We start from the raw sequence: 54,787 nt of genomic DNA, 5'->3' as shown, positions 1-54,787 counted from the left end.
GCTGCTCGCGATCGGCTACCAGTTCCTCGTGATCGCGCTGCGCTCGGGCGGCGAGATCTCGGTCATGGGATCGTTCCGCTACTCCTCGATTCTGTGGGCGCTCGCCATCGGCTACGTCGTGTGGGGCGAGGTCCCCAACGCCCTGGCGCTCGCCGGCATCGTCGTGATCGTTGGCTCAGGCCTCTACATTCTGCACCGCGAGCGGGTGCCGCGGTAGCCCATCGCGGTGGATCAGGGGCGATCGGAAGCGATCGGCCTGTCGTCGAGAGCCTGGCGGATCATCTGGGCCAGTTCATGCCGACGGAAGGGCTTCGCGAGCAGGCGCACGCCTGCATCGAGTCGTCCCTGATGGGTGATCGCATCCTGGGCGTATCCCGACATGAACACGACGGGCGTCTCTGGCCAGCGGCTCGCCACGGCGTCCGCCAAAGCCTTTCCACCGATCGCCCCGGGCATCACGACGTCGGTCAACAGCAGGTCGTAGGGACGTCGGGCAGCTTCGAATTTTGCCAGCCCGACGGTGCCGTCGGCTGCCTCGTCGACGGCATAGCCGAGGCCCCGAAGAATCTCGCAGATCCTCGCGCGGACATCGGCATTGTCCTCGACGACCAGGAGGCTCTCGCTCCCGAGAGGGAGGGACGGTGCGTCGGCCGGCGCTTCCTGGGCCGCCGTGCCATCCGCGCGCGGCAGGTACATCTTGATAGACGTCCCACGATCGAGCTCGCTGTAGATCTTGATGTGCCCGTTGGATTGCTTGATGAAGCCATAGACCATGCTGAGACCGAGACCGGTGCCTCGGCCTACCTCCTTGGTCGTGAAGAAGGGTTCGAACACCTTCTCCAGGGCATCCTGGGGGATACCGGTTCCGGTATCGGTCACGGCCAGCATTGCATAGGGACCGGCCGCGACGTCCGGATTCTGTGCGACGTAGTCCTGGTCCAGCACGATGTTGCGGGTTTCGATGACCAGTTTGCCTCCGCCCGGCATGGCGTCGCGTGCATTGAGGCTGAGATTCACAAGCGTCGTCTCGAGCTGGGTCCGATCGACATTGGTGATCCACAGGTCCTCTGCCAGAATCGGCTCGATCTCGATATCTTCGCCCAGCGTCCGCCTCAGGAGCTTGCTCGTTGCGAGGACCAGCTCGTTGAGATTGGTGAGGTTCGGTCGCAGCGGTTGACGCCGTGAATAGGCGAGCAGCTGCTGGGTGAGTTCGGCGGCGCGGGCGGCGGACTTCTCGATCTGTTCGAGCCTGTCGCGGGTGCGAACCGAAACATCCTGCTCCAGCAGGGCTTCGACGTTGATCGATATCAGCATCAGGATGTTGTTGAAGTCGTGTGCCAGGCCACCGGTGAGCTGGCCTACCGCCTCCATTTTCTGCGATTGGCGAAGCTGCGCTTCGACCTGGTTCCGTTCGGTGAGGTCCCGGATGATTCCCACATAGATGGGCTCGCCAAGATGCATCGCTTCGCCGACCGCGAGGTGCATCGGAAATGTCGTGCCATCCTTCCGCTGACCCACCACCTCGCGCGAGATGCCGATAATCTTGCGGATACCGGTGGTCTGGTAGTTTCGCAGATACTGGTCGTGCTCCCGCATCGTGTCCGGCGGCATGAGCATCTTCACATTGTGGCCGACGACCTCGGAAGAGCCGTATCCGAACAACTTTTCGCAGGCCCTGTTGTACACCTGAACGCGCCCCATGCGGTCGATGACGATCAGGCCATCGACCAGCGTGTCCAGGACGGTGTCGACCAACGTCCGCAGCCGCGCTTCGCTCGACGTGAGCCGGTCGGCCGCCGCGACACGATCGCTGATGTCCCGGGTGATCTTGCCGAATCCCAACAGCGTGCCGTCCTCGGCGTGGATCGGCGTGACAACGACGTTGGCCCAGAACGAGCTGCCGTCCTTGCGGACCCTGGAACCCGTATCCTCGAAGCGCCCCTGGGCCATGGCTTCCTGGAGCACATGCGCGGGTTTGCCGGCGGCGATATCCGCTGGCGTGAAGAAGATTGAAAAATGCCTGCCGACGATCTCGTCGGCTTCATATCCCTTGATTGCCTGGGCGCCTGCGTTCCACGACTTCACGATCCCATCGGGCGAGAGCGTTATGATCGCATAGTCGCGGACGCCCTCGACGAACAGGCGAAGATGCTGCCCGATGTCGTGCAAGGCAGAGGATGCCTGTCGCACTGTCGTCAAACGGCGCTCCCTGACCGTCTGTGCCCTGGGCATCCGCGGGGGTCTCGTTGCCCTCAGCCCCTGAAAGCACCACCCGGTGTCACGCTCCCATTTGGGCGAGGTTTCGTCAAGGCGTGTACCGGGGGTTGCGTCGGGTTGCTGACGCCTAGGCGCGAGTATCGCCCGAGATGAGCGCGGTCAGCATCCGCATGGAGACTGGCTTGGACACGATCGTGCAAGGAGGAAGCCCAGGAACGCGCTGCCGCACGGCGGCGAGGCGTTCAGGGTCAGGGTCGCCCGACATCAGGATCCAGGGGCATGAATGCCGAAGAGGGGCGAACTCGACAAAGAGGTCGACTCCGCTTCCGTCTTCGAGATTGAGGTCGCAGAGCACCACATCGGGAAGCGGGATCGCCGGAATGCGGCCGGCAAGAATCTCTTGGGCCTCCGCGCTCGTCCTCACGGCCGTGACGCTCTGCGCGCGCCGCACGAGATAGTCGAGAATCTCGCGCCGCAACTCGTCATCGTCTTCCACGAGGAGAATTTGAAGCGGCACAGTCCGGCCCATGACCAAAGAGGAGCGCTAGGTTCGTCCCGACTCCATGCCTGAAGCGGGGCAGCGTCAAGCCGGATTTGGAGAAAAAAGGAGACCGATCTCTACCGTCAGGTGTCTGACGGATAGTCAGCCGAACAACGCGCCCAGTCCCTTCGGCGGCGACAGAACAGGCAATCCGGTGCGCGCCGCGACGCGCGCGATCCGCTGTACCGACCGCGCGAGCGAGCGCACATCGACCGGCTTGTTGAGGAACTGGCAGATGCCGAACTTCGTGAGGGTGAGTTCGGAGAGCCAGTCGATGCGGCCGGACATAACCAGCAACGACGTGCCGGGTGACAGCCGGCGGACGCGTTCTGCCACGGTTACGCCGTCGAGATCCGGCAGATTGTAATCGATCAGGGCTATCCACGGACGGATCTCGGCCACGCGATGGATGGCCTCCGATCCGCTGTGGATCGCCTGGACGCGCAGTCCGATCCGGCGGAGATAGGAGGCGAGCTCCTCTGCCTGGGTCGGATCGTCCTCGATGACGAGGACGTCACAGGCAGTGGCGGGAGACTTGTCGTCGAAGGAGAAAAGCTTTTTCATGCGGGCAGTATGCCGCGAGCGTCGTCGACGTCACGCCGGATCGCATCCGATCTGGACCGGCGATACTTCCAGACTGGACGGGTTGCATCCGAACTCTATTTCGCGCGACGGCCGAGATAGGCTTCGAAGAAATTTTCGACCGCGCGCAATCCCTGATCGGTCAGCTTCATGATCGTTCGACGCTTGTCGCCCCGGTCCTCGACGCGATCGATGAGACCGTGGCTCTGCAATGTTTCCATGCGGCGGAGGGCGGTGGTCAGCGGCACGCCGGACGCGGCGCCGAGGCTGGTGACGGTGACTTCTTCGGCGCCCAGCCGTGCGTCGTAGAGGTCGAGCAGCATCTCCCAGCAGGGGTCGGAGAAAAGTTCGGCGGGAAAGTACGCGCTTCGATCGCGTCGAATGGTCTTGAGTTCGCGCAACGCCTCGCGCCTGAGCTGAAGCGGATCGGCCGCGACGGAATTGTCCCGCTGCGGCGCCGTCGATGACGGGATGGGCTCGGCCACGGACGGGGCCTCGCCGTGACGCATCTGCCGGGCGAGCTTCGCCGACTTCACGGCGCGCACCAGGTGGAGGCCGTCGACCGGCTTCGTCAGCATGTCGCGCGCCCCCAGCCGTATGGCGGCGACGGCGTCCTCGAAGCCCGCATGGCCGCTGACGAAGATGACTTCGGGCCGCTCACCTTCCTTCAGCAGGCGGAGTCTTTCGGCAAACTGCATCCCGTCCAGTTCCGGCATCCGGAGATCGGAAACCACCACTTCGGCCCGGACCCCACCGGCCATGAGTTCGAGGGCCGACCACCCGTCGCCGGCCGAACGGCACCGGAGGCCCGCCTTGGTGAGGTACTCGACCAGTTCCTCGAGCGCGTCCGCGTCGTCGTCGACAACGAGGACGTCGATAGAGGTTTCATCCCGGATGGATTTTCGCGACGGGCTCATATGGCTTTGTCGTGCCGATTCGTCGATTGCCTCCAGAATGGATGCATTGGACGACCGGCCCCCGGCTCCAGCGTGCCCGTTCTGCGGTACATTCTGCAAGGGAGAATGCAGGAAACCCCATCAGGACGGACGCAAGTGGGTCATCAACCCGTGCGAGCAGCAGTTGGAGCAGCGAAGGCGCCCGGCCGAATGGCCGCAATCCTCGGGCGGGCGGGAGGCCGGCGTGTGCTTTGGCTCGCGGCGCTGCAGATCGCTCTCGTCTGGGCCGTCGCCTGCATGCTGATCTGGGAGAACTATCGCAACTCGGTCGAGGACTGGAAGCGCACGGGGGAGACTCTGGCGCTCTCCGTCACGGCCTATATCGGACAGGCCCTCCGCAGCGCCGATCTGGTCCAGAAAAGCGTGCTCGACTGGATCGACGACGAAGACATCACAAGCGAGGCGCAGTTTCGCGAATTGGTGGCGCAGCGGCGATTCTACGAGGCGATGAGGGGGCGGACCACGGGCGTGCCTCAGATCGGGGTGATCGGCATCACCTCCCGGCAAGGATTGCTGCTGAACTCAACTCATGAATTTCCGACGCAGACGCTGGATCTGTCCGATCGCGAGGCGTTCAAGGCCGCATTGTCCTTCAACTCGGACACCATGGTGTTCAGCGCTCCGGCAACGGGCCGCGTCACGGGACGGCCGACTTTCTATCTGGCGCGCAGAATATCGATGAAATCGGGTGAAACGCTGGGAGTGGTGATGGTCGGCCTCGGCGTCGATTACTTCGCCAAATTCTTCCGCCATGTCTCGATCGGCAATGACAGCTGGATCACGCTCTATCGCGCGGACGGAACGATGCTCGCCACCAGCGTCGCCCAATCCGAGATGCTCGGCCGGCGCTTCGAGAATTCGCTGCCGCGCCGCGTCATCCTCGATGGCGGGTCGGGCCGGGCCGTCCTGACCGATGAGCCCAGCTGGCGCGAGCCAAACGCGTCCAGGAGCCGGATTCTCGTGCCTCGGGAGGTGGAAGGCTATCCTGTGTTCATCTCGCTGGTGATCGGCAAGAGCGTTTTTCTCGCGCCCTGGGAAGTATCATCGCGTGTCATTCTGGCCCTGGCATGCGCAGTCACGGCGCTGACGATCATGGTGGCCCTGTGGCTGTTGCGCCTCATGGACAAGACCGAGACGGCGAACCGGCTGGCCTCGGAGCGGAGCGTATTGTCGGCCATTGTCGACACGCCGTCGGCCATGACCGCCGTGTTGAACGCAGAGGGCAACATCGTCCGAGCGAATTTGCGGTTTCATGAGGTCTTCGGCCATCAGGATCTGCACTCCGCCAACCTCGAGGGGAAGGAGGCGCTCTTCGAGTTCATCTCGGGCGAAGCGAACCTCGCCGAAGTGGACCTGGCGCTGACCCAACCGGACAATTCAACCCGGCTGCTCCATTTTTCGCTTTCGCGGCAGGCGTTGCCGGATGCGGGCGGCTGCATCGTGATGGTTGGCCACGACGAGACGCTGCGCCACCAGGCGAGGCGGGCCATCGAGCAATCCGCCAAGCTGGTGACGCTGGGAGAGATCACCACCGGCATAGCCCATGAGATCAGCCAGCCGCTGAACGTCATTCGAATGGCGGCCCAGAATGCACTTTCCGAACTCGAGCCCGATTCCGAGCTTGTCGCGCTGGGCACGCCGCCGATGGCCGATGCGGATCTCCGGCCATTCGTGACGGCCAAGCTGCACAGGATCGTCTCCCAGGTCGACCGCGCGGCGTCGATAATCTCCCGCATGCGCATCTTCAGTCGCTCCACCCGGGAGGGGCGGCGGCCCTTCGACGTCCGCGATGCCTGCAAGGACGCGACCGCGCTGGTGCAGCAGCAATTCCAGCGCAACGGCATAGAGATCCGGACGAACTTTGCCGACGAGCCGCTGATGGTGATGGGATACCAGCCCACGCTGGAACAGGTGGTCGTAAGCCTTCTCGTGAACGCCCGCGACTCACTGCTCGACGCCCACCAGTACAAGAAGCTCGTGCAGGTCAGCGCCGAGCGCGCGCCGGAAGGCGGGATCGTCATCCTTGTGTCCGACAACGGACCGGGTGTGCCATCCAACATCCGCGACCGGATCTTCGAGCCTTTTTTCACGACCAAACCGGTCGGCGAGGCCACGGGCCTCGGTCTCGCCACGTCCTACGGCATCGTGCGTGACGCGGGTGGCACGCTTTCGCTCTCGCCGGAGGGACCCGGCGCCACATTCCGTATCGATCTGCCGTCGGCGCCACCCGAGACCGCGGGAACGGCCGTCCCATCCGGGAGCGGCGTGCAGGCCTGAGCGACCTGTTCGGAATCGACCGCGCGACGGCGTGCGGCGAGGTTCTGCAACGGCGCGGCAAAGCCCAACCCTGGCGGCTGACCGCATCCGCGCCCATGGATCGGACTTCCGGCACTCCGATCCATTCTGGAGGCTTCGATCCCGCTTGGGAGACTGCGCAAGTCTGCAATCCCAAAGGGAATCTCGTCTGGAAACGCACCGCGGCATGGCGCCTCGCCGGATGATCCGTCCGCAAGCCTCCATTCCGGATGCGATGCGCCGCGACGCACCGAAAATCCGGTTGTAGGACGCCAGTCGAGCGTCACGTCACGCTCTGCATTCGTGAGGGGCTCATGACCATTCGTGTTCTCTTCGTCTCCACCGGCGGTACCTGCCGCGCACCGATGGCCGTCGGAACCTTGCGGGCGATCGTCGCCCGGGCAGGCCTGAGCGACCTGTTCGAGATCGACGGCGCGGCGACCTACGAAGGTCACACCGATCAGCCGCCCTCGCTGCTCGCGATCGAGGCGGCGGCCCGTCGCGGCTACCCGATCCGCGATCTCCGGGCGCGGCCCCTCGCCACCGAGGACATGGCCCATTTCGACTATCCCTTGGCCATGGACCGGACCCATCTCGCGGCGATGCGCTGGCTCGCGCCGAGCCGTCTCACCGAGCGGCCGCAGATGTTCCTGAAATACGCGCCCGCCCTGGGTGTCCGCGATATCCAGGATCCGTTCGGGGGAACCAACGAGGATTTCGAACGGGCCCTCGACCTGATCGAGGCCGGCTGTGTCGGCCTGCTCAAGCATCTTCACCAGACCCTGAACAGCGTTGGAGGCTGAAATGTCGACGATTTCGTGCTCGATCCTGCAGAGGCTGGCGGCCCTGACCCTGGCCGGCTGCGTCGCCCTTGCCGGAGCATCCGCCTGGGCCATGGACATCGCGACGGTGCGCGGTCCGGACGGCAAGCGCATCGTGCTTGCCCAGGGCAGTATCCGTGCCGGCGATACGGAACGGCTGCAGGCGGCGCTGACCAGGGCCGACAAGGGTGTGGACGGGCTGCGCACCGTCGCCCTCGACAGCCCGGGCGGTGTGGTCGACGAGGCTTTCACGATGGCCGCCCTGATGGATCGGGAGAAGGTTGCCGTGGTGGTCAGGGCCGGAGCGAGTTGTGCCTCGGCCTGCGCGCAGATCGTCTTCCTGGCCGGCGTCCAGCGCGTGGTCCAGGACGGCGGGCGGCTCGGTTTCCATTCCTGCAGCCTTGCCGGCGCAGGTACGCGCGCGCCGATCTGCAACGAGATGATCGCCCGCCAGGCCGCAATCCGCGGCGCATCCTACGGCACCATCATGGCCCTCATGCAGCTCACCGGTCCGACGCAGATGAGGTGGCTCGACGCCCAGGCTGCGGACTGCTGGGGCCTGACGATCTGGCCGGAGGGAAGCGCGCGCGGCACGAAGCGGGGCGACCTACCGCCGTGCATGCTGCATGGGCCCGGCCCGAAGACCGCGGCCAAGGTCAACGTCGCCTCGGTACGTTGACTCCGGCCTCGCCGGGCCGTCTCTCCCGCGATACCCACGCCTCGCGGTCGCGCGCCGCCGCGGAACACGCCGCCGCGTGGCGCCTCGCAGGTGATTCCACCGAACCCTCCAATTCGGATGCGATGCGCCATGACGCGCTGCCAATCCGATTGTAGACCCCACCGGACATGGAGGACAGAGCATGCTGGCCGTCGCTCGTTGCATTGCCGTCGAACACGATCTTCCGATGATCGTCCTCGCTTTTCTTGTGTGCGCACTTGGAACGGTGGTCGTGACCCAGATGTTCGAGCGGGCGCGCTCGTCGAAAGCAATGACCTGCATGGGCTGGATATTCCTGACGGGTGTCACGGCCGGCGCCACAGTCTGGTGCACGCATTTCATTTCCATGATGGGCTACAAGGTGAACGTCGGGGCGCGCATCGATCCGGTGCTGACCGTGGCCTCGCTGATGGTTGTCGTCGCCGGCACTTCGATCGGCCTGTGGGTGGCGCTGGCCGGTGCGACAACACGGTTCGCCATAGCCGGCGGTGCGCTGGTCGGCGCTGCGATCGCTGCCATGCATTTCTCGGGCATGGCAGCCTACCAAATCGACGGCCTGGTCGATTGGAGGATGGAGTACGTCGTGGCCTCGACGCTCCTGTCGGTGGCGCTGTCGAGCGCGGCTTTCGTCGTTCTTTGCGGTTCCCGATCGGGCCGCTGGCGCTTGCCGGTCGGTGCCGGGCTGCTCGTCGCCTGCATCGGATCGATGCATTTTACGGCAATGACCGCCATGCAGGTCGAGGCTTTCGCGGCCGGTGAGACAGGTATGGAATCCGATGACAAGCATGGGTTGGCCCTGGCGACGGCCCTTGTCGGAATGCTGGCGATGGCCTTGAGCATCACGGCCGCCCGTATCGACCGTCGGACGAGGGCGGATTCGTTTCGACGTCTTCGAGACTTCGCCATGAAGGACTGCCTGACGGGACTTCTGAACCGCTCCAGCTTCAATCAAGCCCTGGAGGAACGGCTGGCCGCCGCCCGGAAGGCGGGAACGAAGCTTGCCCTGATCGCCATCGATCTCGATCGCTTCAAGGAAGTCAACGACCTGCACGGTCACAAGGCCGGCGACCAGGTCCTCGCCGTCCTGGCGGCCCGCCTGCAGCAACAGATGCGCAGCGAGGATCTGCTGGCCCGGCTCGGCGGCGACGAGTTCGTCGCGCTTGTCGAACTTGGCGATCGCGCGCAACTGGATGCGCCGCTCCGGCGGTTGGCCGCCGCGCTGTCGGCGCCGATCAGCCTCGAAACGCTTACGGCGTCCGTCGGCGCGAGCATGGGTGTCGCGCTTTATCCGGACGACGCGCAAACGGCGGATCTGCTGTCGAACAACGCGGACCTGGCCATGTACCGCGCGAAACGCGAGGGAATGCAGGAGCCATGCTTCTACGATCCACAGCTCGATGAATTCGTGCGTCGCAAGATGGAGCTTGCTTGCGATCTCCGGCTGGCCGTAGGGCGCGGTGAGTTCGAACTGCACTACCAGCCCCAATCCAGCGTGCGGACTGGCATGGTCGTCGGATACGAGGCGCTGCTGCGATGGAACCATCCGGTGCTCGGGCGGGTCTCACCCACCGATTTCATCCCGGTCGCCGAGGAGCACGGACTGATGGTGGTGATCGGCGAATGGGTGTTGCGGCGAGCATGCGCCGACGCGACCACATGGCCTTGTAGCCGCAAGGTCTCAGTCAATGTTTCGCCGCGGCAGCTCGGCAATCCGGGGCTGTCCGCGCTGGTGGAACAGGTATTGCGGGAGACGGGTCTGCCTCCGCATCGCCTGGAGATCGAGCTGACGGAGACGGCGATCATGCAGAATCGCGAGCGCGGCATGGACACCCTTCGCCACATCCAGGCGCTTGGAGTCAGCGTCGCGCTGGATGATTTCGGGACCGGCTATTCGTCGCTGGAGACGATGCGCCGCTTTCGCTTCGACAAGATCAAGCTCGACCGGTTCTTCATCTCCGAGCTGGGCGACAGAGAGCAGGCCCTGGCTGTCGTCCGTGCCGTCCTGGCCTTGGGCAGGAGCATGTCCATCCCCGTCCTTGCCGAGGGAATCGAGACCCGCAACCAGCTCGATATCCTGCGCCGCGAGGGATGCGAGGAGGCTCAGGGTTATCTGCTCGGTCGGCCCATTCCGCTCGCATCGCTCTTCGTCCACGATGTCGCGAGGCCGGGGCTGCCTGCCAACGCGATCGGGTCTTTCGGACCGCATCTGGTGGCTGCCACGTAGGACTGCGACGCCAGTCTTCTTCGAGCCGGGGGATGAGAATGCACACGGGTCATGGACCAAGCGTGACGTGAATTTGAACCGGCGCGGATTCCTGGCGGCGTGCGCCGGCGCGGCAGCCGTAGCCGCCCGTCCGACGCCTGCGTCGGCGTCCGTCGATCCGAACTGGGAAATCTTCAAGCGACGCTTCATCCCGGGAGGCGTTCGCGTGATCGACACGGGCAACAACGACGTCAGCCATTCGGAGGGCCAGGGCTGGGGCTTGTTGTTTGCGCAGGGCAACGACGACCGGGAGACCTTCCGGAGATTGTGGGAGTGGACGTCCGGAGCGCTGCAGCGGAGCGACGGCCTGTTCTCCTGGAAGTGGTCACCGCGACTGTCGAATCCGGTGCCCGACAAGAACAACGCGACGGATGGCGACCTCCTGATCGCATGGGCGCTCACGCGGGCGGCGCGACGATGGAACGAACCCGGCTGGCTCGAACTGGCAAAGCGCATCCAGGCCGCCATCCTCGACAGGCTGGTGACCGAGGTTCACGGGCGCACGATCCTGATGCCCGGTGCCGAAGGCTTCGTTCGCGGCAGCCGTCGCATCGTAAACCTCTCTTATTACGTCTGGCTGGCCCTGAATGAATTCGCGGAACAGCCGGGCAGCGATCGGCGATGGAGACAGCTGGAAAGAGACGGTCTCTGGCTTCTCGACAATGCGGCATTTGCCGTGCATGGGCTGCCGCCGGACTGGCTGCTCTATGGCAACCAGGAGCTGAGAATCGCCGAGGGGTGGCCGCCGCACTTCGGCTACGATGCGATCCGCATCCCGCTTTATCTTGCGTGGCGGGGGGACAGGGCCCGCCTGGGCCGCTTTCTCGCGGCCTGGCGATCACCGAGGTTCGGCGGGCGTCCTCCCGCTTGGATCAATCTCGTGGATGGATCGACAGCCCCCTATCCTTCCAGTGGCGGTCACCGGGCAGTTGCCGCCGTGACGGAGTTCGTTGCCGGCGGCGCGGTCGGGTCGATGCCATTTGCCGAGCTCCTGGCGAGCGACGACTACTACTCCGCGAGCCTGAAGCTCCTGTCCAACATGGCGGCCCGGGAAAGTGCAGCGATCCGCTGACCGGCCTCTCGGCGCGCGATCCCTACCGCGCCACCCACGCCTCGTAGTCGCGCGCGACCTCCTCGACGGCGGTGTCGTAGAAGCGCTTTCCGTGCTCGGGCGTTGCCTGGTTGGGATCGGAGCCGATGCGGCCGTCGGGAAAGGTGCGGCGGTAGTCCTCGGCATCGGCGAAGGAGCCGGTCGGCGCGATGCGCGGATCCATGTCCTTGCGCTGGATCGTCTCGGGATATTTGTACCAGGTCAGCGCCACCTCGGAGGCGGTGGCGTGGCTGCCCTCGCCGGTCGGATAGAGTTCGGCGCTCAGCCGCTTGATGCCCGGCCCGTCCCACCAGTTGCGCAGCGCGCACTTGATGGAGGGCTGGTTGCTCATCCTTTCCATCGAGCGCTCGGCGTAGATCTCGGAGAAGGCGGCCGTGACGGTGGCGATGTTGCCGCCATGGCCGTTCACGAAGAAGAAGCGTGTGAAGCCGTGCCGGGCCAGCGACACCACCGTGTCGCGCACGACGGCGATCAGGGTGGTCGGCTTCAGCGTGATCGAGCCCGCGAAGTCGAGATGATGCTGCGCCATGCCGACCGAGATGGTCGGCGCCACCAGCGCGCCCACCTTCTCGCCGACACCGCGGGCGATCATTTCCGCCGTCAGCGCATCGGTGCCGATCAGGCCCGTGGGGCCATGCTGCTCGGTCGAGCCGATCGGGATGATGATGCCGGTCTTGCTCTTGAGATAGTCGTCGACGAACTGCCACGTCTTGAGCTGAAGCTGCACGAACCGAAACTCCTGTGATGTGCCCGCAGGATGCGTCGCTTCGTGCGCCGAGACAAGGAGAGCGGTCCGGTGCGTCAGTCGGCGTTCCAGAAGTCCCGGGCGCCGGCCGGCAGGCTCGCCAGCACGCGATCCAGTTCGGCCTGGTCGATGTTCCGCCGCAGCGCCGTAGCGACGTTCGCGATCGAGGAGTCGGGTGCGAGATTATGGTCGGGCCGCAGCGCCTGCACCTCGCGGGTCATGGCGGCTCTGTCGGCAAAGGGACGGCGCGGTTCGTCGAGGTCCCAGTCGGCGATGAAGAGCGCGCGCAGCACGGGCGGCAGCACGTTGGCGAACCGGATCGCCTGCTTCGTGTCGAGGCGACGGCGAAACGCCTGAAACACGCCCTGCACCATCGTATAGGTCTGGTGCGTGGTCGCCAGGCCGGAAATGTCCCGCGCGTCGAGCATGAACTGCTCGAACGCCATCGACGCGCGCTTGTATTCGAAAGGCACCGGCATGATCGTCGCTTGATCTGGACAAGCCCGTGATATCGCAGCGGGATACATCGTCTCGTGCAGCGAGACAATGTATCCCGCGAACCGCTATCAGGCCGGCACGACCTTGGCGGCAAGCCGGCGGCGGTCGAGATCGGCCAGCGCCTTGTCGCGGGCGTCGGAGATCTGCTTGGCCTCGATCGTGCAGAGTTCGCGGTTCGTCGAGCTGCACCTCGTGTTCACGAGTTCGATTTCGGCCTTGGCCCCGGCTTCGATGCGCTGGCGGATGCCGGCATAGTGGGCATCGCGCGCCTCGTCGCTCGGGAAGCTCGCGGGCGTCAGGATGACCATCACGCGCTCGGGGTACTTGTTGTTGGCGCCGGAGGCCGCATCGATGGCGACGCCGACCAGCCCGCCCAGCAGGATGTTGCCCACCGTGGCGCCGGTAAAGCTGGCGACCAGGACCTCGTTCGACTGCTCGTAGCCTTCGAGGTTGCAGCTCAGGGTGACGGTTTCCTTGGAGCGCGAGAGGCCCACCTTGCCCGGTGTCGGCTTGATGTATCCGACGTTGGCGCCCTGGCGATTGACCGAGCAATCGGCGCCCTTCGGCTCGGTATCGACATACACTTCCTGGGTCGTGCCGCCGACCACCGTCGCGCAGGCTGCCGTCGTCGCCAGCAAGGCGACAGCCATCACCAGGCGGCCCAGGCCCGCCAGTTTCTCGAAGCTCATTCTCTCGTTTCTCCCCCTGCCGGAAGGCCCGGCGGGGGAGTGCTACCACGAGGCGTGGGAGACAGGGAAGATCAACTGGACGATGTGCCTTCAGGACGGCAGCGGCTCGCCCAGGTTGCCTTCGCTGTTGATCAGCAGGACGCGCGAGGTCGGGCCGAGGCCGAGCGCCTTGAAGGCGGCTTCGTCGGTGCAGACGCGCATCAGGCCGGCGAGACCCGCACAGCCCGAGGGGCCGGAGATGATGGCGGGATCGTTGCCCAACGGATTGGCATAGAGCCGGCGGGCCGGCAGGACGCTGTCCTCGCCGATGGTCATGAACCAGTCCGCCGCCGCGCCGATGATCGGCCAGGTCACGGGCGAGATCTCGCGGCAGGCGAGGCCGCCCATCACCGTGTCGGCGTCGCCGCTGGCCAAGGTCGGCTTGCCGGCGAGGTTGCTCTGAAACCAGCAATCCGCGCTTTCGGGCTCGACCACGATCGAGACCGGGCGTTCCTCGCACACCGCCCAGAGATAGCCGATCACCGCCGCCGCCAGGCCGCCGACGCCGGCCTGCACGAAGACGTGCGTGGGGCCCTTGTCCCATTGCTGGACGACCGCCTCGTGGACCAGCACGCAATAGCCGCGCATGACGCTGCGCGGCACCGAATCGTAACCCTCCCACGACGTGTCGGAGATGATCGTCCAGCCGTTGGTTTCGGCCTGGCGGCGGCACTCGGCGACGGCGGTGTCGTAGTCGCCGTCGACCCGGATCACCTCGGCGCCGCGCGCCCGGATCGCGGCTTCCTTCTCGGCGCTGGTGAACTTCGGCAGGAAGATCACGCAGCGATTGCCGAACAGCTTGGCGCCCGCGGCGACCGAGCGGCCATGGTTGCCTGAACTGGCGGCGGTGAAGACGAAGCGGCCGGTGATGTCCTTGTGCTCGCCCTTCATCACGCTCTCGAAGGAGGGCGTGGCGTGATGGGCCTCGCCGACCGCGCGGGTCAGCACGTCGGCGACGGCGATCACGCCGCCCAGGGCCTTGAAGGCGCCAAATCCGAAGCGCTGGCTCTCGTCCTTGACCCGGATTTCGCCCACGCCCAGCCGCTGGGCCAGGGCCGGCAGCGCGTAGAGCGGGGTCGGCTTGTGCGCAGGGCAGGCCTTCAACTCCTCGCACAGTTCGGGAATCCCGCTGGGATCGATCACGAACCGCTGTTCGGGACCGAAGGGGAGGGGGCGCGTGCTGCGCGGATTTTTGGCCAACCAGGGGGCCAACCGGGGGGTCGTCATGCAGGGGTCATAGCATGCTAAGGTCCCCAAAACGGAGTGGCCCATGAAGGTGAACGTCGAAGTGACCTGCACGCCCGAGGAGGCCCGCGCCTTCATGGGACTGCCGGACATCAAGCCCATGCAGGACCGCATCATGGCTGAGATCGAGGAGCGGCTGCGCAACAGCCTCGGGTCGATGAACCCCGAGACGATCTTCAAGACCTGGCTGCCGGCCTCCATGCAGGGCATGGACCAGATGCAGCAGATGCAGCAGGTCTTCTGGTCCCAGTTGGCCAACATCGCCACCGGCGGATCGACCAAGAAGGAATAGACCGAGATCATGAGCCAGCGCGACAAGCCAGGCGATCCCAAGCCCTACTACGAAGCCCACGTCTTCTGTTGCACCAACCGCCGCCCCGCCGGGCATCCGCGCGGCTGTTGTGCCGAGCGCGGCGGCGAGGCGCTGCGGGACCACATGAAGAGCCGCGCCAAGGCGCTCGGCCTCAGGAACGTGCGCATCAACAATGCCGGCTGCCTCGACCGCTGCGAGCTGGGGCCGACGATCGTCATCTATCCCGAGGGGATCTGGTACCGGGTGCCGACCAAGGAAGACGTCGACGAGGTGCTGGATACGCACCTCGTCAAGGGCGGCCGGGTCGAGCGGCTGATGCTGAAGCCGGAAGACAAGTAGCCGGCGGGGCATGCTCCCAATCGAAATAAACGAAATAAACGAATCAGACGAAACGAGAGTCACACCCCGGGAAGGTATCCTGGTACCGCGAAGGGCGGATGCCCCGGTGTTTTTGCGCGGGGCGTGCTGGGTGGCCGATCTCGGCGTCAGGTCCGCGTGAGCAGCTCCGCCGTGAGGGCGGCCCATTCCTCGTCCAGCGACTGCTGCGATACCGGCCGCCGCGCCCGCCGGTACCAGTAGCTGGCGTTGGCGAGATCGCCCTCCTGGCGATGGAGATGGGCGTGCACGCTGTCGCAATCGGGGTCGCCCTCGTGCGCCTGGACGCATTCATGGGCTCGCGCCCAGTCGCCGCGGCGCGCCCACCACAGGGCCTGAAGGGCCGGGCTGGATCCGGCGGGCGGCGCGGCGGCCGTGAGGCTGGCGGCGAAGGTGTCGGGCGCGGACATGGCGGCTCCTTCCCGCTAACGGCGCCTCAGGCGGAAGCGCAGCAGATGCAGGCGATGTGAAAAGAAGCCCCAGGCGGCGAACTTCAGGTAGCGCTCGTAGCGGCGCGTCTGGTCCTTGCCGACCATGTCGAGCGCTTCGGCCCGCCGCGCCTTGAGGTTGGCCGCCCAGATCTCGCAGGTCCGGCCGTAGTCGGTGCGGTCGTTGCGGAAGCGCTCGACCTCGAAGATTCCGTTGGCGGCGGCGAGGATCTCCGGCAGGCGCGGCAGCTCCGATTCAGGGAAGATGTCCTCGATCAGCGGGCCGGTCGGGACTTTGTCGTCGGGATCGCCATAGGCGATCGTCTGCAGGGTCATGCGCGCGCCCGGCGCCAGCATCTCGTGGCAGCGCGTGAAGAAATGACGATAGATCGCGGTCTTGGTTGCGGAGTCGTCCTGCTGCCGGGTGAAGTGCTCGAACGCGCCGACCGAGATGAGGGCGCCGTAGGGCTCGGCCGGCCGGTGGTCGGCCCAGCTTTCGACGCGGATCTCGACGGGCGGCGAGCCGGCGTCGCGAAGCGCGGCGCGGGCGAGTTCGGCCTGCGCATCGCTCAAGGTCAGGCCGACGCCGCGCTGCAACGGCTCGGCGCCGGGCGCCCGCGTGGCGACCGCCGCGCGCAACATGCCGCCCCAGCCGCAGCCGATGTCGAGCAGTGAGGCCGCGCGGTCGGCGCCTGAATGGCGCAGGTGCCAGTCGATCTTGCGGCGCTGGGCATCGGCTAGGGGGGCGGCGTCGTCCTCGCCGCGCCACATCGCCGAGGAGTAGGTCATCGTCTCGTCGAGCCACAGCCGATAGAAATCGTTGCCGACGTCGTAGTGCGAACGGATGGCTTCCGGCGAGGCGCCGGCAGCATGAGCAGTCTCGGTCATGGGGTGGCCCTGATCTTCATGGTCGCAGAATAGGCCATCCGCTGACGCAGCGGGCCACACGGTTTTTGCGACATTTGAGGTTATTGCATCGAGAGAATCTTTATCTCAGAAATACGCCCCGTGCGACGCACGAGGCAGCGTTTTTCGCGCCTTTTGTGCAGAGAACCAGGCATGGCAGCAGGCAGGATTGCTTCCGCATGACAACGACGGATGTGCCGAAGGGCGTTGGCCAGAAGGGCCGCTTCTATCTGACGAAGAACATCTGGGTGCCCCAGGAACCCTTGGAGAAGCTCAATCTGAAGCTCTCGGATTGGATTCTGCAGAACATGCCCAAGCTGCCGCTGGCCGGTGACGAGGCGTTGAAATCCTTTCCGTTCCTGGCCGAGCTCAGGAAGAGCCACGACAAGATCAAGGCTGACCTCGACTACCTGCTCAGCCACCACGAGGAAATCCCCACCCTGCACGAGGTCCATCCGCGCGACCTCTACGTGCCGGGGCGTGCCTGGCGCACGTTCATTCTGAAGATCTACGGCCACGAGATCGAGGCGAACACGGCGGCGGTTCCTGACACGATGGCCGCCATCAACCGGATCCCGGGCGTGCACACGGCCCTGTTCAGCATCCTCAACGGCCGGGCCGAGATCGAGCCGCATCGCGGCTCTGCGGCGGGCGTCGTTCGCTTCCACTATCCGCTGATCGTGCCCAGCGAGCCGGAGAAATGCTGGATCGAGATCGGCGGCCACCATTTCTTCTGGGAAGTGGGCGTGCCGCTGGTGTTCGACGATACGCGCGAGCACTGGGTCAAGAACCAGACCGACGAGACGCGCGTGGTGCTGATCATCGACTTCAACGCCAACATGCCGTTTCCGGTGAACCTCTATACCGGTCTGCGCTACGAGCTCGGCCGTCGCAGCGCCGAAGTCAAGGCCGTGTACGAACGCGCCGCGATCGGCGTGCCGCCGCGCACGCCGGCCTGACGGCTATTCGATCAGTTCTGCCAGCCGCTTGATGATGCGGGTCGGCTGCGCGGTGGCGTGAGCCGGCACGCCGGCGTCGAACGGGTCGTACCAGATGCCGCACATGCCCAGCGCCTGTGGCGCCACCACTTCCCATTCGTAGTTGTCGCCGACCATCCAGGCCTCTTCGGGCGCGACGCCCAGCCGCTCCAGCGCGTGACGATAGACGGCCAGCTCGGGTTTGCCCTGGCCGAACTCGCCCTCGATCTGGATGTGATGGAAGCGATGGGCGAGTTCGAACCGCTCGATCTTGGCGCGCTGGGTTTCCGAGGCACCGTTGGTGACGAGGCCGAGGCGCACGCCGGCATCGCGCAACGCGTCGACCGTGGCGTGGGCGTCCGGATAGAGTCGGTATTCCTGGCGCCGCAGTTCGGTGAAGGAGTCGGCAATTCGATCGGCCAGCGCGTCGTCGGGCCGTCCCAGCCTGGCGAGACCGCGGCGGACCGACAGGCGGCGGGCGCCCGGGATGTCGAGCCGCCACTTCGCGGCCTCGGCCCGGTCGTTCCAGAAGGCACGTGCCTCCTCCATGACTGCCGTCCGCACGCGCGTGATGGCCGCCTCGTCATGAGCGTCGAGATGGGCGGAAAAGACATGCAGCAGGCGGGTCCACGCCTCCTCCGGCTGCGCGTAGGCCCGGATCAGCGTGTCGTCCATGTCGAACAGGATGGCGCGGGGCAGGATCGCGCGGGGAAGCCCCGCCTTGGGAAGAGCGGCCATGTCAGTTCGTCGGCTGGCCTGCGAAGGTCGTGGGCGCGGGGCTGACGACCACGCCGCGGTCGCCCTGGATTTCGATCACCGCGAGCGCCCGCTCGGAGCGGCCGTCGGGCAGGAAGCGGAAGATGCCGTCGACGCCGGACCAGCCGTTGGGATTGGCGATCGCCTCGGCCGAGAAGTCGCCGCCCGGCTTCAGCCGCGCGAGCTGGCTGGCGAGTCCCACGCCGTCATAGGCGAGGGTCGCCAGGCGGTGCGGCGGCCGGCCATAGGTCGAAACGAACCGGCGCTCGAAGTCGGCCCGCTTCGCCGGATCGGGCGCGGCGTACCAGGCGCCGCGCAGCATCGTCTCCGAGCCCACGCCGGGGAAATCCCACACGCCGGTACCGATGAGCTGGATCGCACGGCCGTCGAGGCCGTTGGTGGCGAGGGAGGCCAACGCCGTCGACAGGAGGGGCGGCGCCACCGGCACCAGGACCGCGACCTTGCCGCTTTCGCCCTCGCTCTTGGCCGAGGCGGCGAGCTGCCGGGCCTGGGCCGGGATGTCGGCGCCGTTGGGATCGAAGAATTCACGGCCGACCACGGTGCCGCCCCGCCGCGTGACATAGGTCTCGAGCGTGCTCGACATCTGCTGGCCGTAGGTCGTCTGCGGCGCGAAGGTCGCGAAGCGGCGGATGCCGGCCTCGAACGCGTGATCGACCACGCGCCGGACCTGCGGCGGCGCCGCGATTCCCATGATCCAGACCCCGCGCTGCGCGACCTGTTCGTCGTTGGAAAAGGCCACCACGTTCATGCCGCCCTGGTTGACCAGGGGAACCAGAGCCGAGGCCGACGTACCGTAGAGCGGTCCCAGGACGAGGGCCGCGCCGTCGAGGCGGGCCTTGCGATAGGCTTCGACGGCGGTGTCGGCGCTCTCGCCGCTGTCATAGGCCGAAAGGGCGATGTCCTTGGCGCCGGTATCGAACAGCGCCATTTCGGCGGCCTGCTGCATGGCCTGCCCGATCGGCGCGGCACGGCCGCTGAGCGGCAGCAGGAGGGCGATGCGCGCCTTGCCCGAGGCGGTCATCGGCGATCCGGCCTTGGGCGTGACAGTCACCGACTGCGCCGTCCTCGTGCTAGGCTTGGGCGACTCGCCGCAGGCGCCCAACAGGAGGGCGGCGGTGGCTAGCGCAATAAATGACCTACGCATCGGGGCGAAACTCCGGCGATCGGAAACAGATGGACTTGGACGAACGATCCCAAGCTACCGGCGGTGAGCCCCCGCGTAAACCGCCACTCACCCCGGGGCTGCATATTGTTGCCACACCGATCGGCAACATGCGCGACATCACGCTGCGCGCACTCGACGTGCTGCAAGCGGCCGACCTGATCGCCTGCGAGGACACCCGCGTGTTCGCCAAGCTCGCAACCCATTACGGCATCGCCGGCCCGACGGTGTCCTACAGCGACGCCACCCAGGAGAAATCCGAGCCGCGGCTCATGCGGGCACTGGCCGCCGGCAAGAGCGTCGCCCTTGTTTCGGACGCCGGCATGCCGCTGATCTCCGATCCCGGCTACCGGCTGGTGCGCGCGGCGGTCGAGGCCGGGCACCCGGTCACGGTGGCGCCCGGCCCCTCGGCCGTTCCGATGGCGTTGGCCCTGTCGGGGCTGCCGACGGATCGTTTCTTCTTCGCGGGCTTCCTCCCGGCCAAAGGGACCGAGCGGCGGCGCGCCATCGGCGAGGTGGCCGCCATTCCGTCGACTCTGGTGTTCTTCGAGGCGCCGCACCGGCTGCCCGAGTCGCTGGCCGATCTCCACGAACTGCTGGGCGACCGTCCCGCCGCCGTGGCACGCGAACTGACCAAGCTCTTCGAAGAAGTCCGGCGCGGCTCGCTGGGCAAGCTCGCGGCCCACTACGCCGGACATTCCGACGTGAGGGGCGAGATCGTGATCGTGATCGGTGCGCCCTCCGCCGACACCGAGCGCAGCGCCGGCACCGTCGACGAGGCGTTGCGCGAGGCTATGGCGGCGGCATCTGTGAAGGATGCCGCGGCCGAGGTCGCGGCGCGCTACGGGCTGAAGCGGCGCGACGTCTATGCCCGCGCCCTCGAATTGAAGCGCGGCGCGCCATGACGACCAAAGCCCGCCAGAAAGCCTACCGCATGGGTCACGCCGCCGAATGGCGGGCGGTATGGCGGCTGCGGCTCGGCGGCTACACGATCCTGATGCGCCGCTACAAGACGCGGCTGGGCGAGATCGACATCGTGGCGCGCCGCGGCAACGTGCTGGCCTTCGTCGAGGTCAAGGCGCGCGGCGATTTCGTCAAGGCGGCCGACGCCTTGGGCGATCGCCAGTTCGGCCGCGTTTCGCGCGCCGCCAGCCTGTTCATCGCCCACCATCCGCGCTATGCCGCCTGCTCGGTGCGCTTCGATGCGGTACTGGTCGGTGGCGTGTGGCCCCGCCATCTGCCCGACGTGTGGCAAGCGCCGGAGTAACTCGTGGCGGATGATCTCGCTCGACTGAAGGATCTCTGCGCCGGCGACGGCGAGCGGATCGACCTGCTGGAGGCGGGCTTCCTGCTGAGTGTCCTCGGCCGCGGCGCGCCGGCCGAGCTTGCGCCGTTCCGCCAGCATGTGACGGCGATGACCGACGACCTTGCGGACCTGGTGCATCGCCGCGGGGCGACGCCAGAAGCGCTGTCCGAGGTGATCGCCCGCTCCTACGCCTATCGCGGCGACGGCGAGACCTACGACGACTTGCAGAACGCCGATCTCGTGCGGGTCATCGAGCGCCGCAAGGGCTTGCCCGTCGCACTGTCGATCCTCTACCTGCACGTCGCACGCGCCCAGGGCTGGGAGGCCGAAGGGCTGGCGTTCCCCGGCCATTTCCTGATCCGCATCGGCATCGACGGCGCGCGGCATGTCGTCGATCCGTTCCACGAGGGGGCCGTGCGCGAAGCCGCGGATCTGCGCAGGCTTCTGCGGCAGGTCCTGGGCCCCGACGCCGAACTCGCGCCGGCGCATTTCGATGCCGTGTCCGACCGCGACGTGCTGCTGCGGCTCGAGAACAACGTGCGGCTGCGCCTCGCCAAACGCGAGGACTGGGCGGGAGCGGCGCGCTCGCTCGACCGGATGCTGGCGATCGCGCCGGACCGGATCGAGCTGCTGTTCGAAGCCGGTCAGCTCAACGCGCGCCTCGACAAGAGGCGCGCGGCCATCGCGGCCTATGAACGCATTCTCGAACTCGACGGCGATGCCGACCTCCGCCGGCGCGCGCAGGCCCTGTTGCAGGAACTGCGCCGCGGCCTTAACTGAAACCAGCCGATCTCAGCCCCGAGCCCGCCAGTCAGGATTCCACCATGAAGCTCAACGTCGCCATCCAGATGGACCATGTATCGACGATCGACATCGACGGCGATTCGACCTTCGTGCTGGGCCTCGAAGCCGAGAAGCGCGGCTACACGGTGTGGCACTACACGCCGCCCGACCTGATCTTCCGCGACCGCAAGGTGATGGCCCGCGCGCAGCCGATGAAGCTGCGCCGCGAGAAGGGCAATCACTTCACCCTGGGCGCGCCCGAGATGATCGATCTTTCGACCGTCGACGTCGTGCTGCTGCGGCAGGACCCGCCGTTCGACATGTCGTACATCACGACGACGCATCTGCTCGAGCACATCCATCCGAAGACCCTGGTGGTGAACGACCCCGCCAGCGTGCGCAACGCGCCGGAGAAGCTGTTCGTCACGCATTTCGACAATGTGATGCCGCCGACCCTGATCACGGCCGATGCGCGCGCGCTGCGCGAGTTCCGCGACGAGCACCAGGACATCATCCTGAAGCCGTTGTTCGGCAATGGCGGTGCCGGCGTTTTCCGCGTTCGCCCCGACGACGAGAACTTCGCATCGCTGCTCGAGATGTTCTCGCAGCGCAGCCGCGAGCCGGTGATCGCCCAGCGCTATCTTCCGGAGGTGCGCAAGGGCGACAAGCGCATCATCCTGATCGACGGCAAGGCGGTCGGCGCCATCGACCGTGTGCCGGCGGCGGGCGAGGCGCGCTCCAACATGCATGTCGGCGGCAAGGCGGTGAAGGCCTCGCTGACCCGGCGCGACATCGAACTGTGCGAGACCATCGGCCCGGAGCTCGCGAGACGGGGCCTGATCTTCGTCGGCATCGATGTGATCGGCGACTATCTCACCGAGATCAACGTTACCTCGCCGACCGGCCTGCAGCAGATCAACCGTTTCGACGGTGTCTCGCTGGAGGCGCAGATCTGGGACCGGATCGAGGTCCGCTATCAGGAAACCCGGAGCAGCACATGATTCGACGGGCGTTTCTCTCTCTCTCGATGGTCATCCCGGCCGGCGCGGCCTTCGCGCAGGCATCGAGTTCCGACCTGTTGGGCCAGAAGCAGATCGTGCGGGCGGTGATCGAGGGCGACGAGGAGAAGGTACGGCAGGCCCTGCTGAAGCAGGAGAGTCCGAACCAGACCGCCAACAACGGCCAGCCGCTGCTGATCGTCGCGGTCCGGGCCGGACACATCCCGGTGGTCGAGACCTTGCTCAAGGGCGGTGCCGTGCCCGACGCGACGGACCGCGAAGGCTACACGGCGCTGATGCGCGCCGCCGAAAAGGGCGATGTCGAGATCGCCGATATCCTGCTTCGGCGCAACGCCAGCACGCGCGGACAGAATCGCCAGGGCCAGACGGCGCTGATGATCGCCTCGGGGCGTGGCTACGCCGAGATCGTGCGGCTCCTGCTCGAGAAGAAGGCCGAGCCCAACTCGCGCGACTTCACAGGCCGCAGCGCGCTGGGTTACGCCAAGCAAAACAACCGCGGATCCATCGAGGCGATGCTGCGCAAGGCCGGCGGCAAGGAATGACGCAGGACGGGGCGGCCCCGATCCGGGTAACCGGCTCGCTGGCGATCGACCCGGACGAGATCCAGGAAAGCTTCGTGCGTGCCGCCGGTCCCGGCGGCCAGCACGTCAACACGACGTCGACGGCGGTGCAGCTGCGCTTCGACGTCCGCCATTCGCCGTCACTGCCCGAGGATGTGCGGCATCGGCTGGAACGCCTGGCAGGCCGGCGCCTGACGCGCGACGGCGTGCTGGTGCTAGTGGCCCAGGGCCATCGCAGCCAGCTGCGCAATCGCGAGGAGGCGCTCGCCCGTCTGGTCGAACTGATCCGCGAGGCCACCCACAAGCCCGCACCGCGCGTGAAGACCAAGGTGAGCCGCGCTGCCAAGCGCCGGCGTGTCGACGACAAGAAGCGTCACGGCACCGTCAAATCCCTGCGGAGATCGCGGACATCCGACGACTGACGGCGCGGGGGTGGTTGGGCTAGTGTCCGGGCTCATACCGGAGAGGTGCTTCGTGGCAGATGTTCGCAAAGAGACAGACAGCCTCGGTGAGGTCAGCGTTCCGGCCGACAAGCTCTGGGGCGCGCAGACGCAAAGGTCGCTCGAGCATTTCAGCATCGGCAAGGACCTGATGCCGCGCGAGATGATCACCGCCTATGCGACCCTGAAAAAGGCCTGCGCGAACGCCAACCACGCCGGCAAGCGGCTCGACGACACGGCGCACAGGCTGATCCTCGAGACCTGCGACGAGATACTGGCCGGCCAGCATCACGACATGTTCCCGCTTCACGTCTGGATGACCGGCAGCGGCACGCAGTTCAACATGAACGTGAACGAGGTGATCTCGAACCGCTGCTGCCAGCTCGCGGGCACGCCGCTCGGCTCGAAGAAGCCGGTGCATCCCAACGATCACGTCAACATGTCGCAATCGTCCAACGATTCGTTCCCGTCGGTCATGTACATCGCCGCTGCGGTGAACACGAAGGAGCGGCTGCTGCCGTCGCTGAAGGCTCTGCACGACGCGATCGACGCCAAGGCGAAGGAGTGGCAGGACATCGTCAAGATCGGCCGCACCCACATGCAGGATGCGACGCCGATCACGCTCGGTCAGGAATGGTCGGGCTATGCCGGCATGCTGGCCGACAATATCGAGAGGATCGAAGATGCGCTGAAGGGCGTCTATCGCCTGGCGCTGGGCGGCACGGCGGTCGGGACCGGCATCAACGCGGCCCCCGGCTTTGACGTGGCGGCGGCGGCGGAAATCGCCAAGTTGACCGGGCTGCCGTTCGTGACGGCGCCGAACAAGTTCACCGTGCAGGGCGCGCACGATGCGCTGGTGCAGCTCTCGGGCGCGTTCCGTACGCTCGCGGTCTCGCTCTACAAGATCGGCAACGACATCCGCCTGATGTCCTGCGGCCCGCGCGCCGGCTTCGCCGAGCTGCACATCCCGGAAAACGAGCCGGGCTCCTCGATCATGCCGGGCAAGGTCAATCCGACCCAGGCCGAGGCGCTGACCATGATCGCGGTCCAGGTCATGGCCAACGACGTGGCGGTCGGCTTCGGCGGCGCCAGCGGCTATCTCGAGATGAACGTCTACAAGCCGCTGATGATCTACAACATCACGCACTCGATCACGCTGATGACCGACGGCTGCGCCAACTTCCGCAAGTTCCTGGTGGAGGGCACCCAGCCCAACCTCAAGAAGATCAAGGAATATGTCGACCGCTCGCTGATGCTGGTGACGGCGCTGGCGCCGGTGATCGGCTACGACAAGGCCTCGAAGATCGCCCACTACGCGATCGACCACGACCTCACCCTGAAGGAAGCCGCGCTGAAGCTCGAATTCGTGACCGAGGCCGAGTTCGACAAGGTCGTCGATCCGTCGAAGATGGTGCACCCGTACGTCGCGACGGAGTAGGCGAAGCCGACGGAGGGCGCTAGCGCTCGTAGCGCCACTGGCGCTCGGTGAGGAAGCGGGAGGCGACCAAACCCATCGCCATGCCGCCGACCGCAAAGCCACAGGTCGCGGCGGCCTCGACGGCCGACAGCGCCCTACCCTGGTTCAGGAACACGATCGTCTGGAAGGCGAACAGCCCGGGTGTCATCATGATGATGCTGGGCACCGTCAGCGCGATGCGTGGCGCGTGGAGGCGGCGGCGCACCAGCGAGGCGCCCAACCCGACGGCCAGCGCGCCGAAGAATGTCGCCTGGGGCAGGGCGAGACCGAGATCGTGCAGGCCGAGCCGCACCTCGTTGCCGACCATCGACAGCATCGCCACCGCGAGAACCGTGCGATGCGGGTTGTTGAACAGGATGCCGTAGCCGTAGCCGCCGGCGAAGCAGGCGAGCGCCCGTCCCAGCACGGCGACCGGTTCGATCGCGCCAGGTGGCGGCGCGGCCGGCGCCGGCGCGAGGCCGGCCAGCATCGCCACCACCGACATGCCGCAGGCGGCGCTCAACGTCAGCAGCATGCCATAGAACAGGCGAGTCAGGCCGGCCTGGGTCTGGTGCTGCGTCAGGTCGAGCAGCGCGGCAACCAAGGGGAAGCCCGGCACCAGGAACAGCACCGACGAGATGAAGCCGATCGCGTGGGCGAAGGCGAAGACATGCACGCCGAAGCCGATCACGATCAGACAGTAGAGGCCGGACGCCAGCACGGCGCACAGCGCGGTCATGGCGAACTGGTTGAAGCCCTGGCGCGACAGCAGCGTCCGGGCCGCCTGGCCGATGCCGCCGCTGACCGCCGCCGCACCGGTCGCCAGCAGGTCGCCGCCGTTGAGGTAGGAGAAGGCCGTCGAGGCGACCGCCATCGAGAGCGCGACCGGCAACAGCCCGTGCAACGGAGCCGCCTTTTCGATCCCGTCGAGTTCGGCTTTCAGCGTCGCCGTGTCGAGGTGGGGGGCGGCGCGCAGCGACAGCGATTCCAGGGCGGCGATCCTCGACGCATCGACGCCGGGCGGACCGATCTCGCGGGCCAGTGTCGTGGCCTCGCCGCCGGTCCACACCGTCGCGCTCAGGCCGACGGTCGACTGCTCGACCTCGAGCCGCTCGATGCCGAGCGCTTGGGCCAGGCGGTGCATGGCATCGCGCACCCTGAAGGCAGTGTCGCCGGCGCGCAGCATCAGCGCGCCGAACCGCAGCAGGACGTCGAGGGTCTCGGTGAGCGGGGCCCGCGGCTCGGTCATCAGACCGTGTGGAGGCCCAGCACCTCGGCGGTGTCCTTGCGCACGCGCTCGACCAGCGCGGCGTCCGTCTTCAGGTCCTGGCCGTAGGAGGGGATCATCTCCTTGAGCTTGGGTTTCCAGTGGCCGACCAGCTGCTCGTGGAAGCAGTTCTCCAGCATGTGGACCATGATCCAGACGGCGGTCGAGGCGCCGGGCGAAGCGCCGAGCAGGGCCACGATCGAGGAATCGGCCGAGTGCACGATCTCGGTGCCGAACTCGAGCTTGCCGGTACGGGCCACGTCCTTGCGGATGATCTGGACGCGCTGCCCCGCGACGTCGAACTCCCAGTCCTTCTCGTCGAGGTTGGGATAGAATTCGCGCAAGGCCTCGAATCGATGGGCCTTCGTCTGCAGAACCTGGCCGACCAGGTATTCCTCGAGCGGGAGATTGTCCCGCGCCACGGCGAGCAGCTGCAGCAGATTGTCCGGCCGCAGCGACAGCGGCAGGTCGAACATCGAGCCGTGCTTCAGGAACTTGGTGGAGAAGCCGGCATAGGGCCCGAACAGCAGCCAGCGCTTGCCGTCGACATAGCGCGTGTCGAGATGGGGTACCGACATCGGCGGCGATCCGGTCGCCGCCATGCCGTAGACCTTCGCCATGTGGCGTGTGGCGATCTCCTGCTTGCCCGAGCGCAGCCAGATGCCGCTCACCGGGAAGCCGGCGAAGCCGTCGGCTTCGGGGATGCCCGACTTCTGCAGCAGGGTCAGCGCCGCGCCGCCGGCGCCGAGGAAGACGTAGCGGGCGCCGATCGTCTTCTTGCCGTGGCCCTTCTCGTCCTTGACGTCGAGCGTCCAGCCGCCATCCGGGCGGCGATTGAGGCCGGTGACCTGCTGGGAGAACTCGATCGAGAAGCCATCCTGACGGCGGAGGTAATTCAGCAGGTTCGTGGTGAGCATGCCGTAGTTCACGTCGGCGCCCGTCACCATGCGCGTGGCGGCGACGGGCTGCGCGGGATCGCGGCCTTCCATGATCAGCGGCGCCCATTCGGCGATCTGCTTGTGGTCCTCGGAATATTCCATGCCGCGGTAACAGTGATGGGCGCTCATCGCCGCGTGGCGCTTGTTCAGGAAGGCCTGGCGGTCGGCACCGATCACGAAGCTCATGTGCGGCACGGGATGAATGAACGAATGCGCCGCCTCGATCGCGCCCTTCCTGACCAGGTACGACCAGAACTGCCGCGACATGTCGAACTCGACATTGACCTCCAGCGCCTTGGAGATGTCGACGCTGCCGTCGGGGCGCTGCGGCGTGTAGTTCAGTTCGCAGTTGGCGGCATGGCCGGTGCCGGCATTGTTCCACGGGCCCGAGCTTTCCTGCGCCTCGCCCTCGAGCCGCTCCACGATGTGGACCTTGAGATGAGGCTGCAGCTCCTTGAGGAAGGTGGCCAGCGTCATGCTCATGATGCCGGCGCCGACCAGGACGACGTCGAAGTTGCCGGAATGATTGTCTGCCATCGAACTCTCCTAGCGGCGGTCTGCCGGGGTGGCGCGCTTGAACGGTACCGGCGCATCCTTGCCAAGGACGACGTAGAGGCGGCGCCAGGGCTGGTCGTCGACCAGCCTCCAGGTGTGGCCGCCACCGGTCGTGTCCTCGGCCAGCAGGATGTCGCCGGGGGCGAGGACGAAGTGCTGGCCGCCGCGCGTGCTGAAATCCAGGGTGCCGCTCAGGGTGACGACGAGCTGGCGGACCGGCGCGGTGTGCCAGGCATAGGTGCCGCCGGGCTCGGTCTCCTGCAGCGATGCGCTGGTGACGTCGATCTTGCCGCTGAGCAGGTCGCCGTGCGCACCCGGCTTCAGGTCGATCCAGCCTTCCTCGACATGGGAGTTCTGGTCTTCGCCTGTCCAAATCCGTACGCACCGAATCATGCTACTGCCCTGCATTACCAATATTCGGGCGACGGTAGTACGGGCCCTTCCGGCTGGCAACAAACCGGGCCATGCACTAAGTCAGATTGAGCGACAGGCGCGATCCGCTGTGGGGGGAGGCTGGAAGATGGCGACGCTCTTGGTGAAGAACGCGCACGTCGTCACGATGGACGACCAGCGCCGCGAACTCGCCGACAGCGGGCTCTATGCGGTGGACGGGGTCATCCGGAACGTCGGTCCCAGCGCTTCGTTACCCACGACGGCCGACACGGTCATGGACCTGACGAACCACATCGTGTTGCCGGGGCTCATCAACGGCCATCATCATCTCGACCAGACCCTGACGCGCGCCCTGCCGGCGGCGCAGAACAACAATCTCTTCCGCTGGCTACAGGCTCATTACCGCCTGTGGGCGGCGCGCACGCCGGAGGCCAGCCGGACGGCCACGCTCGTGGGCTGCGCCGAGCTCGCGCTTTCGGGCTGCACGACCGTGTTCGACCATGCCTATGTCTTCCGCAACGGCTGTGCGGTCGACGATCAGATCGCGGCGGCGAAAGAGATCGGCATCCGCTTCGCCGTCTCGCGCGGCTCGATGTCGCTCGGTCAGTCGAAGGGCGGCCTGCCACCGGATTCCTGCGTCGAGGACGAGGACGACATCCTGAAGGATTGCGAGAGGGTCATCGGCCGCTACCACGATGCAACGCCGGGTTCGATGACGCAGATCGTGCTGGCGCCGTGCTCGCCCTTCTCGGTGACGCCCGAACTGCTGCGCCAGTCGGCATCGCTCGGCCGCAGGAGCGGCATCCGCCTGCATACGCATCTCTGCGAAACGCTCGACGAGGAGCGCTACACCTTGCAGCGCTGGGGCATGCGTCCCGTCGAGTACATGCGCTCGGTCGGCTGGGCCGGCGACGACGTCTGGTATGCCCATGCCATCCACGTGAACGATGCCGAGATCCTCGAGTTCGCCCGCTCAGGCATCGGCGCCTGCCATTGCCCCTGCTCGAACATGCGGCTGGCCTCGGGCATCGCGCCAGTGATGAAGTATCGCCGCGCTGGCGTGAAGGTCGGCATTGGCGTCGACGGCTCGGCCAGCAACGACGGCAACCACATGTTGGGCGAGGTGCGGCAGGCGATGCTGCTGGCCCGCCTGCAGATCGGCCTCCGCCCGCCCGAAGGCCCCGACACCACGCTCTCGACCTCGGATCCGAGCCGCGACGACGAATGGATGACCGCCCGCCAGGCGCTCGAACTCGCCACCCTGGGCGGCGCCGCGCTGCTGGGGCGCGACGACATCGGATCGCTGGCCGCCGGCAAGCAATGCGATTTCTTCGCCCTCGATCTCAACAGCCTTGGCTATGCCGGTGCGCTCGCCGATCCCGTCGCCGCCACGCTCTTCTGCGCCCCGCAGACCGCACGTCACACGGTGGTCGCCGGCCGCCCGGTCGTGCGCGACGGCCGGATCGTGACGATCGACCTGGAACGCACCGTGGCCGAGCACAACCGCCACGCCGCGCGGCTGGCGTCGTTGGCCTGAGGCCCAACAGGCGACCTTTTCAGGTGAGGCAATGCGTCGGGTTGCGACGGCCGTTTCCGGCCTGTAGAGCGCACGCTCACTTTTCAGGAGCGGAAACGAAGATGGCCGGCAGCGACGACGACTATGTCTACGACGAGGCCAGCGGCGAGTGGATCCCCGCGGCCGAAGCCGCCGCGAAGAAGGCTGCCGCCGAAGCCGCTGCGAGTGTCGTCGAGGTGCGCGATTCGGTCGGCAACCTGCTGGCCGACGGCGACAGCGTCCTGCTGGTCAAGGATCTCAAGGTCAAGGGTGCCAACCAGACCCTGCCGCGCGGCACGGTGATCAAGTCCATCCGCCTGACCGGCGACGCCCAGGAGATCGACTGCCGCCACGACACGATCAAGGGCCTGGTCCTGCGCGCCGAGTTCGTCCGCAAGCGCTGAGGCGACCGAAGCGCTCCGGCGCCCGCAGGCAAATTTCCGGCCTTGCCGGTCGATCCCGCTGCCGTGCTACAAGAGCGGCCTAGGCAACAGAGGGGCAGCTCAGACCCCCACCGGCAGTCCTCATCGGACCGCCGCAAAGTGTAGAAACAGCGTGTCCCCGTAGCTCAGCCGGATAGAGCAGCGGTTTCCTAAACCGGAGGTCGGAGGTTCGAATCCTCTCGGGGACGCCATCATCCTTAAATCTACAAAGAAGCCCGAAGTTATTGGCTAATTCATTTATCGGAGATACTCGATTAGGAGTAGGATTTAGGAGTAGTCCGATGAAGTCGAGTACGTCCGCTTTAGCGGCTTCTTGTGCTCTTGGGAACCAAGCTAAAGTCTGAAACTTCAGTGAAAACGTATGGCTGTCTTTTCGATTGCAGCTTTCCAGTCACCGAGACATAGGCCCCTTCAGCCATGTGAGCTTGATGGGCGGTCGCATATTGATCGGGGTCGAGAAAGATTCTCGCCGTCACAATTTGGTCTGTCTCGTGGAGAAGCAAGAATAAGGTAACGAGGCCATATCGCCGCCCGTCCTCGCCGACGTCTCCATCTAGTTCTTCGACCGTCCCGATGAATGTCCCCTCGTGAATCGGTGAGCCTGATTTAAGGGCAACCCTCACTTCTTCGATGCGGGAAAAATACTCTCGCTGAACCCGGATCACACTAGGAGCGCTTGAAACACCCTTCGGCATCGGTGCGTTTGGAGACCAGGAAGTTTGGATCTGAAGGCTGTTCTGCAACGACTCGTCGTAGAATTTTGTCAGTGCCTCGCAAATATTGGATGAAAGCATCGGCGCCGAACTGGCCAATGTCGTTTCGACGAGCCTATCGAGCGTATCCGCTTCGATTGCCTGGACGAGTGAGTTAATCGCCGCAGTTGCTAGCAGGGTGGTCTTCCGAACGAAAGGCAGTGCAATTTCGTCATGGAACAAAGGCGTCTCGACGCTCAGGGCAGTAACACGGCAAGAGACCTTGAGCACAAAACTGCCTCTATCGGTCTGTCGGAAATTAGCTGCATGAAGCAGTTGCTGCGCTTCGGCTCGGCCGAGCCGTGGATGGTGTTGCTGCGGCTTCAGTACAGTACTTGCAGCAGAGAGAAGCATCTGCTCTGCGCCAGCCATTGCCGCGGTCGCGAATACCAAGGGAATCGCCTGCTCACTGATACTGTCACCCAAGATATGGAACTTGAATGTATCGTCTCTAATCTCTTCCGTATCTTGAATGAGCGAAGAGAGTTCACGGTTCTCCAGCGCCGCGAGCTTTTGCGCGGCAAGCATAACTGTTTCTGCACTGTCTGGGACGTTGTCGTCGATTGGAAAGACGAGCTCACGCGACTCGTGCGACGGGTGACTGAGGATATAGAGGCGATCCGCCACGGCGTCTTCGCGCTGCAGCCATCCACGTGATTTTGCATAGTCGCGCAGGTTAACGGCGCTGACGATGAAAGCGGAGGTCACGGCGGGCTCACATAAACTGGAACATCGCGATTCGCTAACCGGTCCAACAGCGCTTTCAATTCCAGTGGGCTGAAATGCTGGCTCTCTGGAATGTAGACGGTTGTTCCCGATCTATTGGCCGTGGCCGGGGCGTCTCGCAGGCTCACCCAATAAGCGCAACGCTTCATCATGAGATTTTGCGGCGTGTGAGCAAGCCACTCTGCCTCATCCGGCGCAAGGAACAGAACCACCAGAATCCGAGGCACTGCCAGCGTGTGCGCTCTCAGATCATTGTAATGATCAACTCCGTTTACGAAGTAGGAGATATAGCCATTTGAGGTGCTTGGTGTTGCGATGGTGGCTTTCAGTTGAACTCTTACATCTACTTCTTTGAAGTACGATCCCGCCGGAAAGGGACCCCAGCTGGTGATCTGGGCGTCTATGCCGCTGTTGTCATGATGCCGGGTCAAAGGGAGGCACGATGCTCCTGCCCTCGACGCGACTGCGTGAAGGTAAGCGTAGCTTAGTTCAGACTCGATGTTTGGGGGCTGTATCGCGAGCATCGCTTGAGCGTTCCAACGGATCCGAATGCGGGTAAATAAAGCTTACACCAATGACGGTACTGCGTCTTGGCAAACTAGTCGTGCCCCGGGGCGTGCGTGTCTGCCAGGCTCGGGATTATCGGCGGCTGAAGTTCACAGCGGCTCCTTCCCCCACCGCTGGTCGAGGGCCAGCAAGTCCTCCCAATAGGCGGGGTCTTTCTTGCGCCAGTGTTCGATGTAGGGCCGGAGTTGCACGCAGTGGTGCCGAATGATCGTGCGGAACACTCGACACAGGAGTTGTTCGTCAATCTCGCGATGCAGGACGCTGGATGCGAGGAAGTCGAAGTAGTTGAGCTCGCGTGCTACCGAGCGAAGCAGGTCGTCATCCGTGTCGTCAAAGTCCTTCGAGCCAGCATCCAGCACCCGGGGATAGGGTAGGGCCTTGTTCACCGCATCCTTGTCCGCGACGCGCTGGGCGTTGGTGAAGTACTGCATGATGAGGTTGATCGTGTGCTGCTTTCGGGAGTTCCGGATGTTGACTTCATTTGTCACGATCCAGCCAATGGCAACCAGTGTGGGGCCGAGGAACAGCCCCGCAAACTTCCAGAACTCTGCTGGATTCCGGGGGTCGTATAGGGCGGAGAGTGCTGCTGCATAGGTGAAGGAGGCCAGCGCGAGTAGCACGCCGTAGATGTAGTAGCGCCGTTCAATGTGCACTTTTCTAGGAGCGGCCATATAGATTATGCCCCCGACTGCGAGCGGCCAGCTTGCGATGTGCGTTGGAATTGAGCCAAGCAACGCCGTCACCGGACCGTCGCGAACCTGCCATCACCAAGCACGCGCACATGGCCCAACGCAGCCAGCGCCGCCAGCGTCGACTCGACGCGGGCTTTCGGTGCACGCTGGTAACGCTTGGCCACCGCGGCCACATCCAGTGGGCGACCTTCAGTGGCGAGTACCCTCCGAACCGAAAGCACTTGCTCGGTAAGCTCGGCAGGCCATGCGCTGCGCTGCTTGGCCATCTTTGGTGCCGTGAGGTCCAGTTGCGCAGCCTTCGCTTTGCGCACTACTGCAGACTGGAATTCCGGCCTGAGCCACAGGACTTCTCCGCGTGCCTCGGCTTCGGACCGAGCGCGGTTAAGGCCACTCAGTCGTGCCAGAATGCCCTCTGTCGGCAGATTTGCCGGCCAGCCGTAGGCCTCGGCGACCGCTGTATCTAGGTCGTCGTGCAGGGCTCGAAGGATGGCAACTTGCCCCTCTGCATGGATGAACCGGGCATCAGCATCCAGCGGCAGGCCGGCTCGCTCGATCTCCATCACGTTGTAGAGCCCTGTCAGCGTAAGCTGCGGATTAGTGGCAAGCCGCACCTTGCGGTGGCGGTCTAGCTCCTCCGCTAGGCTACGAATGCGGGCCTGTATCGGTGGGGTAGGTACGGGAAACGGAAAAGGGTCGAAACAAACGGTCTTGTTGTACCGAGGATCGTTGCCGACCCCGAGCCGGCCACCGGCTTGCAACGCCCAACTCACATGGATGCGACTCGAAAGAATTCCCAAAAAGTAAGCATCGTCGAGGGCAATGCATATCAGCATGTTGTCTGGCAGCGTTGTGGCGTCGAGGAACTGAAAGGTCCTGTGTTTAGATGTTTCCGCAGTGGCGATATAGCGAGGTAACCCCTTCAAGGCCTTCCGGAGCTCGGGCCTCGTTTTCCCGAAGAGCCACCAATTGCGTGCGTACTGCGCGGCATCCGCGCCACCATCGGCTCTACCGCTTCGTGCATCGTGCACCGCGTCTCGAAGGTACTGCCAAATTGCCGAATGACGTTCTCGTACTTCTTGCTCATCGTAGCCAAACAGATCAATTGCAAGCACACCGCGTGGTCTCGACGTTAGGTCCCGACCATTCCGGTAAGGCCGGATCACGTTTTCGAGGCCGGGCGTTTTGCCCAAGCCAAGCATCTCTGCTTGAGCTGCGGTCACGATGAATCCGGCACCGTGAAGTTTCACTCCGGGGCTGCAGACAGCGTCGTTCGACAGTAGTGGAGTAGCGCTGGCGACGTCTGCGCCGATCCGGAGGTCGGCGAGAATTGGCCCGTTCTGTTCCGCCAGCGTAACGATGGACTCTCCATCTTGTCCGGGCTCTTCGTTGACTACGGATAGCAGACGGCCGTCATGCTTGCCCGCATCCACTACCGTCATCGCGATGCGCACGGCTGCGTTGCCTGCTCCATCGACCCACGGGTGATCAGGAATGGCGAAGACGATCGACACCGGGTTTCGGGCAGTCAGTGCGGCCTGTACTACGCGACGTGCGAAGACCTGGTGCATTGAGTTGGTCGTTATGAAGCCGAAGCGTTGTGCCTTGCCACGCGCCACGAGGTCCGCGGCCTTGTGCCACCAGTACATGACGATGTCGGCCGCTTGGGGCAGTTCGGGATAGGCCTTCCAGAGCGCTTCCGCTTTGCCTCTGCCGAACTCCGCCCGGAAATCCTTGCCTGCAACGAAGGGCGGATTGCCGATGATGAAGTCCGCCGCGGGCCACGTGGCGGCCTTGGGGGCGAGGAAACGCGTGATTTCGATCCTTGCCGAATCGTCGGGTACCGCCTCGCCCGTCACCGGATGGGTTTTGTATGTCTTGCCGTCCCAGACGCTTTGCGGATGGCCCTGTCCGTCGCGCACGATCTCTTCGCCATCGTGAACCAACAAGGCATCGCGGCACTCGATGTTGCGGAAGTTGCGCAAGATGGGCTCGGCTGGCGCGGTCTTGCCGTGCGTTCGATAGTGCCATTGCAGGTAGCCGATCCAAAGGACCAGCTCTGCCACGACCTGCGCCCGCGGGTTCAGTTCAATGCCAAGAAACTGGTGGGGGTCGACGGAAAAGCCCGTTCCACCCAGCTTGCCCTGCCGCGTATCTTCGCCGAGCTCCCTCAGCAGATCTATGACTTCCCCCTCCAGTCGCTTCATGTGCTCCAGAGTGACGTAGAGGAAGTTCCCCGAACCACAGGCGGGGTCGAGAATGCGCAGCTCGCAGAGGCGCTTATGGAAGGATCGGACCTCGGCTCTCGCCGCCTCCAGATCGTCGGCCGCGGCCTTCTGCATGGCTGCCGCCTTGGACGCTTCCCACTGTTCGCGGATGGGCTCCATGATCGTCGGCAGCACCAGCCGCTCGACATATGTACGTGGCGTGAAGTGTGCCCCCAGCCGGCCGCGTTCTTCGCGGTCCAGGGCCCTCTCCAGCAAGGTTCCAAAGATGGCTGGCTCGACCTGTGACCAGTCGTGTCGTGCGGCGTCGATCAACAGACCGAGCTGCATCCCGTCTACAGGTAAGGCTTCGATTCCGCCCGGGGTATCTGCCGCGAAGAGGCCGCCGTTGAACCGTCGCAGATCGCCGCGCAGCGCCGTCGAGAAGGCCCCACGGTCCATGGCTCGCCAGAGGTCTTCCGCCATCGGCTTGAAACTCTCTGGAGTGCCGCGCATGTCCTCCAACAGATCGGAGAACGCCGTTTGGCCCGGCAGCAATCCGACGCTTTGCGCGAACATTGTGAACAGGCACCGTGTCAAGAACCGGCTGACGCTGGCCGGAGCGTGGCCTGCTGACTCCAGCGACTTCGCCAGCTCCGCCAGATAGGCGGCGACCTCTCGCGTTACCTTGGCGGTGACATGCGCGGGGTCCAAGGAGTGCGGATCGGTCCAGACGCGACACAGGCGGTCACGGATGTCGGGGTCGGTCAGTGCTTCGATGGGGATACGGAAGCCATTCGCGTCGGGAAACTGGACGTAGTGCTTGCCTGTCCCCGAGAAGTCCGCAAACAGCTCGAAGCAATGACCCACGTCGCAAACGACCAAGAAGGGCGGCCACCCTTCTTCTTTGGGCAGTGCCTTGGCGTAGCCTTCCGCCTGTCCACGTGCCCGTAGCATGAGATCGCTCCAGCGCTTGCTGCCGCGGACCGCTGCTGACTTTCGCCGGGAGGGCGACTCACTCGGAGGTGTGAGATCGAATAGCGCGGGGGTCTCGGCTTCAATGCCCTGCTTGGCTTCCAGCACGAAGGCGTTGCGCTTGTAGAGGTCGATCCGTCCGGTGGAGGTCGAGCCGTCAGGGTGATGGAAGGTCACCGACCGCTCGAAAACATACTCGTCCCGGTCCTGCTCTCCGGTCGTCGGATGAGGCGGCTCCAGCCCCAGGACCCCACAGAGTTCTGTCAGGAAAGAGGTATAGTTCGCTCTCTCAGCGCCGCCACTGGTCTTCCAACGGGCAACGAAGGCGCCAACGGCGTTCTTTTCAGCTCCCTCGCGTGCGCTTGCCATTTTCTCCCCCTGTCAGGGACCGTGCCCAATTCCTTGGGCCAAGGGAAGCCCCGCCAGTAGCTGGACGAATACAAACAGATAGAAAGACACGCGCGTGTGCGATCTCAAGTTGCTTGGGCGGCTCCCTACGTGAACGCCCGGGGGACCATGGATCACCACGGCCCCCACGGAGGACATCACTATTACTCTAGGGCTCAACACCGCCCAGATGGTACTTGGCGGCCATCGCTCCGGCGGTCACCACTTCGGCTAGTTGCGCCTCGGTCGGCCCCTCGGATGGCGGTCGCCATGCCGGCGCGAAGGCTGCCGCCATTTCTGCATCCCGAATCTGCCGGCCCCTGCGGGCGCGGTAGCGGTGAACCAGCGTCTCGCTGATGCCGAGGCCCTGCGCTATTTGGGAAGGGCCCATGTCCGGGTAACGGCACGTCAGCCAGCAGACCCGCATCTCGGGCGTCATTCCCGTGTTCTGCCGGGCGGCGAATGCCCCAAGCGCAGTGAGGGCGGCGCGGGCGTCCTCGGGCAGCTCAGAGAGCGCGGTAAGCGTGGCGGGCAGGTGGTCCCTGACGTACTCAATGCCCACTGGCGAAAGGACATCGAACGGGGTGCGGTCGGGGTCGTACTGGAAGCCCTTGTTGTCATGCCGGATGCCAAGTCCAGACGCTACAGCGCCGGGCGTCAGTCGGAAGCGGTGCTGTTGCGAGCGGTCGTCCCACTCGCGAGAGAGCATGCCCATGTGGGCCAGAGCGTCGCGGAGCCGGCGGGGTCCGACGCCCAAGTCCTTCGCAACTTCCGACAACGGGCGATGATCGCCCAGGTCAAGCCAGGTCTTCTTTCCGGTGTCGAGGTCCGTCACTTGGCGCACGTAGTTCATGGGGGCTCCTTGTTGGTGCCCGCACTCACTTCACGCGCTCTGCACTACATGTTGTGTCCGTCGTCGCTGAATCCGTGGGCCGGCCGGCGAACGCTTCTGTTGGGGCTAAAGGGGGCCCTAATCGGCATGGTCTTTACAGGGCTTGTGGGACTCACCAGAAGGTCGCCGACGAACCGCTACGTACTCCCGCCAGAATTTCGAGATGTGCTCAGTGGAGTCCCTAGCCCCTGTACGAGGCATTCGGCTGAATTGATCCCGGCTGCTGTCCGGTTACCAGATGTTGTTCAGGGGGCAACGAGGGTCTACGCCGCTACGCCGTCATCTGCCGCAGGGCTCGGGCGACCTGTGCCGCCTGCCACGACCCTCCTCGGGGTGCGGGAATCTCCCGCTTATTGAGGCCTGCAGCCAGCTGGCGAAGAGAGGTTTGCCCATGCTGGCGAAGGTCTGCAATCACCGCCTCAAGGTCGCGTGCTCGTGCCGCCGCTCTGGCCTGTCGCGCCATCACGCTGGCCTTCGCGCCGGCCATGGCCACATGAGCGAGGTTGCCGCGGTCCCCGCCCAACTTCGTGCCGCGTGCCTTGGCGCGTGCCAGTGCTGCCTTGGTGCGGGTCGAGATTGCGACGGCCTCGTGCTCCGCCATGGCGGCCAGCACGTGAATGGTGAAGCGGTTGGCCTGCGGCATGTCGACGGCGACGAAATCCACACCGCTGTCCATGAGGTTCGCGATGAAGGCGACATTGCGAGCAAGTCGGTCAAGCTTCGCGATGATCAGCGTGGCGTTGTGCAGGCGGCAGGCGGCAAGGGCGCGGGCCAGCTCGGGGCGGTCGTTCCGCTTCCCCGATTCGATCTCAGTGACTTCCTCGACAAGCCTCCATCGCCCGCCGTTCAGGTACTCCCGCACCGCTTCCCGTTGTGCGTCGAGACCAAGCCCGCTCCTGCCCTGTCGCGCCGTGGAAACCCGGTAATACGCAATGTGCCTGCCTGTCGCCATCGTGGCTACTCCCATCCGATGGGCGTTACGTTAACCGCATCGGACGTTGCTGTAAATGTTACGGTCTTCGGCAGGGTATGAAGCCGGCTGGGGATGAGGTTGGTTACCTCTTCCTGCAGGGGTAGGCTTCGAAAAGTGCGACAGATACCGTTGTTGCGGCGACGTAAGGGCGCTCCGCAGGGTTTTGTTGCAGGTACCTGATCGCGACATCGACGGCCTTCTGGGCATCCAGCGCCGGCGGCATGCACACCAGGTTGCGTTTGAGTTCCTTCTCTTCAGCTACGACCGTATCAATCACGCCCAAGATGTATGCGTGACAAGTGTCCTTGTCCTTGGGGGCTGAGCTTGTGCAGAGTTTGTGGAGAAGGACGCCGCTCATGTAGCCTTGAGAACTCGCGGACTGCGCCAGCAGGAGGCCAACCAAACCGACCAAGGCCCAACACCTTCTCATGAACGCCTCTCCCAGTACTGTTCTTGTGCGACAGCGAAAAACCACCGATGGCACTGTGCATCTTGCTTGATGGTTGCTCAAGGCACGGGTGGTGTACGGGGGGGAACCACGCGCAGCTTGACCCTATCGGTGGCCTCTCAAACTTTTGTTGCTGACCTTCCGGTGCTGCTTGCCTTTTTCACCGAGCGGTGGAGGGTAGCTCAACTTCCTGATGGCCCCGCCAAGCAATCCCTGCGTTGCCCCACGGCCGGAGTACAGGCCATAGGTCATGGTGCGCTTCTTGTGCCCTACAATGTCCGCCGTGAGGTTCTCTGGAGTGCCGGCCGACTCAAGGAGGTGCACGACCGTGTGACGAATGCTGTGAAAGACCTTGGTCTTGTCATGCCCAAGCGAGTCCTTCAGCCGAGTAAAGCGTTTGCCGATACCGTCTCCGCGCTTGCCGTACTTGTTGCCGTCAAGGCCGGCCAAGAGGAAGCCGCCTTTCTGCCGTGCAACTAGGCGGGCGACCACGGGCTTCAGATGCGGATGAAGGGGTACCTCGCGAGCGCCGGCCTCGGTCTTCGTGTCCGCGATCCTCAGCCGGCCGTCCCGAACGTCCTCCACCTTCAGCGCACACAGCTCCTCGCGTCGGGCGCCGGTAAAGGCTGCCAGGGCGATGAGGTCGGCCAACTCTTCGTCACCCTGTTCCCGGGCAACCTTGAAGAGAGCCGCGACCTCTGCCGCAGTAAACCCTACGCGCTTGGCCCTTACGGTGTCCTTCTGGCGAACCCTGAACCGGAGGCCGCCGAAGGGATCAGGACCGTCGTCCGGCACCTCCCCGCGCTCTTTAAGGTAGCCCCAGAAGGACCGGATGCCTGACATCTCTCGCTGCACCGTAGTCGGCGAGAGGTTGTCGTCTGTCTTGCGCCGTTGTGCCCAGTCGCTCACCGCCACCTTGGTCACCTTGGCGGTGAGGGGGAAGGCTTCGATGAACCGCTCAACTGACGTGCGGTCCATCGCGGCGGTTTTCGGTTCGACTTCGGAGCGCCTGCGAGTGAACCAAGGGTCAACAAATGGGCGCAGGGGCTTCAGCCCTCTGATGGCGATGTCGATGAACGTCCGCGCCTGAGGGCCCCCCATCGCCGCCAGCGCCTCGACTTCGTTGCCCTCGTGATACAGGTCGGCGGCTCGCAGGACTGCTTGCCGGCCGCCGCGTACGTAGCGATCTGCCGCCAGCAGTACGGCCACTTCCGGCGCTACGCTCACGCTGCCGGGTTCCGAAGGCTCGTTCTCAATCTGCCTGCGCCACATGAGGGCGTCTGCTTCCACCGTTCCCGCGCGGCCCCGAGCCTCAAGTACTCGCGCCCGAAAGTCGCTGGCCGCCCGCGGCGCACGCGCTTCAGCCAGCTTCCTGTCGTCTGTATGCAGGTTCACCCACTCCTCAGACTTTCCGAGAGCCTCGCGAACGTCACGCGGCACCTGGAAGCGGGCCCAATATCGATTGTGCTGGAGCTTGATGTAGCGGCTGACCATGCGAACGTGAATAGGAGTAGAAAATAGGGGTATATATCGGCCGAGTATCCCAATAAATACCGTCCTGTCTACATCCGTGTTCTTCTAAGCATCCGTTCCTCTCGGGGACGCCATCTTCCAAAAAGTGAACGTGGAACATAGTGAACGTGGCGAACCATTGCGTCCGCACGCTTCCTCTCGCAATTGTCTTGCTTTCGTACATGGGTGAACACCGAGAACCGTGGTGCCACGGAGATTGGATGTACCTATGGCGAACCTTTTATTTACCGACATGGCGCTGCGGTCGCTGGCTCCGCCGCCGCAAGGTCAAGTCGATTACTTCGACGACGCTCTTGCGGGGTTCGGCCTCCGCGTAAGTCAGAAGGGCACCAAGGCGTTCTTTCTCCTCACTGGGAAGAAGAACAATCGCCGTCGGCAAGGTCTTGGACGGTTCGGCATCATCTCATTGGCCCAGGCACGGACCAAAGCCAAAGAGCTGCTGGCTGAGAAGACGCTCGGCATTGGGAAGGACAAAACTGTCCTCTTCAAGGAAGCGTGGAAGACCTACCAGGAGCAGAAACTTCCCCGCCTCAAGCCCCGTACCGTCAAAGACTACACGCGGATCATTGAGACCCACTTCCTCAAGAAGTTGGGGGACACCCGGCTGGGAGATGTCGAGTTCGAGACGATCACGAACATCACCGACAAGCTGGTCGGTACGCCGACCGAACAGAAGCACGCCCTTGTAGTGGTAAATACCTTCCTGCGGTGGTGTGTGCGGCGGCGGCTGCTGAAGCACAATCCGCTCGATGGTGTCGAAGTTCCGAAGCGTCCGTCTCGGAAACGTGTCCTCTCCGACGAAGAGTTGGTGAAGATTTGGCGTGCGGCTGAGAAACTTGGCTACCCGTTCGGAACGATCGTCCAACTTCTCATCCTGTGCGGTACTCGGCGGGGTGAGATGGCAGGGCTTCGCCCGGCGTGGTTCAGCCACAATGGACAGACGATAACGTTGCCGTCTGAGGTGACGAAGAACGGTCGGGAGCTGATACTTCCGGTCGGTCCAATGGCGGTGAAGATCCTGTCGGACATCACTCCGGCAAATGGGTTCTACTTCCCCGCCAAGGGAAACGAAGAAACCCACTTCAGCGGGTTCTCAAAATGCAAGAAGCGTCTGGACGAACTGACGGGAGACATCCCGGCCTGGTCGCTCCACACGCTGAGGCATACGTTCTCGACGAACTGTGCCAGGTGGGGTGTCGCCCCGCACATCAAGGAAATGCTGCTCAATCACATTTCGTCGCGGTCGGAAGTGGAGGCCATCTATGACCACCATACCTACGGAGATGAGAAACGGGCAGCAATGCTCACGATCGAGGACAACATCAAACGACTACTAGAGGCTCGCGCTTAGGCGCGGGCTTTTCTTTCGACTACGCCCAACAATATACATTTTGCGACGCTAGGCGTATCGCTCCAGCACAAGATGGGCAGCATATCCTCGTTTGAGCACTTGGCGGAAACGTTCTGCGGTCTGCGAACTATAACTACCATCAAGGTTACCGTGTTCTTTGAGCTTGCCGTTTACCAAGTATTTGAAGTCGAACATATACCAACCCTGTTTGCTGACGCTGATATTCGAGACTTCAACTTTGACCGAAAGGCTGTACTTCATACACAATACAGTCAGCTTTTAAAGACGCAGCCAGCTCATGAAGTCCCCGAAATCCGGCTTGTCCGTAGTTTCGCGGTACATATCGTAAAGATTAAAGAACCAGCCAAGGTTTGCATTTCTTAGAAGCAACCTCTTTGCTTTGTCCTTTGGTATGTCTTCCATATCTCATTATTGATTATTCGATTACTCGTCCTACGCCGCGACCATCTTCTCCACCATCACGCCCCTGTCCTTGTCGAACTCCACTACGCGCTTCATGACAGTCCCCTCAATCGCGTAGCGCTCGAACGCCTTTGAGCCTGGGTACTTCCTCTGCCCGATGCTCACGAGTTTGAGCGATGAGCCTTCCAGTGCTTGCCTAATCTCTGTTACGCGCCCGCTAGGACATTGGACTCCCGTGCCAAGCATGATGTCCTTCGTCGTGCAGCCGCGATGAGCGCGGATGTAGTCGAACACTTTGCGCTGCTGTTTGGTGAGGCGCGGGGTCATGCCTTCTGTTGTTGAATGTACGCCCGCAATGCCATCGCTAGAGGACGGTACGCAGAGCTGTGGCCTTTTAATCCGTACGCGTGGGAGACCTGCACAATTCCGACCTGACCTCTCGCCCAGGCGAGAGCAAGTTCGACCTGGCCGGTCCATAGGATCCCGACGCCGAAGAGAAAAGAGGGTATAGATGCCACAACCCAGTGGAGTATCGGTCGCATTGTGACGGTGTACGCCAAGTCTAGGACGGTCGCTAGAGGCGTCCGCTATCCACACCCTCCTGAAAGAGCGATGAAGAGGTGGGGTATACTGGTCTCTGTATGCAGCGTTATTCTACGAATAATGAACGAAGTGTGCGTAACCATGTTATGCTTAATTCGTTCGTAAATACCGCATCATACCGCACTGGCCGTCCTTAATTGGGCGGCTTTTGCGTTGTTCACATACCGTCAGAGGTAACGAGTAATCGGGGCGCTGCTCGCTAAATCAGCTCCGCATTGAAATCAGTGGTTCGTTGTTGGGGGAGCAATCGGACAATAGGCCCCCAGTTGGAAGATACTGGATAGGCGGCGACAAGAGAGCTACCGGAAGCAAACTCTTATCGCTTCCCCACCAGCGCGCCACACAAGCTCTTCTTCAGGCTCATACTTGCTGCTCCGAAAACAAGTTGACCACTCTTGCGGAGCCTAATGGTATGCGCCGGAAGTGAGACACCTCCAATATCGCTTGTGGCGCCGCCAGAAGAACTGATTGTGAGGAACCTCTGACCCGTTACTCCGCCGCAATTGCTTAGACCTAAAGCAAAAGTGGGGCGCTACCCAAATGTATGTATCTAGACATTCAAGAGAAAAACAAAGAGCTTCTAAAAGCGCACAGGCGGGACAAATTCAGCTACCGCGATTTCATAAAGAGCGACTTCTGGCGCATTCAAAAAGAGGTTTGGTACTCACAGCACAAGAAGCGATGCGCTCGATGCAAGACCACGAAGTATATAAACCTGCATCACAAGCGATACCCGAAGAACAACAGATATCTCGGCCTGAGCGATAATGACTTCACCGCATTGTGCCGAGGTTGTCATTTCAAGTACCACAAACAATACGGTGTGCAGCAGTACATGCAAACGACGACAAACCGATTCATCCGCAAATGAACAAGAAACCGACAAGAGGGAGGAAGAAGAGCAAGCACCTGTACGTCAGGAAGGATTGGAGCATTAAACCACGATGAACGAAGAACTAAACGCAACAGAGAACCAGAGCGATCCCGCCTTCATCAAAGCGGTAGAGGCTGAGGTGTTTGGCACAATAGCAGACCTCTCGGTGATGGAATGGTGGCTGCTGAGGCGCGTGCTACAATCGAGGTAGCTGGTGCTCCTTTCCGACCTCCCATTTCGTTACTAACTGGTTTTATTTCCCAGTCTCTCGCTCTCAGGTCGGGCCTATAACCATCGCCAGCTACGCAGACCGCCTTCGGGCGGTTTTGCGTTCTACTGCCACGTCCAGGAGCACTTGCCGTCGTTCGTCGTGCTCTTGATGAGACGTTTCCCAATGCCTGGGAAGATTTGATAGGTCGTTGGCCCGTACATAGCGTTCGCCCTCTCAGCAAACCCGCCGCCGTCCTGGCCGATGTCGACGTCGAGCGGCGTCCCTGTTGGCCTACCTTGGAGGACGAAGACGAGACGTGCCTTCCGGGGTTCCTCGGTTACGAAGACGATTGCGCCATCAGCACATGAACCACTCGTGATCTTAGCCTTGGCCTGCCAGCTCGAGGTTTGGGCAAGGGCTGGGGCGGCGAACAGAAGCGCCACGAAAAGAATACCGCGCATACATGCCTCCTATTTTGAAAGGAGGGAACATATGCCCTGTATTACCCGTTCGCAAGCTGGTGGCGTCGAGCAATGGACGCAAGGAGGCTTGTTGGCTGGAATGTCAGACGCTTACGGGTCGCCAAAAGCCTCACAATTGAGGAATTGGCGGGGCTGGCAGGCGTAGACGAGAGTTTTGTCGCCCGCCTGGAGCGAGGTCAGGTCAACGTCGGGATCGACATTCTGGGGCGTCTGGCGTCCGTCCTGGGCGAGGAGCTGGGCGAGCTGGTGGTCAAGCCACCCCCCGGCGCTAAGCCACCGAAGCCCCTCAGGGCGGGTAGACGGCCTGGGACAAGGAAAAGCCCCCAGGATCGTTCCTGAGGGCTTCCAGAGGCCAAAAACGGAGTGTTTAGACCTGTGCCTGAGCTGGCTTCGGCTTGAAGAACAGGTGATACGAGCCGTGAGCGGAAATGAAGCCGTAGAAGGCCTCGGCCAACAGCACCAGGTCGGTGTTGAGGTTGGCGGGATCTATCGAAGCGCCGGTAGAGGCGGAAACCGCGACCATGCCGATAAGGGAGAGCACCGAGAGAACGATACGCTTGCCGGTCGTCGATTCGATCCCGGTAATGGCGTTGACGACGGCTGTGAGTGCATTGAGCACGAACGGCGAGAGCACGATAACAATTGCTGTAATCATAAATTTGAAAAGCTAGTTTTTAATACGCCCCGCACTGCTCACTGCGCCGTACAGCATGAATTGAACGGACAGTGAGCCAGAGACAGCGCCCAACAGAGAGAGCACGCCTGCGCGCCTGCTCAAACGTTCGTCTCGCGGAGCCAAATTTGGTGTGGTGGGTCATAGATACTTTCGGTAGCTGCCATTCTTGAATGCTATCCACCATTCGCGATTCCCCGCCTTCCACTGCTTGCACATCCAGCGAATGCAGACCTCAGGGTTGTCGAGTATGAACTGAGCTGACTGGAACGGCTTGCCTGGGCCGACGTGGTAGTGGTCGTTTATCTGGGCGATGCCCCAATCAGTGGACCACACCTTGCCACCGCTCACGGTGTTCTCGCGAATGACAGGCTGTCCCTTCTTGGGGCCTGAAAGATAGTAGCTCTGCCAGCCGCTTTCTGCTCCGACAGTCGCGCACAGGTCGTTCTTATCCTTCACAGTCATTCCTTCTTCGTCGCAGATGACGCGGACGCTATGGCGAGCCGATGCAACAGTGCTCCAATCGAACTTGGGAGGAGGTGGAACAACAGGCTCAGGCTCAGGAACCACGTTCGGGGGAGAAATGTGGGGGGAAGTGTCCGCCTTTGGCGGTGCGGTGAAACGACCTGGGAGGTAGCCTTCGTAGAAGGACTGTTCCTGGGTGGTGAGCGCCGCTCCCGTCTGCATACGCGAGATTTCGTCAACGATGGCCTTTCGGGTTGTCAGATATTGCGCCTGGGCGTCTGAACCAAATACCTTGCCAAGTGTGCCACCTACGACGCCAGAAGCACGCTCGCTATCCAGTTCCTTCAGTTTGCTGGTGAGCTGAACAATGTTGTAGAGGCGTGAAATGTCGTCCTGCTCGGCGGCCGGTATCTTGCTGTCCTTGATGCCTGTAGTCGCTGATATGAGACTTCCATCTGGTTTTGGCATCTCCTTCGCATATTGAGCGACGACGCCAAACGCACCCTTCGGGAGGCCTGTAGGGATAGCGCCAGTTGAGGCGTATTGCTGGGCGTAAGCGATAAGGTTTGTAGGGTCTAGGCCACTACCCGAAGCATCTGCGTTGAGTTTGGCAATCTCGGCCTTCGTCTTCTGAATTTCGAGCTGGTCTTTCTGCCGCTTGATTGGGTCAACGACCAAGCCCTTTGCGGCCATGATGTTCAAGGCATCATCGGCGCTCTTGGCGTTCTGAATTGTGCGTAGCGTGAGTGCGTCTGCACCGTTCTGTGCTGCGGTGATGGCAAGTGCGCTGATATCCTTTGCGTCCTGCTTCTGCTGGGCGACAAATCCGTCCTGAGCATCAAGCGACAAGAGCAACGCATCGGCACGTTTCTTCTCTTCGGCTGTGAATGTGTCGTAGTTGGCGTAAATGTTCTGCTTGGCCGTGCGGATATCAGCTTCTATCTGCCCGTATTTGGCGTTTATGGCGTCTGTAGCGTGCTTCTCGGCAAGCGCGAGGTTGCCTTGTGCGGCTTCGGTGAGTGCGGCAAGGCGCATGGTCTCAATGGCGTCTGTACGGGCGGCGTTCTGAGCCTCGCGGGTCGCGAAACCCTGGGTGTCGCCCTGTTTCATCGCAAGCTCTTGGTTCTTGATGGCGTTTGTCTGCTGAATCTTGAGGGCTGTGTTGAGTTCATTGAGGTTGCGCTGAGCCGATGCGGTGTACTCGTTGGTGATTGCAGTGCTGTCAGTCCCTTTTCGCGAAAGAGATGCCGTGAGCTGGTCAAGTGCGGAAATATTGGTTGAGCCTGGAGTCGGCGTTGGCGTAGGTGCTTGAACAGGCGGTGCAACAGTGATGTTTGCGACGTTTGGGGTCGCTACGACCGGCGGGGCTGTTACGCCTATCGGCGCTTGAGGCGTCGTAAGGGTGGAGACAGCTATAGGAGCTGGTGTTTGCCCCGGCCCTGCTGGAGCTGGCGTCATGCCTGTCGCCTTAATAGTCGCTGCGAGTTGTTCGGGTGTTTGAGTAGGCATAGCTAAGTGAGGGCGACGTACCTCCAGGCGCGATTGAGGTAGTCATATAAGTATAAGCGATAAGTCGAGCCGTTTGCGTAGAGCTTCACCTGTTGATAGACGTTTGTGGGCGCTACTGATGGTGCAGTGGAGACGACCTCGAACAATCCGATGATGTCGGTATTCAAATTTATCTGCTTCTGCTCAAGCCTCGTTACTCGTTCCGCTAGTGCTGCAAAGTCGTCCATACATTTATTCGGCAACAGCGCCGTAAACGATCATTTGGGTAATGCGAAGGGAGTTCGACGTGTTGAACCCTTCAAAACTGATGTGTGGCTGCATGGCGTGAACCTGCGTTCGGCCAAATTCGAAGTCGAAAAGATACTTGGTGCTGTTTGCCGGAATGGTGAAGGTTGGAACAGCGGTTTGGCGCGCAGTCAGCTTTTCATCAATGAAGCTGAATGTGCCGCGATCGATCGGACTACCCCCTCCATTGACCACGCCTGTCGTGACGAAGCGAATGCGGGATATGAAAACGGGACGAGGGAAGGTGATAACTGGGAGGTACGCATGTCCCGAACCTCCGTTCGCTGATGTGATGTCAACGACAGCCCATGTATTCGTAGATGCGCCGATGCCGAGCAGGTTGCCGCCAATCGGTGCGAGCATGTAGGCGTTGGGTGACGCTGTGGCTGTTGTTGCAGCGAATGGATAGAAGCGGCGTCGTCCTGGCACTACCTCCGCAAAGGCAAGCACCTGGCTGCCGTCGAGGCAGAACAGGGCGCGGCCGATGCTTGCCCAGTGGTGCTTGTAGGGAAGACTGTTCTGCGTGAGCGTGACGTTGCGGAACTTGCGTAGGAAGCGTCGCGGCAGGAGCACAGGCTACTGTTACAGCCACCTCAACCGCAGACACCTTCGTTATTGCCCCATCGCAGTACATTGTCTTCGGACAGAGCGGAGGCACAGGCACCTTTTCACCAGAAGGCCGCTGCTGGGCTGAGTTCGACACCTACGGTCTCTAATTATCTAGTCCGCTTTAATTAGCGGGCTGGGTAGAGCGCTCCAGCGGAGCCTTCCACCTAGCTCGCTAGCAATATGACAACCAACCACAAATACATCGCTCCAGCGCTCTTCGCCCTCGCAGGCGCAATCATAGTGCTGGCACTCGTTCTCTTCACGCAGGCACGTCCGGCGCTTGGCTCTGCCTATCCAGGCGACCCGCAGATGAGCGTTGCCACGACCTCGACCACCTTTTCAGTTACGACCTCTACCCGTGTGCTTGCAACGACGACGAATCCAACTGACCCAGCCAATAGCTACACCCGCGCATACGCAGTTATCTGCAACCCCAATGCTAATCCCGTTTACATCAACCTCGACGGCGACAAGGCCGCCAACGCCAATACAGGCAAGTACAGCCACGTCATTGCGGCCGCAGCCGGGTACGAGGTGTGCTTTGAACTCACTGGCGCACAGATGAAGTACAGCGGCTCGATTACGGCCTCATCGACCAACCAGACAGCCACCACTATCAGCGTTACTGACTACGTCTTCTAGGTATGAACCTCTCGACGATGGCAAGTCGAATACGTCGCCGCACACACACCGACACGGTGTCATTTGCCGACGCTGACATGCTCATCGCACTCAACGCATCCTACGAGTATTACACCGCCATCATCCGCAGGAAGTTGGACAACTACCGCCCCACGCTTTGGACATCGGGCGACCTCTCCACAGGTACGGCCGAGCCAAAGTTCGACAGTTTGTTCCATGACCTCATTCCTCTGCGTGTCATTCTCGAATACGCGGGTGAGGGTGTAATCCCCTCTATCAACGCCTTTCGAGCAGAGCTGACCGAGAAGGAGAAGCAGTTCACCGACTTCTACGGAATGCGGAACTACCAAGTCTTCACCGTCACCATCGCAGACCCAGGCGTCATCACCAGGAAAGCTCATGGCCTCATCGTCGGTGACAAGGTTACGTTCGCTACGACTGGCGCACTGCCTACCGGCCTTGCTGTAGACACTTGGTACTACGTCGTCCAGACGTCGCAAGACACGTTCCAGGTCTCCGCAACAGACGGAGGAACAGCTATCACCACAAGCGGCTCTCAGTCCGGTACGCACTACTACGCCTCAGACAGGCAAGGAGGCATGAGGCCAGCGCCGCAGAACAACAAATAATCTATGGACGGCAAGACACTACTCACCATCGGAGCGAAGGAAATCCTAGACGGCCTCGCGTCGTCTGACTACGCCGCCAATGGCGGGTTTGGCGTCTCGAGCAGTAACCTCAATCCCTTCCCAACAGAAGGCATCTTGCAGGCCACCCAAGACCCTACCGACAAATCCACCAACCTGTCCGGCAACCTCATCGCCTCATGTGAAGACAGCCAGGTCGTTTCCCCGGCCAATCGCGTTCTCATCGACGCTTCAGGCAACGTGTACGATTCCAGCAGCGTAGGAGGGCTAACAAAGCGCATTACTAGCGCCGCCAAGACCTACAGTTTCGGCGTGACCGACATGGTGTCATACGCAGGCTCAACCTACGCCACCTCAACCACCCACATGGCGAAGATAAACACCTCTGCATGGACGTGGACGGAGGATTCGGCCGTATTCGCCTCTAGCTCCGTCCATCACCCTCTGCTCGTCTATGAACAGCGCCTCTACGCGGGTGATGGCAATTTGCTCAAGTACACGACGGACGGGGTGAACTTCAGCACGATCCTCACCCTCGCCTCCACAGAGCGCATTGTGGCGCTTGGCATCGACCCATCGACCGGACAGATGCTCATTTCCACCCAGGTCTCCTACAATCCGACCGACAGCGTTCAGCAGAAGGGCATTGTCTACCTCTACGACGGCAATTCCGAGAAGCCGACCCGCAAAATCATCGTGGAAGAGATGGTTACAGCCTTCGTCCCTCATGGCGGACTTGTCCATGTCGGCATGGGTCAAATCTGGGGCTACTGGACTGGTACAGGCGTCGCGTTGCCGCGGCAAGCTGCGTAGTTGTTGCGTATGGATTAGCGGCTTTCGCTATCACAATGCGTGATGCAGTGGTCGAGCTAACTGTCTCAGTGATACCGGCTGAGCGAAGCGTCGAGGTTGCCGCTGGGGAAGGAATCGCGCAAGGAGTGGTCGTTCCTGTGGTGAGCGGATAGCTCGTTGGGTTCTTGGTGACGCCAAATCCCGCGCCCCACTGAAGGTAGCTGTACGGAATGTTTGGACCGCTGATTGCGCCGACGCTCGGTGCGTCTGTTGGCGCGTGGTTCAGCACATACACGCCTCCGACAATGCCGAGACCGACGACAAGGGCGAAAAGTGATTTGATGATGTTATTCATCGGTAAGAAGTTAGTGGTTAATCGAGCTTGAAGTGCGCTGGGTCGAAGCTATCAGGGATCTTGTCGAACTCGCCTGCTGCCGCGCGTGCCTCAAACGCATGAGGGTAGTCGTGCTTAATCTTCGCAACGACCTGTGCCCATGCCGCCGCGCGAGCGTCTGACTTCGTGATTGCAGGTGCAGCGGTTTCAACAGAAGCCTCAACTGGCGTATCCTCTGCTGGTGTTTTTGCTGGTGTTTTTGCCATTGTGTGTTGCCTTTCGGGGGAACTGCTGAGACCGGACCGAATCGGTGGGAAGCGGGCAGTCTCATGAGTCCCCCAAAAAGGGGGATTAGTGATTAAGCGAGCAAGATGCGGATAGTGAGGCTTGCGAGTGGAGTCCACTGCTTGAAGCCTACGAGGCCGTAGCAGACAACTTCCTTGCCCGTAACGCCTGATACGTCCTTTTCCTCGAACTGGAGGCCGCGAGGGAAGGCGTAGGTAGAGACGTTCTTCACGCCGCCAACGCGATAGCCTGCGTTATTCCAGGTCTTGGTGCCTTGAGTGGCGCTAACGAACGTGCCTGAGCGAACGACGTAGATGTCTACGCCCATCATTGAGCCAAGCAAGCCGTTTGTTGCTGCTTCGTCAGCGTAGCGGAAGCCGGTTGAGACCTGTGACTGAACGATACCTACAACGTCGGTGTTTTCGACAACAACGTAAAGGCCGCCCATCGCATCCGCGTAGCCTGCGGTCTTAGAGATGATGCTTGCGATGATTGTAATGACGTTCGAAGGGGTAGTGAAACCGCCGCCTGGGGTGGTGTAGCTAGCGTCTCAGCAACACGCTCACCCTAATCGCGATTTTGCTTTCGTGTACTTGGATCATCAGACTGACCGAAAGGAAAGAAAGGCCACCTTGGCTCACTAAACTTATTTCGGCGCTCACCTTGCCTGGCATAGCGAGGCATAAGGAAGAACTAGCCGAGCAACAAATCGACCACGCTCCCATTGCCGACGATCCAGCAACTTGGTTTCCGCCTACAGATGAGTTCGTCAAATCGTTCATGGATAGTCTGACGCATCGCGCCTTCAACGCCAAACTTGTCATTCCCGACATCACGCGCTCCACTATCGAGACGGCAAGGCGCAGAGGCATTTGGACGGTTCTTCCTAGCTCAGCTCGCCTTCGCGTCGCGTCAACGCAAGAGTGCCACGCCCGTATATGTCTACTGCGATGAGGCACACTTCTTCGTTGGGCAAGACGAGAATATCGTCTCCATGCTCCATGAGGCTCGCAAGCAGTTCGTGGGCATCATTCTCGCTACGTCCGCTTTACATCTTGTCTCGCCGACGGTTCGTGAGAGTATGGAGGGGGTACTTAGTTACTCGCACCATTCATGTCTTGCCGACTAAGTTTGGCACGGTCGCCATCTACGCGGTGACCAAACAGGTTGACGCTGGGCAGTCCCGCCCCGGGAAGGGCGATAATGCGTAGTGTAGAGATGGACCTCAACTTCCCGATCACCATCCCCGAATAGCGTCGGCTGCACTTGAGGCGGCGGCTGACCTGCTCATCCGGCTGCCTCCGCTATTTAAGCTCCCCTACATTAGCTTGCTTGCTAATTAAGTTGAGAGACCATTGCTTAAATAGCGGCCGCTTGCCATAGTCGGCGCAAATGGCCGATTCCGACCCCAATCAGCGGCTTGGCCGTTTTGTCGAGACGCCCGTTGCCGGCGAGATCGTACGCGCCTTCGTGCCGCCGCCGCTGCCGCCGACGCCACCTATCGATGTGCTCGTGCTGCTGGATCGCTTGAGCTTGGCCGAGCGTGCGCTTGGGCGGCTCGACGGCATCACTATGCTCCTGCCGCGCCAGGAACTCTTCCTCTACATGTACGCGAGGAAGGAGGCCGTTCTTTCTTCGCAGATCGAGGGCACCCAATCGACCCTTTCCGACCTGCTCCGCTTCGAAACTGAAGCGCAGGCTGGCCAGCCGATCGACGACATCCGCGAGGTCTCGAACTACGTCGACGCGATGATGTACGGGCTGGAGCGGCTCGAGAACCTGCCGCTCTCGCTTCGCCTCATCCGTGAAATGCACGCCCGGCTTCTGCAAGGCGGGCGGGGCGACACCAAGAGTCCTGGCGAATTCCGTCGGTCGCAGAACTGGATCGGCGGCACCCGTCCGGGCAACGCGCTCTTCGTCCCTCCTCCAACGACGGAGTTGGACAAATGCCTAGACGCCCTTGAGTGTTTCATGCACGAGGGCGAGTCCCGACTGCCGGCGCTGATCAAGGCCGGTCTCCTGCACGTGCAATTCGAGACGATCCATCCGTTCCTGGACGGCAACGGCCGCATTGGCCGTTTGCTGGTGACACTCTACCTGTGCGTCCATGGAGTGTTGCGAAAGCCGCTGCTCTACCTGAGCCTCTATCTGAAGACTCATCGCGCCGACTATTATCGCCTGCTTCAGGAGGTCCGCGAACATGGGGCCTGGGAGGCTTGGCTCGACTTCTTTCTCACCGGTGTTGCGGACACGGCAAATCAGGCCTTCGACGCGGCCACCCGGATCGTCGAACTGTTCAAGCAAGATCGTGAACGCATCACGGGCGAAAGCGAACGCGCCGGCTCCGCGCTGCGCATCCACGATCTCCTTCAGCAGAACCCTTATCTCACCGCAAATCTGCTCGTCGTACGAACGGGACTGTCAGCGCCCACGGTCAATGCCGCGCTTGCCGACCTTGAGCGCATCGGCATCGTCGAAGAGGTAACCGGCCGGCGGCGTGGCCGAGTCTTCGGCTATCGCCGCTACCTCGCCATCCTGAGTGAGGGCACAGATCCTCTGTCTGCGGCAGGTTGATAGACGCGGTCGGCGATAGATAATCATGCTCGCACTGCAATGGACTATTTGATGTCTGCTGCTCAGATCGCGGCGGCCGCGAGCGCGTCAGCATCGTAGGGATGGCGGACGAGAACGGCCTCCAACACGCGCTGAGCGTCGGCGTGCGCGAACCAAGACATATCAGGCAAGGAGAAGCAGCCAGCCTGCCGCGATCAGCATGCTGATCAGCGACACCGGCACGCCGGCGCGGGAGAACTCAGCCAGGGAGACCGGTGCGCCGCGCTTGGCCGCCTGCTCCACGACGATGATCCCCGCCAGGCTGCCGAACACCACGACGTTGCTCGCGAGGGCAGTGCCGAGCGCCATCGCGGCGCCCGTCTGCTCCGGGTTGCCGCCCTGGATATAGGGCATGAGGAGCAGGACCGCGGGGTTGTTGCCGACGATGTCGCTCACCACGCCGCTCCCGACCAGCAGAGTCACCGGATGCCTGAGGTCGAGACCCCATTGCGTGAGGTCCGCGATCATCCGCTGCGGAATGCCGGTGCTGGCGAACGCGGCATTGACCACGAACAAGCCGCCCAGAAGGATGAACAGGTCGCCGTCGACATGCTTCATGACGTCGGCGGAGGCGATGCGGCGGTTCAGCAGCAGCACCGCACCGGCGGCGAGGGCGATCAGCTCGCGCGGCCAGGCGGTCAGGCAGAAGGCTGCTACCACCAGCGCGGTCACGATGGCGGCCTTGGCGATCTCGACCCGGTCGAGCGGCAGCTCGGGTAGAACCTGGGAAGGCTGAGCGGTGGCTGACGCGGGAGCGGCGCCGTCGAGCATCCAGCGTCCCCGGTACAGCATCACCAGCACGCCCCAGATCGCGACCAGCGAGAGGAGCGACGGCGGCAGGGCCGCGCGCATCAGCCCGACGAAGCTGAGGTCCAGCCCCTGGGCGATGATCATGTTCTGGGGGCTGCCGATGATGGTGCCGGCCGCTCCCGCATTGGCGGCGAAGGCGAAGCCGAGCAGGAAGGGCGTGGTGTTGAGGCCGCGCGCCAGGCAGAGCTGCACCAGCAGCGGGACCATGGCGACCACGACGACGTCGTTGGTCAGGATCGAGGACAGCACGCCCGAGGTGACGATCATCACGGCGAGCAGCTTTGCGGGCGCGAGCTCGAGTGCGGCGCCACGAGCGGCGAGCCAGCCGTAGAAGCCGGAGACCGAGAACGCACCCGACACGATCATCAGGCCAAACAGCAGCGCCATGGTCGGAAAGCTCACCGACGCCCAGGCAGCGTCCACGTCGATCTTCCCGAACACCAGCATCGCGATGGCGCCGAGCAGGGCCGCTCCCGTGCGGTCGACGCGAAAGCCCGGCAGCCGCCCCAACGCCATCGCGACGTAGGTCGCGAGGAAGATCGCGACGGTCAGGGTCATGACGCCGGCTGCCCGTTCAGGGCGGACCTCATGCCTTCGAAGCCTTGTGGTAGGCCTTGCGGATCTGGTCGAGGTCGACGGTGGGCTTTGGCATCTGCAGCT

The 54,787-nt window shown here is 63.1% G+C and carries 57 protein-coding genes and 1 tRNA gene (2 of these 58 cut by a window edge); 25 read left to right on the top strand and 33 right to left on the bottom strand.

Annotated elements, in window-relative coordinates; all coding sequences use genetic code 11:
• Positions 1–217: the 3' portion of a DMT family transporter gene (locus Q0Q48_RS02710; protein ID WP_295133531.1), read on the top strand. 644 nt of this gene lie to the left of the window's left edge; only the last 217 of its 861 coding nucleotides appear in the window; its start codon lies beyond the left edge, outside the window; its stop codon occupies positions 215–217.
• Positions 218–231: 14 nt separating this feature from the next.
• Here Q0Q48_RS02710 and Q0Q48_RS02705 read toward each other — a convergent pair whose 3' ends face one another.
• The 4 genes from Q0Q48_RS02705 to Q0Q48_RS02690 all read right to left on the bottom strand — a co-directional run bounded on the left by Q0Q48_RS02705 (position 232) and on the right by Q0Q48_RS02690 (position 4,356).
• The gene (locus Q0Q48_RS02705; RefSeq protein ID WP_295133770.1) at positions 232–2,190 is read right to left on the bottom strand and encodes a PAS domain-containing sensor histidine kinase; all 1,959 of its coding nucleotides are present in this window, start codon (positions 2,188–2,190) and stop codon (positions 232–234) included.
• Between the two features lie 154 nt (positions 2,191–2,344).
• Entirely contained in the window at positions 2,345–2,713 is a 369-nt protein-coding gene (locus Q0Q48_RS02700) for a response regulator (protein ID WP_295133528.1), read from the bottom strand.
• A gap of 147 nt (positions 2,714–2,860) precedes the next feature.
• Positions 2,861–3,322 carry a response regulator gene (locus tag Q0Q48_RS02695; protein ID WP_295133525.1) on the bottom strand — a complete coding sequence of 154 codons (462 nt, stop codon included), beginning with the start codon at positions 3,320–3,322 and terminating at the stop codon, positions 2,861–2,863.
• A 95-nt stretch (positions 3,323–3,417) separates the two neighbouring features.
• A complete protein-coding gene (locus Q0Q48_RS02690; RefSeq protein WP_295133522.1) occupies positions 3,418–4,356 on the bottom strand; it encodes a response regulator in 939 nt (312 codons plus the stop codon).
• Positions 4,357–4,446: 90 nt separating this feature from the next.
• On the opposite strand from Q0Q48_RS02690, the gene Q0Q48_RS02685 reads away from it, so the two are divergent.
• The 5 genes from Q0Q48_RS02685 to Q0Q48_RS02665 all read left to right on the top strand — a co-directional run bounded on the left by Q0Q48_RS02685 (position 4,447) and on the right by Q0Q48_RS02665 (position 11,465).
• The gene (locus tag Q0Q48_RS02685; protein WP_295133518.1) at positions 4,447–6,573 is read left to right on the top strand and encodes an ATP-binding protein; all 2,127 of its coding nucleotides are present in this window, start codon (positions 4,447–4,449) and stop codon (positions 6,571–6,573) included.
• Between the two features lie 332 nt (positions 6,574–6,905).
• Positions 6,906–7,394, top strand: a complete 489-nt coding sequence (locus Q0Q48_RS02680; protein WP_295133515.1) for a low molecular weight protein-tyrosine-phosphatase — start codon at positions 6,906–6,908, stop codon at positions 7,392–7,394.
• A 1-nt stretch (position 7,395) separates the two neighbouring features.
• On the top strand, positions 7,396–8,091 hold the full coding sequence (locus tag Q0Q48_RS02675) for a hypothetical protein (protein WP_295133511.1): 696 nt from the start codon (positions 7,396–7,398) through the stop codon (positions 8,089–8,091).
• A 181-nt stretch (positions 8,092–8,272) separates the two neighbouring features.
• A complete protein-coding gene (locus tag Q0Q48_RS02670; RefSeq protein ID WP_295133508.1) occupies positions 8,273–10,354 on the top strand; it encodes an EAL domain-containing protein in 2,082 nt (693 codons plus the stop codon).
• On the top strand, positions 10,284–11,465 hold the full coding sequence (locus tag Q0Q48_RS02665; RefSeq protein WP_295133503.1) for a glycosyl hydrolase family 8: 1,182 nt from the start codon (positions 10,284–10,286) through the stop codon (positions 11,463–11,465). Before Q0Q48_RS02670 ends, Q0Q48_RS02665 begins: the two co-directional genes overlap by 71 nt.
• Positions 11,466–11,487: 22 nt before the next feature.
• On the opposite strand, the gene Q0Q48_RS02660 is transcribed toward Q0Q48_RS02665, so the two are convergent.
• The 4 genes from Q0Q48_RS02660 to Q0Q48_RS02645 form a co-directional block, all read right to left on the bottom strand.
• Positions 11,488–12,231: a creatininase family protein gene (locus Q0Q48_RS02660; protein ID WP_295133500.1), complete on the bottom strand. Its 744-nt coding sequence runs from the start codon at positions 12,229–12,231 to the stop codon at positions 11,488–11,490.
• Positions 12,232–12,305: 74 nt separating this feature from the next.
• Positions 12,306–12,728, bottom strand: coding sequence for a DUF2267 domain-containing protein (locus Q0Q48_RS02655; RefSeq protein ID WP_295133497.1), 423 nt, complete (start codon positions 12,726–12,728; stop codon positions 12,306–12,308).
• Between the two features lie 87 nt (positions 12,729–12,815).
• On the bottom strand, positions 12,816–13,436 hold the full coding sequence (locus tag Q0Q48_RS02650; protein WP_295133494.1) for a hypothetical protein: 621 nt from the start codon (positions 13,434–13,436) through the stop codon (positions 12,816–12,818).
• A gap of 90 nt (positions 13,437–13,526) precedes the next feature.
• The gene (locus Q0Q48_RS02645; RefSeq protein ID WP_295133491.1) at positions 13,527–14,618 is read right to left on the bottom strand and encodes a diaminopropionate ammonia-lyase; all 1,092 of its coding nucleotides are present in this window, start codon (positions 14,616–14,618) and stop codon (positions 13,527–13,529) included.
• A 127-nt stretch (positions 14,619–14,745) separates the two neighbouring features.
• Between Q0Q48_RS02645 and Q0Q48_RS02640 the strand changes: the two genes are divergently transcribed.
• Positions 14,746–15,012, top strand: coding sequence for a DUF6489 family protein (locus Q0Q48_RS02640; protein ID WP_295133488.1), 267 nt, complete (start codon positions 14,746–14,748; stop codon positions 15,010–15,012).
• Between the two features lie 9 nt (positions 15,013–15,021).
• Positions 15,022–15,372 (top strand): (2Fe-2S) ferredoxin domain-containing protein, encoded by a 351-nt coding sequence (locus Q0Q48_RS02635; protein ID WP_295133485.1) that lies wholly within the window; start codon positions 15,022–15,024, stop codon positions 15,370–15,372.
• 146 nt (positions 15,373–15,518) lie between these two features.
• Here Q0Q48_RS02635 and Q0Q48_RS02630 read toward each other — a convergent pair whose 3' ends face one another.
• The gene (locus tag Q0Q48_RS02630) at positions 15,519–15,818 is read right to left on the bottom strand and encodes a hypothetical protein (protein WP_295133480.1); all 300 of its coding nucleotides are present in this window, start codon (positions 15,816–15,818) and stop codon (positions 15,519–15,521) included.
• Positions 15,819–15,833: 15 nt separating this feature from the next.
• On the bottom strand, positions 15,834–16,724 hold the full coding sequence (locus Q0Q48_RS02625) for a cyclopropane-fatty-acyl-phospholipid synthase family protein (protein ID WP_295133477.1): 891 nt from the start codon (positions 16,722–16,724) through the stop codon (positions 15,834–15,836).
• Positions 16,725–16,921: 197 nt separating this feature from the next.
• Here Q0Q48_RS02625 and Q0Q48_RS02620 point away from each other — a divergent pair, with 197 nt between their 5' ends.
• Positions 16,922–17,701, top strand: a complete 780-nt coding sequence (locus Q0Q48_RS02620; protein WP_295133474.1) for an aspartyl/asparaginyl beta-hydroxylase domain-containing protein — start codon at positions 16,922–16,924, stop codon at positions 17,699–17,701.
• Between the two features lie 3 nt (positions 17,702–17,704).
• Here the strand turns inward: Q0Q48_RS02620 and Q0Q48_RS02615 are convergent, their stop codons facing one another.
• A complete protein-coding gene (locus Q0Q48_RS02615) occupies positions 17,705–18,457 on the bottom strand; it encodes an HAD family hydrolase (RefSeq protein ID WP_295133470.1) in 753 nt (250 codons plus the stop codon).
• Between the two features lies 1 nt (position 18,458).
• On the bottom strand, positions 18,459–19,640 hold the full coding sequence (locus tag Q0Q48_RS02610; RefSeq protein WP_295133467.1) for a penicillin-binding protein activator: 1,182 nt from the start codon (positions 19,638–19,640) through the stop codon (positions 18,459–18,461).
• Between the two features lie 29 nt (positions 19,641–19,669).
• On the opposite strand from Q0Q48_RS02610, the gene rsmI reads away from it, so the two are divergent.
• The 7 genes from rsmI to fumC are packed head-to-tail and all read left to right on the top strand — an operon-like array spanning position 19,670 to position 25,204.
• Complete coding sequence (gene rsmI, locus Q0Q48_RS02605; protein WP_295133464.1) at positions 19,670–20,563, top strand: 16S rRNA (cytidine(1402)-2'-O)-methyltransferase; 894 nt, start codon at positions 19,670–19,672, stop codon at positions 20,561–20,563.
• Complete coding sequence (locus tag Q0Q48_RS02600; protein WP_295133461.1) at positions 20,560–20,925, top strand: YraN family protein; 366 nt, start codon at positions 20,560–20,562, stop codon at positions 20,923–20,925. Before rsmI ends, Q0Q48_RS02600 begins: the two co-directional genes overlap by 4 nt.
• A 3-nt stretch (positions 20,926–20,928) precedes the next feature.
• The gene (locus Q0Q48_RS02595) at positions 20,929–21,744 is read left to right on the top strand and encodes a SirB1 family protein (RefSeq protein ID WP_295133456.1); all 816 of its coding nucleotides are present in this window, start codon (positions 20,929–20,931) and stop codon (positions 21,742–21,744) included.
• 44 nt (positions 21,745–21,788) lie between these two features.
• Positions 21,789–22,748, top strand: a complete 960-nt coding sequence (gene gshB / locus Q0Q48_RS02590; RefSeq protein WP_295133451.1) for a glutathione synthase — start codon at positions 21,789–21,791, stop codon at positions 22,746–22,748.
• The gene (locus Q0Q48_RS02585) at positions 22,745–23,308 is read left to right on the top strand and encodes an ankyrin repeat domain-containing protein (RefSeq protein WP_295133448.1); all 564 of its coding nucleotides are present in this window, start codon (positions 22,745–22,747) and stop codon (positions 23,306–23,308) included. Before gshB ends, Q0Q48_RS02585 begins: the two co-directional genes overlap by 4 nt.
• Positions 23,305–23,748: an alternative ribosome rescue aminoacyl-tRNA hydrolase ArfB gene (gene arfB, locus Q0Q48_RS02580; protein ID WP_295133445.1), complete on the top strand. Its 444-nt coding sequence runs from the start codon at positions 23,305–23,307 to the stop codon at positions 23,746–23,748. The genes Q0Q48_RS02585 and arfB overlap by 4 nt, the downstream gene beginning before the upstream one ends.
• A 52-nt stretch (positions 23,749–23,800) precedes the next feature.
• Positions 23,801–25,204 carry a class II fumarate hydratase gene (gene fumC / locus Q0Q48_RS02575; protein WP_295133442.1) on the top strand — a complete coding sequence of 468 codons (1,404 nt, stop codon included), beginning with the start codon at positions 23,801–23,803 and terminating at the stop codon, positions 25,202–25,204.
• Between the two features lie 19 nt (positions 25,205–25,223).
• Here the strand turns inward: fumC and Q0Q48_RS02570 are convergent, their stop codons facing one another.
• From Q0Q48_RS02570 to Q0Q48_RS02560, 3 genes are read right to left on the bottom strand one after another with little or no spacing between them, the layout of a single operon-like run.
• Positions 25,224–26,471: a threonine/serine exporter ThrE family protein gene (locus tag Q0Q48_RS02570; RefSeq protein ID WP_295133439.1), complete on the bottom strand. Its 1,248-nt coding sequence runs from the start codon at positions 26,469–26,471 to the stop codon at positions 25,224–25,226.
• Positions 26,471–27,964, bottom strand: a complete 1,494-nt coding sequence (mqo, locus tag Q0Q48_RS02565) for a malate dehydrogenase (quinone) (protein ID WP_295133436.1) — start codon at positions 27,962–27,964, stop codon at positions 26,471–26,473. The genes Q0Q48_RS02570 and mqo overlap by 1 nt, the downstream gene beginning before the upstream one ends.
• 9 nt (positions 27,965–27,973) lie before the next feature.
• Positions 27,974–28,375, bottom strand: coding sequence for a cupin domain-containing protein (locus Q0Q48_RS02560; protein WP_295133433.1), 402 nt, complete (start codon positions 28,373–28,375; stop codon positions 27,974–27,976).
• Positions 28,376–28,502: 127 nt separating this feature from the next.
• On the opposite strand from Q0Q48_RS02560, the gene Q0Q48_RS02555 reads away from it, so the two are divergent.
• The 3 genes from Q0Q48_RS02555 (at position 28,503) to Q0Q48_RS02545 (ending at position 30,564) form a co-directional block, all read left to right on the top strand.
• A complete protein-coding gene (locus Q0Q48_RS02555; protein WP_295133429.1) occupies positions 28,503–29,912 on the top strand; it encodes an 8-oxoguanine deaminase in 1,410 nt (469 codons plus the stop codon).
• A 101-nt stretch (positions 29,913–30,013) separates the two neighbouring features.
• Positions 30,014–30,334 (top strand): alkylphosphonate utilization protein, encoded by a 321-nt coding sequence (locus Q0Q48_RS02550; protein WP_295133426.1) that lies wholly within the window; start codon positions 30,014–30,016, stop codon positions 30,332–30,334.
• 153 nt (positions 30,335–30,487) lie between these two features.
• Positions 30,488–30,564 (top strand) — tRNA-Arg (locus tag Q0Q48_RS02545).
• Between the two features lie 111 nt (positions 30,565–30,675).
• On the opposite strand, the gene Q0Q48_RS02540 is transcribed toward Q0Q48_RS02545, so the two are convergent.
• The 8 genes from Q0Q48_RS02540 to Q0Q48_RS02505 all read right to left on the bottom strand — a co-directional run bounded on the left by Q0Q48_RS02540 (position 30,676) and on the right by Q0Q48_RS02505 (position 40,480).
• Positions 30,676–31,833 (bottom strand): hypothetical protein, encoded by a 1,158-nt coding sequence (locus Q0Q48_RS02540; RefSeq protein WP_295133424.1) that lies wholly within the window; start codon positions 31,831–31,833, stop codon positions 30,676–30,678.
• Complete coding sequence (locus Q0Q48_RS02535) at positions 31,830–32,375, bottom strand: DUF4365 domain-containing protein (RefSeq protein ID WP_295133421.1); 546 nt, start codon at positions 32,373–32,375, stop codon at positions 31,830–31,832. Before Q0Q48_RS02535 ends, Q0Q48_RS02540 begins: the two co-directional genes overlap by 4 nt.
• A 132-nt stretch (positions 32,376–32,507) precedes the next feature.
• Positions 32,508–33,161, bottom strand: a complete 654-nt coding sequence (locus Q0Q48_RS02530; RefSeq protein WP_295133418.1) for a DUF4760 domain-containing protein — start codon at positions 33,159–33,161, stop codon at positions 32,508–32,510.
• Positions 33,158–36,655, bottom strand: coding sequence for a DNA methyltransferase (locus Q0Q48_RS02525; protein ID WP_295133415.1), 3,498 nt, complete (start codon positions 36,653–36,655; stop codon positions 33,158–33,160). Before Q0Q48_RS02525 ends, Q0Q48_RS02530 begins: the two co-directional genes overlap by 4 nt.
• Positions 36,656–36,842: 187 nt before the next feature.
• Complete coding sequence (locus tag Q0Q48_RS02520; RefSeq protein WP_295133413.1) at positions 36,843–37,526, bottom strand: hypothetical protein; 684 nt, start codon at positions 37,524–37,526, stop codon at positions 36,843–36,845.
• A 310-nt stretch (positions 37,527–37,836) separates the two neighbouring features.
• Positions 37,837–38,517, bottom strand: a complete 681-nt coding sequence (locus tag Q0Q48_RS02515; protein ID WP_295133410.1) for a recombinase family protein — start codon at positions 38,515–38,517, stop codon at positions 37,837–37,839.
• Between the two features lie 103 nt (positions 38,518–38,620).
• Positions 38,621–38,896, bottom strand: coding sequence for a Rap1a/Tai family immunity protein (locus Q0Q48_RS02510; RefSeq protein WP_295133407.1), 276 nt, complete (start codon positions 38,894–38,896; stop codon positions 38,621–38,623).
• A 195-nt stretch (positions 38,897–39,091) separates the two neighbouring features.
• Positions 39,092–40,480: a tyrosine-type recombinase/integrase gene (locus Q0Q48_RS02505; RefSeq protein ID WP_295133404.1), complete on the bottom strand. Its 1,389-nt coding sequence runs from the start codon at positions 40,478–40,480 to the stop codon at positions 39,092–39,094.
• 247 nt (positions 40,481–40,727) lie between these two features.
• Here Q0Q48_RS02505 and Q0Q48_RS02500 point away from each other — a divergent pair, with 247 nt between their 5' ends.
• Positions 40,728–41,870, top strand: a complete 1,143-nt coding sequence (locus Q0Q48_RS02500; protein ID WP_295133400.1) for a tyrosine-type recombinase/integrase — start codon at positions 40,728–40,730, stop codon at positions 41,868–41,870.
• 48 nt (positions 41,871–41,918) lie between these two features.
• Here the strand turns inward: Q0Q48_RS02500 and Q0Q48_RS02495 are convergent, their stop codons facing one another.
• The 3 genes from Q0Q48_RS02495 to Q0Q48_RS02485 all read right to left on the bottom strand — a co-directional run bounded on the left by Q0Q48_RS02495 (position 41,919) and on the right by Q0Q48_RS02485 (position 44,442).
• Positions 41,919–42,131 (bottom strand): hypothetical protein, encoded by a 213-nt coding sequence (locus tag Q0Q48_RS02495; protein ID WP_295133398.1) that lies wholly within the window; start codon positions 42,129–42,131, stop codon positions 41,919–41,921.
• A 192-nt stretch (positions 42,132–42,323) separates the two neighbouring features.
• Complete coding sequence (locus tag Q0Q48_RS02490) at positions 42,324–42,620, bottom strand: hypothetical protein (protein WP_295133395.1); 297 nt, start codon at positions 42,618–42,620, stop codon at positions 42,324–42,326.
• Between the two features lie 1,483 nt (positions 42,621–44,103).
• Positions 44,104–44,442 (bottom strand): hypothetical protein, encoded by a 339-nt coding sequence (locus Q0Q48_RS02485; RefSeq protein ID WP_295133392.1) that lies wholly within the window; start codon positions 44,440–44,442, stop codon positions 44,104–44,106.
• Between the two features lie 72 nt (positions 44,443–44,514).
• Between Q0Q48_RS02485 and Q0Q48_RS02480 the strand changes: the two genes are divergently transcribed.
• Positions 44,515–44,802 (top strand): helix-turn-helix transcriptional regulator, encoded by a 288-nt coding sequence (locus Q0Q48_RS02480; protein WP_295133389.1) that lies wholly within the window; start codon positions 44,515–44,517, stop codon positions 44,800–44,802.
• A 28-nt stretch (positions 44,803–44,830) separates the two neighbouring features.
• Here the strand turns inward: Q0Q48_RS02480 and Q0Q48_RS02475 are convergent, their stop codons facing one another.
• From Q0Q48_RS02475 to Q0Q48_RS02465, 3 genes are all read right to left on the bottom strand, one after another.
• Positions 44,831–45,118 carry a hypothetical protein gene (locus Q0Q48_RS02475; protein ID WP_295133386.1) on the bottom strand — a complete coding sequence of 96 codons (288 nt, stop codon included), beginning with the start codon at positions 45,116–45,118 and terminating at the stop codon, positions 44,831–44,833.
• 159 nt (positions 45,119–45,277) lie between these two features.
• Positions 45,278–47,059, bottom strand: coding sequence for a hypothetical protein (locus Q0Q48_RS02470; RefSeq protein ID WP_295133383.1), 1,782 nt, complete (start codon positions 47,057–47,059; stop codon positions 45,278–45,280).
• A gap of 282 nt (positions 47,060–47,341) precedes the next feature.
• A complete protein-coding gene (locus Q0Q48_RS02465) occupies positions 47,342–47,968 on the bottom strand; it encodes a hypothetical protein (RefSeq protein WP_295133380.1) in 627 nt (208 codons plus the stop codon).
• A 216-nt stretch (positions 47,969–48,184) separates the two neighbouring features.
• Here Q0Q48_RS02465 and Q0Q48_RS02460 point away from each other — a divergent pair, with 216 nt between their 5' ends.
• The 3 genes from Q0Q48_RS02460 (at position 48,185) to Q0Q48_RS02450 (ending at position 50,106) form a co-directional block, all read left to right on the top strand.
• Positions 48,185–48,646, top strand: coding sequence for a hypothetical protein (locus tag Q0Q48_RS02460; protein ID WP_295133377.1), 462 nt, complete (start codon positions 48,185–48,187; stop codon positions 48,644–48,646).
• 77 nt (positions 48,647–48,723) lie between these two features.
• On the top strand, positions 48,724–49,275 hold the full coding sequence (locus tag Q0Q48_RS02455; RefSeq protein ID WP_295133376.1) for a hypothetical protein: 552 nt from the start codon (positions 48,724–48,726) through the stop codon (positions 49,273–49,275).
• Between the two features lie 3 nt (positions 49,276–49,278).
• Positions 49,279–50,106 (top strand): hypothetical protein, encoded by an 828-nt coding sequence (locus Q0Q48_RS02450; RefSeq protein ID WP_295133373.1) that lies wholly within the window; start codon positions 49,279–49,281, stop codon positions 50,104–50,106.
• 351 nt (positions 50,107–50,457) lie between these two features.
• Here the strand turns inward: Q0Q48_RS02450 and Q0Q48_RS02445 are convergent, their stop codons facing one another.
• Together Q0Q48_RS02445 and Q0Q48_RS02440 are read right to left on the bottom strand one after the other, a co-directional pair.
• Positions 50,458–50,685, bottom strand: a complete 228-nt coding sequence (locus Q0Q48_RS02445) for a hypothetical protein (protein ID WP_295133370.1) — start codon at positions 50,683–50,685, stop codon at positions 50,458–50,460.
• Positions 50,686–50,777: 92 nt separating this feature from the next.
• Complete coding sequence (locus Q0Q48_RS02440) at positions 50,778–51,152, bottom strand: hypothetical protein (RefSeq protein WP_295133367.1); 375 nt, start codon at positions 51,150–51,152, stop codon at positions 50,778–50,780.
• 944 nt (positions 51,153–52,096) lie between these two features.
• On the opposite strand from Q0Q48_RS02440, the gene Q0Q48_RS02435 reads away from it, so the two are divergent.
• Complete coding sequence (locus Q0Q48_RS02435) at positions 52,097–53,278, top strand: Fic family protein (RefSeq protein ID WP_295133364.1); 1,182 nt, start codon at positions 52,097–52,099, stop codon at positions 53,276–53,278.
• A gap of 162 nt (positions 53,279–53,440) precedes the next feature.
• On the opposite strand, the gene Q0Q48_RS02430 is transcribed toward Q0Q48_RS02435, so the two are convergent.
• Together Q0Q48_RS02430 and Q0Q48_RS02425 are read right to left on the bottom strand one after the other, a co-directional pair.
• A complete protein-coding gene (locus Q0Q48_RS02430) occupies positions 53,441–54,685 on the bottom strand; it encodes an SLC13 family permease (protein WP_295133361.1) in 1,245 nt (414 codons plus the stop codon).
• A 28-nt stretch (positions 54,686–54,713) separates the two neighbouring features.
• Positions 54,714–54,787, bottom strand: the final stretch of a protein-coding gene (locus tag Q0Q48_RS02425) for a polyphosphate kinase 2 family protein (protein WP_295133357.1). 757 nt of this gene lie beyond the right edge of the window; only the last 74 of its 831 coding nucleotides appear in the window; its start codon lies off the right edge, out of view; it ends in the stop codon at positions 54,714–54,716.

Origin of the sequence: uncultured Reyranella sp. (assembly GCF_945957355.1) — a bacterium.
Taxonomy (GTDB): domain Bacteria; phylum Pseudomonadota; class Alphaproteobacteria; order Reyranellales; family Reyranellaceae; genus Reyranella.
This window is presented reverse-complemented; position numbering and strand designations above follow the sequence as displayed.

Excerpts from the sequence above, each read along its gene's own strand:
- Q0Q48_RS02570 (WP_295133439.1), bottom strand. The coding sequence starts at position 26,471 with ATGACCGAGCCGCGGGCCCCGCTCACCGAGACCCTCGACGTCCTGCTG.
- Q0Q48_RS02655 (WP_295133497.1), bottom strand. The coding sequence starts at position 12,728 with ATGCCGGTGCCTTTCGAATACAAGCGCGCGTCGATGGCGTTCGAGCAG.
- Q0Q48_RS02495 (WP_295133398.1), bottom strand. The coding sequence starts at position 42,131 with ATGAAGTACAGCCTTTCGGTCAAAGTTGAAGTCTCGAATATCAGCGTC.
- Q0Q48_RS02435 (WP_295133364.1), top strand. The coding sequence starts at position 52,097 with ATGGCCGATTCCGACCCCAATCAGCGGCTTGGCCGTTTTGTCGAGACG.
- Q0Q48_RS02600 (WP_295133461.1), top strand. The coding sequence starts at position 20,560 with ATGACGACCAAAGCCCGCCAGAAAGCCTACCGCATGGGTCACGCCGCC.
- Q0Q48_RS02610 (WP_295133467.1), bottom strand. The coding sequence starts at position 19,640 with ATGCGTAGGTCATTTATTGCGCTAGCCACCGCCGCCCTCCTGTTGGGC.
- Q0Q48_RS02615 (WP_295133470.1), bottom strand. The coding sequence starts at position 18,457 with ATGGCCGCTCTTCCCAAGGCGGGGCTTCCCCGCGCGATCCTGCCCCGC.
- Q0Q48_RS02520 (WP_295133413.1), bottom strand. The coding sequence starts at position 37,526 with ATGAACTACGTGCGCCAAGTGACGGACCTCGACACCGGAAAGAAGACC.
- arfB (WP_295133445.1), top strand. The coding sequence starts at position 23,305 with ATGACGCAGGACGGGGCGGCCCCGATCCGGGTAACCGGCTCGCTGGCG.
- Q0Q48_RS02440 (WP_295133367.1), bottom strand. The coding sequence starts at position 51,152 with ATGGGCGGCCTTTACGTTGTTGTCGAAAACACCGACGTTGTAGGTATC.
- Q0Q48_RS02515 (WP_295133410.1), bottom strand. The coding sequence starts at position 38,517 with ATGGCGACAGGCAGGCACATTGCGTATTACCGGGTTTCCACGGCGCGA.
- Q0Q48_RS02475 (WP_295133386.1), bottom strand. The coding sequence starts at position 45,118 with ATGATTACAGCAATTGTTATCGTGCTCTCGCCGTTCGTGCTCAATGCA.
- Q0Q48_RS02455 (WP_295133376.1), top strand. The coding sequence starts at position 48,724 with ATGCTCATCGCACTCAACGCATCCTACGAGTATTACACCGCCATCATC.
- Q0Q48_RS02670 (WP_295133508.1), top strand. The coding sequence starts at position 8,273 with ATGCTGGCCGTCGCTCGTTGCATTGCCGTCGAACACGATCTTCCGATG.
- Q0Q48_RS02500 (WP_295133400.1), top strand. The coding sequence starts at position 40,728 with ATGGCGAACCTTTTATTTACCGACATGGCGCTGCGGTCGCTGGCTCCG.
- rsmI (WP_295133464.1), top strand. The coding sequence starts at position 19,670 with ATGGACTTGGACGAACGATCCCAAGCTACCGGCGGTGAGCCCCCGCGT.
- Q0Q48_RS02555 (WP_295133429.1), top strand. The coding sequence starts at position 28,503 with ATGGCGACGCTCTTGGTGAAGAACGCGCACGTCGTCACGATGGACGAC.
- Q0Q48_RS02490 (WP_295133395.1), bottom strand. The coding sequence starts at position 42,620 with ATGACCCCGCGCCTCACCAAACAGCAGCGCAAAGTGTTCGACTACATC.
- Q0Q48_RS02505 (WP_295133404.1), bottom strand. The coding sequence starts at position 40,480 with ATGGTCAGCCGCTACATCAAGCTCCAGCACAATCGATATTGGGCCCGC.
- Q0Q48_RS02510 (WP_295133407.1), bottom strand. The coding sequence starts at position 38,896 with ATGAGCGGCGTCCTTCTCCACAAACTCTGCACAAGCTCAGCCCCCAAG.
- Q0Q48_RS02550 (WP_295133426.1), top strand. The coding sequence starts at position 30,014 with ATGGCCGGCAGCGACGACGACTATGTCTACGACGAGGCCAGCGGCGAG.
- Q0Q48_RS02625 (WP_295133477.1), bottom strand. The coding sequence starts at position 16,724 with ATGACCGAGACTGCTCATGCTGCCGGCGCCTCGCCGGAAGCCATCCGT.
- gshB (WP_295133451.1), top strand. The coding sequence starts at position 21,789 with ATGAAGCTCAACGTCGCCATCCAGATGGACCATGTATCGACGATCGAC.
- mqo (WP_295133436.1), bottom strand. The coding sequence starts at position 27,964 with ATGGCAGACAATCATTCCGGCAACTTCGACGTCGTCCTGGTCGGCGCC.
- Q0Q48_RS02635 (WP_295133485.1), top strand. The coding sequence starts at position 15,022 with ATGAGCCAGCGCGACAAGCCAGGCGATCCCAAGCCCTACTACGAAGCC.
- Q0Q48_RS02695 (WP_295133525.1), bottom strand. The coding sequence starts at position 3,322 with ATGAAAAAGCTTTTCTCCTTCGACGACAAGTCTCCCGCCACTGCCTGT.
- Q0Q48_RS02430 (WP_295133361.1), bottom strand. The coding sequence starts at position 54,685 with ATGACCCTGACCGTCGCGATCTTCCTCGCGACCTACGTCGCGATGGCG.
- Q0Q48_RS02560 (WP_295133433.1), bottom strand. The coding sequence starts at position 28,375 with ATGATTCGGTGCGTACGGATTTGGACAGGCGAAGACCAGAACTCCCAT.
- Q0Q48_RS02585 (WP_295133448.1), top strand. The coding sequence starts at position 22,745 with ATGATTCGACGGGCGTTTCTCTCTCTCTCGATGGTCATCCCGGCCGGC.
- Q0Q48_RS02680 (WP_295133515.1), top strand. The coding sequence starts at position 6,906 with ATGACCATTCGTGTTCTCTTCGTCTCCACCGGCGGTACCTGCCGCGCA.
- Q0Q48_RS02665 (WP_295133503.1), top strand. The coding sequence starts at position 10,284 with ATGTCGCGAGGCCGGGGCTGCCTGCCAACGCGATCGGGTCTTTCGGAC.
- Q0Q48_RS02480 (WP_295133389.1), top strand. The coding sequence starts at position 44,515 with ATGGACGCAAGGAGGCTTGTTGGCTGGAATGTCAGACGCTTACGGGTC.
- Q0Q48_RS02650 (WP_295133494.1), bottom strand. The coding sequence starts at position 13,436 with ATGAGCTTCGAGAAACTGGCGGGCCTGGGCCGCCTGGTGATGGCTGTC.
- Q0Q48_RS02460 (WP_295133377.1), top strand. The coding sequence starts at position 48,185 with ATGACAACCAACCACAAATACATCGCTCCAGCGCTCTTCGCCCTCGCA.
- Q0Q48_RS02675 (WP_295133511.1), top strand. The coding sequence starts at position 7,396 with ATGTCGACGATTTCGTGCTCGATCCTGCAGAGGCTGGCGGCCCTGACC.
- Q0Q48_RS02485 (WP_295133392.1), bottom strand. The coding sequence starts at position 44,442 with ATGCGCGGTATTCTTTTCGTGGCGCTTCTGTTCGCCGCCCCAGCCCTT.
- Q0Q48_RS02525 (WP_295133415.1), bottom strand. The coding sequence starts at position 36,655 with ATGGCAAGCGCACGCGAGGGAGCTGAAAAGAACGCCGTTGGCGCCTTC.
- Q0Q48_RS02685 (WP_295133518.1), top strand. The coding sequence starts at position 4,447 with ATGGCCGCAATCCTCGGGCGGGCGGGAGGCCGGCGTGTGCTTTGGCTC.
- Q0Q48_RS02630 (WP_295133480.1), bottom strand. The coding sequence starts at position 15,818 with ATGTCCGCGCCCGACACCTTCGCCGCCAGCCTCACGGCCGCCGCGCCG.
- Q0Q48_RS02445 (WP_295133370.1), bottom strand. The coding sequence starts at position 50,685 with ATGGCAAAAACACCAGCAAAAACACCAGCAGAGGATACGCCAGTTGAG.
- Q0Q48_RS02620 (WP_295133474.1), top strand. The coding sequence starts at position 16,922 with ATGACAACGACGGATGTGCCGAAGGGCGTTGGCCAGAAGGGCCGCTTC.
- Q0Q48_RS02640 (WP_295133488.1), top strand. The coding sequence starts at position 14,746 with ATGAAGGTGAACGTCGAAGTGACCTGCACGCCCGAGGAGGCCCGCGCC.
- Q0Q48_RS02470 (WP_295133383.1), bottom strand. The coding sequence starts at position 47,059 with ATGACGCCAGCTCCAGCAGGGCCGGGGCAAACACCAGCTCCTATAGCT.
- Q0Q48_RS02450 (WP_295133373.1), top strand. The coding sequence starts at position 49,279 with ATGGACGGCAAGACACTACTCACCATCGGAGCGAAGGAAATCCTAGAC.
- Q0Q48_RS02535 (WP_295133421.1), bottom strand. The coding sequence starts at position 32,375 with ATGCTCGCGATACAGCCCCCAAACATCGAGTCTGAACTAAGCTACGCT.